This is a genomic window from Collinsella sp. AF23-4AC (assembly GCF_003462685.1).
Classification (GTDB): domain Bacteria; phylum Actinomycetota; class Coriobacteriia; order Coriobacteriales; family Coriobacteriaceae; genus Collinsella.
Genome location: NZ_QRVE01000005.1, coordinates 57,041 through 114,711 on the forward strand (window position 1 = coordinate 57,041; position 57,671 = coordinate 114,711).

At 61.1% G+C, this 57,671-nt stretch carries 53 protein-coding genes and 1 pseudogene (2 of these 54 running past the window's edge); 46 read left to right on the top strand and 8 right to left on the bottom strand.

Annotated elements, in window-relative coordinates; genetic code table 11:
• A protein-coding gene (gene asnS / locus DWY05_RS04525) for an asparagine--tRNA ligase (protein WP_117820786.1) crosses the window boundary here: on the bottom strand, window positions 1–910 show its 5' portion. The gene continues 494 nt to the left of window position 1, outside the view; only the first 910 of its 1,404 coding nucleotides appear in the window; it begins with the start codon at window positions 908–910; the stop codon falls past the left edge of the window.
• Window positions 911–1,089: 179 nt separating this feature from the next.
• Window positions 1,090–1,653 (bottom strand): PTS glucose transporter subunit IIA, encoded by a 564-nt coding sequence (locus tag DWY05_RS04530; RefSeq protein WP_117820787.1) that lies wholly within the window; start codon window positions 1,651–1,653, stop codon window positions 1,090–1,092.
• 248 nt (window positions 1,654–1,901) lie between these two features.
• On the opposite strand from DWY05_RS04530, the gene DWY05_RS04535 reads away from it, so the two are divergent.
• The gene (locus DWY05_RS04535; RefSeq protein ID WP_117820788.1) at window positions 1,902–2,804 is read left to right on the top strand and encodes an alpha/beta hydrolase; all 903 of its coding nucleotides are present in this window, start codon (window positions 1,902–1,904) and stop codon (window positions 2,802–2,804) included.
• Between the two features lie 422 nt (window positions 2,805–3,226).
• Here DWY05_RS04535 and DWY05_RS04540 read toward each other — a convergent pair whose 3' ends face one another.
• The gene (locus tag DWY05_RS04540) at window positions 3,227–4,348 is read right to left on the bottom strand and encodes an IS110 family transposase (RefSeq protein WP_117820789.1); all 1,122 of its coding nucleotides are present in this window, start codon (window positions 4,346–4,348) and stop codon (window positions 3,227–3,229) included.
• A 272-nt stretch (window positions 4,349–4,620) separates the two neighbouring features.
• On the opposite strand from DWY05_RS04540, the gene feoB reads away from it, so the two are divergent.
• The 4 genes from feoB to DWY05_RS04560 all read left to right on the top strand — a co-directional run bounded on the left by feoB (window position 4,621) and on the right by DWY05_RS04560 (window position 10,452).
• On the top strand, window positions 4,621–7,032 hold the full coding sequence (gene feoB, locus DWY05_RS04545) for a ferrous iron transport protein B (protein WP_117820790.1): 2,412 nt from the start codon (window positions 4,621–4,623) through the stop codon (window positions 7,030–7,032).
• A gap of 126 nt (window positions 7,033–7,158) precedes the next feature.
• Complete coding sequence (locus DWY05_RS04550) at window positions 7,159–8,355, top strand: MFS transporter (protein ID WP_117820791.1); 1,197 nt, start codon at window positions 7,159–7,161, stop codon at window positions 8,353–8,355.
• A gap of 153 nt (window positions 8,356–8,508) precedes the next feature.
• The gene (locus DWY05_RS04555) at window positions 8,509–9,885 is read left to right on the top strand and encodes an alpha-amylase family glycosyl hydrolase (protein ID WP_117820792.1); all 1,377 of its coding nucleotides are present in this window, start codon (window positions 8,509–8,511) and stop codon (window positions 9,883–9,885) included.
• A 3-nt stretch (window positions 9,886–9,888) separates the two neighbouring features.
• Entirely contained in the window at window positions 9,889–10,452 is a 564-nt protein-coding gene (locus DWY05_RS04560; protein ID WP_117820793.1) for a uracil-DNA glycosylase family protein, read from the top strand.
• Window position 10,453: 1 nt separating this feature from the next.
• Here the strand turns inward: DWY05_RS04560 and DWY05_RS04565 are convergent, their stop codons facing one another.
• Window positions 10,454–11,113, bottom strand: coding sequence for a hypothetical protein (locus DWY05_RS04565; protein ID WP_117820794.1), 660 nt, complete (start codon window positions 11,111–11,113; stop codon window positions 10,454–10,456).
• Window positions 11,114–11,206: 93 nt separating this feature from the next.
• On the opposite strand from DWY05_RS04565, the gene DWY05_RS04570 reads away from it, so the two are divergent.
• The 12 genes from DWY05_RS04570 to rpsJ all read left to right on the top strand — a co-directional run bounded on the left by DWY05_RS04570 (window position 11,207) and on the right by rpsJ (window position 29,286).
• Window positions 11,207–12,343 carry a pyridoxal phosphate-dependent aminotransferase gene (locus tag DWY05_RS04570; RefSeq protein ID WP_117820795.1) on the top strand — a complete coding sequence of 379 codons (1,137 nt, stop codon included), beginning with the start codon at window positions 11,207–11,209 and terminating at the stop codon, window positions 12,341–12,343.
• A gap of 503 nt (window positions 12,344–12,846) precedes the next feature.
• On the top strand, window positions 12,847–13,368 hold the full coding sequence (rplJ, locus tag DWY05_RS04575) for a 50S ribosomal protein L10 (protein ID WP_117646079.1): 522 nt from the start codon (window positions 12,847–12,849) through the stop codon (window positions 13,366–13,368).
• Window positions 13,369–13,470: 102 nt separating this feature from the next.
• A complete protein-coding gene (gene rplL / locus DWY05_RS04580) occupies window positions 13,471–13,848 on the top strand; it encodes a 50S ribosomal protein L7/L12 (protein ID WP_006235005.1) in 378 nt (125 codons plus the stop codon).
• Window positions 13,849–14,162: 314 nt separating this feature from the next.
• The gene (locus tag DWY05_RS04585) at window positions 14,163–15,071 is read left to right on the top strand and encodes a UTP--glucose-1-phosphate uridylyltransferase (protein ID WP_117802937.1); all 909 of its coding nucleotides are present in this window, start codon (window positions 14,163–14,165) and stop codon (window positions 15,069–15,071) included.
• Between the two features lie 287 nt (window positions 15,072–15,358).
• Complete coding sequence (locus DWY05_RS04590; protein ID WP_199409563.1) at window positions 15,359–18,850, top strand: DNA-directed RNA polymerase subunit beta; 3,492 nt, start codon at window positions 15,359–15,361, stop codon at window positions 18,848–18,850.
• Window positions 18,851–18,856: 6 nt separating this feature from the next.
• Window positions 18,857–23,332, top strand: coding sequence for a DNA-directed RNA polymerase subunit beta' (locus DWY05_RS04595; RefSeq protein ID WP_199409564.1), 4,476 nt, complete (start codon window positions 18,857–18,859; stop codon window positions 23,330–23,332).
• A 311-nt stretch (window positions 23,333–23,643) separates the two neighbouring features.
• Window positions 23,644–24,162 (top strand): RNA polymerase sigma factor, encoded by a 519-nt coding sequence (locus DWY05_RS04600; RefSeq protein ID WP_117820798.1) that lies wholly within the window; start codon window positions 23,644–23,646, stop codon window positions 24,160–24,162.
• Window positions 24,113–25,189: a DUF4179 domain-containing protein gene (locus DWY05_RS04605; protein ID WP_117820799.1), complete on the top strand. Its 1,077-nt coding sequence runs from the start codon at window positions 24,113–24,115 to the stop codon at window positions 25,187–25,189. Before DWY05_RS04600 ends, DWY05_RS04605 begins: the two co-directional genes overlap by 50 nt.
• Window positions 25,190–25,871: 682 nt before the next feature.
• Window positions 25,872–26,249 carry a 30S ribosomal protein S12 gene (gene rpsL / locus DWY05_RS04610; protein ID WP_006235012.1) on the top strand — a complete coding sequence of 126 codons (378 nt, stop codon included), beginning with the start codon at window positions 25,872–25,874 and terminating at the stop codon, window positions 26,247–26,249.
• 74 nt (window positions 26,250–26,323) lie between these two features.
• Window positions 26,324–26,797, top strand: a complete 474-nt coding sequence (gene rpsG, locus DWY05_RS04615; RefSeq protein WP_006235013.1) for a 30S ribosomal protein S7 — start codon at window positions 26,324–26,326, stop codon at window positions 26,795–26,797.
• A 19-nt stretch (window positions 26,798–26,816) separates the two neighbouring features.
• Window positions 26,817–28,916, top strand: coding sequence for an elongation factor G (fusA, locus tag DWY05_RS04620; protein WP_022094183.1), 2,100 nt, complete (start codon window positions 26,817–26,819; stop codon window positions 28,914–28,916).
• A 61-nt stretch (window positions 28,917–28,977) separates the two neighbouring features.
• A complete protein-coding gene (rpsJ, locus tag DWY05_RS04625) occupies window positions 28,978–29,286 on the top strand; it encodes a 30S ribosomal protein S10 (protein WP_022094184.1) in 309 nt (102 codons plus the stop codon).
• Between the two features lie 115 nt (window positions 29,287–29,401).
• Here rpsJ and DWY05_RS04630 read toward each other — a convergent pair whose 3' ends face one another.
• Complete coding sequence (locus DWY05_RS04630) at window positions 29,402–30,178, bottom strand: biotin--[acetyl-CoA-carboxylase] ligase (RefSeq protein ID WP_158558690.1); 777 nt, start codon at window positions 30,176–30,178, stop codon at window positions 29,402–29,404.
• Between the two features lie 176 nt (window positions 30,179–30,354).
• Between DWY05_RS04630 and DWY05_RS04635 the strand changes: the two genes are divergently transcribed.
• The 27 genes and pseudogenes from DWY05_RS04635 to DWY05_RS04765 all read left to right on the top strand — a co-directional run bounded on the left by DWY05_RS04635 (window position 30,355) and on the right by DWY05_RS04765 (window position 51,313).
• Window positions 30,355–31,314 (top strand): 3-oxoacyl-ACP synthase III family protein, encoded by a 960-nt coding sequence (locus DWY05_RS04635; RefSeq protein WP_117820801.1) that lies wholly within the window; start codon window positions 30,355–30,357, stop codon window positions 31,312–31,314.
• Window positions 31,315–31,365: 51 nt separating this feature from the next.
• On the top strand, window positions 31,366–31,602 hold the full coding sequence (locus tag DWY05_RS04640) for an acyl carrier protein (RefSeq protein ID WP_006235019.1): 237 nt from the start codon (window positions 31,366–31,368) through the stop codon (window positions 31,600–31,602).
• A 2-nt stretch (window positions 31,603–31,604) separates the two neighbouring features.
• Window positions 31,605–32,549 carry an enoyl-[acyl-carrier-protein] reductase FabK gene (gene fabK / locus DWY05_RS04645; protein ID WP_117820802.1) on the top strand — a complete coding sequence of 315 codons (945 nt, stop codon included), beginning with the start codon at window positions 31,605–31,607 and terminating at the stop codon, window positions 32,547–32,549.
• Window positions 32,537–33,463, top strand: a complete 927-nt coding sequence (locus tag DWY05_RS04650; protein WP_117820803.1) for an ACP S-malonyltransferase — start codon at window positions 32,537–32,539, stop codon at window positions 33,461–33,463. Before fabK ends, DWY05_RS04650 begins: the two co-directional genes overlap by 13 nt.
• Window positions 33,464–33,493: 30 nt before the next feature.
• Entirely contained in the window at window positions 33,494–34,267 is a 774-nt protein-coding gene (fabG, locus tag DWY05_RS04655; protein ID WP_117820804.1) for a 3-oxoacyl-[acyl-carrier-protein] reductase, read from the top strand.
• A 39-nt stretch (window positions 34,268–34,306) separates the two neighbouring features.
• Entirely contained in the window at window positions 34,307–35,554 is a 1,248-nt protein-coding gene (fabF, locus tag DWY05_RS04660) for a beta-ketoacyl-ACP synthase II (RefSeq protein WP_117820805.1), read from the top strand.
• A 3-nt stretch (window positions 35,555–35,557) separates the two neighbouring features.
• Complete coding sequence (gene accB, locus DWY05_RS04665) at window positions 35,558–36,034, top strand: acetyl-CoA carboxylase biotin carboxyl carrier protein (RefSeq protein WP_117765060.1); 477 nt, start codon at window positions 35,558–35,560, stop codon at window positions 36,032–36,034.
• Window positions 36,035–36,043: 9 nt separating this feature from the next.
• Window positions 36,044–36,466 carry a 3-hydroxyacyl-ACP dehydratase FabZ gene (gene fabZ / locus DWY05_RS04670; protein WP_117820821.1) on the top strand — a complete coding sequence of 141 codons (423 nt, stop codon included), beginning with the start codon at window positions 36,044–36,046 and terminating at the stop codon, window positions 36,464–36,466.
• 10 nt (window positions 36,467–36,476) lie between these two features.
• On the top strand, window positions 36,477–37,820 hold the full coding sequence (locus DWY05_RS04675; protein WP_117820806.1) for an acetyl/propionyl/methylcrotonyl-CoA carboxylase subunit alpha: 1,344 nt from the start codon (window positions 36,477–36,479) through the stop codon (window positions 37,818–37,820).
• Window positions 37,807–39,531 (top strand): acetyl-CoA carboxylase, carboxyltransferase subunit beta, encoded by a 1,725-nt coding sequence (accD, locus tag DWY05_RS04680; RefSeq protein WP_117820807.1) that lies wholly within the window; start codon window positions 37,807–37,809, stop codon window positions 39,529–39,531. Before DWY05_RS04675 ends, accD begins: the two co-directional genes overlap by 14 nt.
• A gap of 40 nt (window positions 39,532–39,571) precedes the next feature.
• Complete coding sequence (locus DWY05_RS04685) at window positions 39,572–40,786, top strand: PTS fructose transporter subunit IIB (RefSeq protein ID WP_147335204.1); 1,215 nt, start codon at window positions 39,572–39,574, stop codon at window positions 40,784–40,786.
• Window positions 40,787–40,937: 151 nt separating this feature from the next.
• On the top strand, window positions 40,938–42,092 hold the full coding sequence (locus tag DWY05_RS04690) for a cation diffusion facilitator family transporter (protein WP_117820809.1): 1,155 nt from the start codon (window positions 40,938–40,940) through the stop codon (window positions 42,090–42,092).
• A gap of 39 nt (window positions 42,093–42,131) precedes the next feature.
• Complete coding sequence (locus tag DWY05_RS04695; protein WP_117820810.1) at window positions 42,132–42,758, top strand: histidine phosphatase family protein; 627 nt, start codon at window positions 42,132–42,134, stop codon at window positions 42,756–42,758.
• 458 nt (window positions 42,759–43,216) lie between these two features.
• The gene (rplC, locus tag DWY05_RS04700) at window positions 43,217–43,837 is read left to right on the top strand and encodes a 50S ribosomal protein L3 (RefSeq protein ID WP_035137484.1); all 621 of its coding nucleotides are present in this window, start codon (window positions 43,217–43,219) and stop codon (window positions 43,835–43,837) included.
• Between the two features lie 46 nt (window positions 43,838–43,883).
• On the top strand, window positions 43,884–44,510 hold the full coding sequence (gene rplD, locus DWY05_RS04705; RefSeq protein WP_117820811.1) for a 50S ribosomal protein L4: 627 nt from the start codon (window positions 43,884–43,886) through the stop codon (window positions 44,508–44,510).
• Window positions 44,511–44,798, top strand: coding sequence for a 50S ribosomal protein L23 (rplW, locus tag DWY05_RS04710; protein WP_022094197.1), 288 nt, complete (start codon window positions 44,511–44,513; stop codon window positions 44,796–44,798).
• Window positions 44,799–44,977: 179 nt separating this feature from the next.
• Window positions 44,978–45,808, top strand: a complete 831-nt coding sequence (gene rplB, locus DWY05_RS04715) for a 50S ribosomal protein L2 (RefSeq protein ID WP_022094198.1) — start codon at window positions 44,978–44,980, stop codon at window positions 45,806–45,808.
• Between the two features lie 32 nt (window positions 45,809–45,840).
• Window positions 45,841–46,101, top strand: coding sequence for a 30S ribosomal protein S19 (rpsS, locus tag DWY05_RS04720; RefSeq protein ID WP_006235035.1), 261 nt, complete (start codon window positions 45,841–45,843; stop codon window positions 46,099–46,101).
• Window positions 46,102–46,115: 14 nt separating this feature from the next.
• Window positions 46,116–46,487: a 50S ribosomal protein L22 gene (gene rplV, locus DWY05_RS04725; protein ID WP_006235036.1), complete on the top strand. Its 372-nt coding sequence runs from the start codon at window positions 46,116–46,118 to the stop codon at window positions 46,485–46,487.
• Window positions 46,488–46,493: 6 nt separating this feature from the next.
• Window positions 46,494–47,204, top strand: a complete 711-nt coding sequence (gene rpsC / locus DWY05_RS04730) for a 30S ribosomal protein S3 (protein WP_006235037.1) — start codon at window positions 46,494–46,496, stop codon at window positions 47,202–47,204.
• Window positions 47,204–47,599: pseudogene (gene rplP / locus DWY05_RS04735) on the top strand (50S ribosomal protein L16); the annotation flags it as partial. The gene rpsC and the pseudogene rplP, both read left to right, overlap by 1 nt.
• Before the next feature lie 107 nt (window positions 47,600–47,706).
• Window positions 47,707–47,922, top strand: coding sequence for a 50S ribosomal protein L29 (rpmC, locus tag DWY05_RS04740; RefSeq protein WP_006235039.1), 216 nt, complete (start codon window positions 47,707–47,709; stop codon window positions 47,920–47,922).
• Window positions 47,923–47,938: 16 nt separating this feature from the next.
• Complete coding sequence (gene rpsQ / locus DWY05_RS04745; protein ID WP_006235040.1) at window positions 47,939–48,199, top strand: 30S ribosomal protein S17; 261 nt, start codon at window positions 47,939–47,941, stop codon at window positions 48,197–48,199.
• A 118-nt stretch (window positions 48,200–48,317) separates the two neighbouring features.
• The gene (gene rplN / locus DWY05_RS04750; protein WP_006235041.1) at window positions 48,318–48,686 is read left to right on the top strand and encodes a 50S ribosomal protein L14; all 369 of its coding nucleotides are present in this window, start codon (window positions 48,318–48,320) and stop codon (window positions 48,684–48,686) included.
• Window positions 48,687–48,699: 13 nt separating this feature from the next.
• Window positions 48,700–49,005: a 50S ribosomal protein L24 gene (gene rplX / locus DWY05_RS04755; RefSeq protein WP_099432059.1), complete on the top strand. Its 306-nt coding sequence runs from the start codon at window positions 48,700–48,702 to the stop codon at window positions 49,003–49,005.
• A 478-nt stretch (window positions 49,006–49,483) separates the two neighbouring features.
• Window positions 49,484–50,563 (top strand): Gfo/Idh/MocA family protein, encoded by a 1,080-nt coding sequence (locus DWY05_RS04760; RefSeq protein WP_117820812.1) that lies wholly within the window; start codon window positions 49,484–49,486, stop codon window positions 50,561–50,563.
• Between the two features lie 3 nt (window positions 50,564–50,566).
• Window positions 50,567–51,313 (top strand): DeoR/GlpR family DNA-binding transcription regulator, encoded by a 747-nt coding sequence (locus DWY05_RS04765; RefSeq protein WP_117820813.1) that lies wholly within the window; start codon window positions 50,567–50,569, stop codon window positions 51,311–51,313.
• A 59-nt stretch (window positions 51,314–51,372) separates the two neighbouring features.
• On the opposite strand, the gene DWY05_RS04770 is transcribed toward DWY05_RS04765, so the two are convergent.
• Both DWY05_RS04770 and DWY05_RS04775 read right to left on the bottom strand, forming a co-directional pair.
• Window positions 51,373–52,032: an RluA family pseudouridine synthase gene (locus tag DWY05_RS04770; protein ID WP_233503995.1), complete on the bottom strand. Its 660-nt coding sequence runs from the start codon at window positions 52,030–52,032 to the stop codon at window positions 51,373–51,375.
• A 15-nt stretch (window positions 52,033–52,047) separates the two neighbouring features.
• The gene (locus tag DWY05_RS04775; RefSeq protein ID WP_117820815.1) at window positions 52,048–54,540 is read right to left on the bottom strand and encodes a U32 family peptidase; all 2,493 of its coding nucleotides are present in this window, start codon (window positions 54,538–54,540) and stop codon (window positions 52,048–52,050) included.
• Between the two features lie 379 nt (window positions 54,541–54,919).
• Here DWY05_RS04775 and DWY05_RS04780 point away from each other — a divergent pair, with 379 nt between their 5' ends.
• On the top strand, window positions 54,920–55,297 hold the full coding sequence (locus DWY05_RS04780; protein WP_035137477.1) for a RidA family protein: 378 nt from the start codon (window positions 54,920–54,922) through the stop codon (window positions 55,295–55,297).
• A gap of 112 nt (window positions 55,298–55,409) precedes the next feature.
• Here DWY05_RS04780 and DWY05_RS04785 read toward each other — a convergent pair whose 3' ends face one another.
• Window positions 55,410–56,066: a transcriptional regulator gene (locus DWY05_RS04785; RefSeq protein WP_233503996.1), complete on the bottom strand. Its 657-nt coding sequence runs from the start codon at window positions 56,064–56,066 to the stop codon at window positions 55,410–55,412.
• Window positions 56,067–56,418: 352 nt separating this feature from the next.
• Here DWY05_RS04785 and DWY05_RS04790 point away from each other — a divergent pair, with 352 nt between their 5' ends.
• Window positions 56,419–57,671, top strand: the 5' portion of a protein-coding gene (locus DWY05_RS04790) for a uracil-xanthine permease family protein (RefSeq protein ID WP_117820816.1). Its footprint extends 142 nt past the window's final position; only the first 1,253 of its 1,395 coding nucleotides appear in the window; the start codon lies at window positions 56,419–56,421; the stop codon falls past the right edge of the window.

A 57,671-nucleotide genomic window follows, 5' to 3' on the forward strand; every position in this document is an offset into this window, starting at 1 on the left:
AGTTTGCAACGTGGTTCAGGCGCTCGATCAGGCCCTTGTCCACAAACTTGTTGAGCATGTTGAGCTCGTCGGGGCAGGTGGCCATAACGTCCTTAAGAACGTACTTGAGCATGGCCTCGGCGTTATCCATGTAGTCGTTCAGGTCGGCAAAGGCCATCTCGGGCTCGATCATCCAAAACTCGGCGGCGTGGCGCGTGGTGTTGGAGTTTTCGGCGCGGAAGGTGGGGCCAAAGGTGTACACGTCGCCAAAGGCCATGGCAAAGTTCTCGGCATTGAGCTGGCCGGACACGGTAAGGCTTGCATGCTTGCCAAAGAAGTCCTGGCTCCAGTCGACCTCTCCGGACGCGGTGAGAGGCGGATTTTTGGGGTCGAGCGTAGTCACGCGGAACATCTCACCGGCGCCCTCGCAGTCACTCGTGGTGATGATGGGGGTGTTGACGTAGACAAAGCCCTGCTCCTGGAAGAAGCGGTGGATGGCGGCAGCCGCGACAGAGCGGATGCGGAACACGGCACGGAACAGGTTGGTGCGCGGGCGCAGGTGCTGCTGGGTGCGCAGGAACTCGACGGTTGCGCGCTTCTTCTGCAGCGGGTAGTCCGGGGCGCTCGTGCCCTCTACCTCGATGGAGGTGGCAGAAAGCTCGAAAGGCTGGGGCGCATCGGGGGTCAGCTTGACGGTACCGGTGCAAATGAGTGCAGCCGAGACGTTTTGGTGGGCGATCTCGTCGTAGTTGCCGAGCGTCTCGCGGTTCATGACGACCTGCAGGTCGCGGAAGCAGCTGCCGTCGTTGAGCGTGACGAAGCCAAAGTTCTTCATGTCGCGGACGGACTTGACCCAGCCGGCGACAGTGACGGTCTTGCCGCCGAGCGACTCGGAATCGGCATAGAGCTGCGCGATTTTGGTGCGGTTCACATATCCTCCCATAGCGGTTGAATGATAGTTATCCATACAGTTCGATATTCTAGCAGCTCGGCTCATTTGGGCTATACAGATAAGGTATTGACGGGACGGTTTTCAAACGAAAAGCGCCCGCGGCCAGATGGTCGTGGGCGCTTGGCGTGTTGCCTATTGGCTGTACGGCGCAGGACTCGTTACTTGGTCTTAGCCACCAGCAGCGGGTCGCCCAGCTTGACGAGCGGGTTGCCGCCGATAAGCGTTCCAGACTCGCCGACATGGTCGATGCTCTTAAGACGATCGAGCTCGGAGATGATGACGGTCACGATGTCCTCGTGGCCAGCGGCCTTAATGGCATCGCGGTCGAAACTGATGAGCGGCTGGCCTGCCTTGACCACATCGCCCATCTCGACAAAGCGGGCAAAACCCTTGCCGTTCATTTGTACGGTGCCCAGGCCGACATGGATGAACACGCGAAGGCCGTCCTCGGTGATCATGCCAATAGAGTGGTTGGTGACGGTGGTGGCGCCGATGCGGCCGTTAGCGGGCGCATAGATGGTGCCGGTGATGGGCTCGATGCCGTAGCCCTGGCCGAGTATACCCGAGGCGATGGTCTCGTCGGGAACCTCGTTTAGATTGACGAGCACACCGTTAACGGGAGCGTAGATGACGCCTTCGCGGGTGGCGAAGCTTGCTGCGGGCGGTACGGACGCCTCGCCCGACGAGTTGAACGTGGACTTGAGCGAATCGAGCAGACCCATAGATGCCTCCAACGTATCAAGTGCGCATGTGGCGCACGCGTAGTTTTGCCGGAAACGTTTCGTGTGTGTTTACCGGCTCGGTCAGCGTCTCTATTTTACGCTGCTCAACGACGGCCCTGAGCTGGGATTATGTGATATATCAGTTGAAGGGAAACTTATTGCGGATACGTTTCGATGCCGTGCGTCCAAGTGGGGTACGCTTGAAGGCGATACATAACGTGCGCACGAATCGCGCGAAGGGAGCATATATGATCGTCGAGAGCCATGCGCTGTGGGGCGAGGAGCCGACCGAGGAATATCCGGCGACGTTTACCTATATGGGGGCCGAACCGCTGCCCGGCAAGCCCAATGGTCGTCGCCCTGCAGTGATCATCTGCGGCGGAGGCGCGTTTACGCATATCGCTCCGCACGAGCAGGACCCGGTGGCGTTTGCCTTTTTGGATCACGGGTACCAGGCCTTTGTTCTCAACTATGTCACGAGTGGCACGGGTGACGTGAGCTTTCCGCACCCCCAGGCAGATCTTGCCAAGATGGTCGCCACGGTTCGTGCGAATGCCGACGAGTGGCATGTCGATCCCAAGCGCGTGTGCGTTGTGGGATTCTCGGCGGGCGGCATGATTTGCGCCTCGCTGGCAACGCAGTGGAAGACCGGTCCCTTCGCGGCACTTGCCGGGGCGCGTCCGGACGACATTCGTCCCGATGCCGTGGTGCTGGGCTATCCGTTGCTCGACCTTGCCTATGTCCGCGACATGCAGACGCGCGATCCGCGCATCGACTTGCGCGTGCCCAAGACAGGTGGCAAGACGGGACGCGATTTGCTCAACGACTACCTGTCGATGGTGACCGGCGGCGAGGCGACCGACGAACACCTGGCCGACATCTGTCCCACCACGCACGTTTCGCGTCAGATGCCGCCGACCTTTGTGTGGGGCGTGTCCGATGACAAAACGGCGCCGATCGCGCAGGTCTATCCGTTTGCTCAGCGTATGGCCGAGGAGGGCGTCGCTTGCGAGATGCACGTCTTTGACCAAGGCGGTCACGGCCTTTCGCTCGGCAATGCCAATACCGCGGTCGACAACGAGGACAAGCAGGTGGCGGTTCGCCCTTGGATTCGCCTAGCCTTCCGCTTTTTGGAACGCCACGGGTTTTAGTTACGGCGTTTTACCAAACGCCGTAACCACTTGACGCTACAAGCCCGCCAGGGCGGCAATCTGCCTTTCAGCTTCGGTGACATGACCAGAAGGTCAATGTCACCTCGCTTCAAGGCACCTTGCTCGCTCTGGCGGGCTTTCGCTCATATGACCCAATCCGCTGTCAAGAGCCACAATGGCCCCGCCGACCGCTTGCAATCGGTCGGCGGGGCCTGCCGTTAACCCGTCCCGGTCCGCCCCCGGCATGTCATCGACGCCTTCGGCTCAGTCTCATATCCGCGGATACCGTTCTGTCGGCCCGCACTCCATTCCTTCGGCGGGGTTCCCCAAGTCTGTCGAGGCGCATGCGGAGGGCTCCGCGCGCACAGCGAAATAGGGGGTATCCCCGAAGGCCGCCCGGCTCGCCGGGACGGGGGCTATGTCTATTCCGCGCCCTCCCGGCACATCATGCCGAGGGCCCAGAGCCACCTCACGAGCTCGGCCGCGGTGGCCGCGTTGGCCTTCGCCGCGGGCATGCCGCGGGCGAGCATCTCCTCGCGCCGCCGCAGGAGCCGCTCGGACCCCTTCCTCCCGTGCATCCTTATCTCGAGGGGCACGCCCGTGTCCCTCGGCATGAGCTTCGGCTGGTGCCGTGCCGCGGCGTAGCACCATGAGCCCTCAACGGCCAGCTTCCTCACGAGCGCGTTGCCCGCACCGCTGATGCCTCCGAGCCGCACGGAGTCGCCACTCGACCTCTGACTCGGCGCGAGGCCGAAATAGGCCGTGACCTGCCTTCCGGAACGGAACCTCGTGAAGTCGCCGACCTCGGCCGAGAAGGCTGCGGCCAGCGCGAAGGCGCAGCCCTTGATCGACTGGAGGGCGGCCGCCTCCGCGGCGATCGGGCTGGCATCCACGGCTGCCCTGTACTCGGAGAGCAGGTCCGCCCGGGCCTCCGCCGCGGCCTCGACCTCGTTCCTCAGGGCGGCGAGCGCCCGAACCCCGCCATCGTCCTCAGGCCTGACCTTGTCGAGCCACCTCAGGAAGTCGTAGGTCCAGTACTTCCTCGGGTTGCCGGCGGGCGTGGTGCCGCCGTAGACGAACCCCCGCCTTGCGAGGAAGGCGAGCAGCCGCTGCTTGGCGGTCGCCAGGCGCGCGGTCGCCCCGTCGTAGGCGCCGGCGAGGTCCCTGATGCCCTCGACCTCGGGGGAGGGGACCCATACGGGGGAGATGTCGTGGGCGAGTATCGCCTTGGCCATCCTGGCGGCGTCGTTCCTGTCGTTCTTGGAGGCCGAGTCGGCGGCCGACCTGGGGATCTTCGAGACCGCGGCGACGACGCACTCGACGCCGAGCCCGGCGAGCTCCCTTTGCGGGGCGAAGCCGGGGTAGCCGCTCTCGTAGGCCGCGAGCGACGGCCCGGGGAACCCATCCATCCACCCGGCGATCTCGCCCCAGGGGTTGCCGGGGAACCTCCTCGTCACGGCCTCGCCGGTGTCCGCGTCGAGGGCGCAGACGGTGGTCGACCTCAGGTGGACGTCCATCCCGAACGCGGTAGAATGCTTTGGCATGGGAGCCTCCCAACCTCGTTGCGGCGCGGCTGCGCCTATGGCACTTCAACATCATTGTCGCAGCCCCGACCCGCGGTCACGAGCGGGGGCTCCTGTCTTTTTAGTGCCCTCGGATTGGGTCATAGTGTCTGTCCGCGCCAAAACATCGGCGTTGCCATGGCCCAGATGCGGCACTTGGGGACGGTCCTTGCACCGATCTGTCGATTGAACATCGTTGCACGTTCGCGCTATCATGCATGGTTAAATTGGTTAGCCGTGGCAAACGGTTAGCCATGGTGAACATAAATACAACGCCCTGTGGGCGCCGGGGGAGGAACACGGACGTGAGGCTCGATACACTCGAGATTGGAAAGGACGCCGTCGTCGCATCGGTGACATCGGACGACCAGGCACTCCGACAGCATATTTTGGACATGGGCCTAACGCCGGGCACCGAAGTCACCATGATGAAGTACGCCCCTATGGGCGATCCGCTCGAGATTCGTCTGCGTGGCTACGAGCTGACGCTGCGCAAGGACGATGCCGCACGCATTGAGCTCGTGGGTGTTCACGACACCGATACGGGTCCGCGCGCTAACGCCGCAATCGGCACGACGGAGCACCCGGCCCTGGGCGAGGGGACGTATTCGCCCCGTGCTGCCAAGACGGCCGTGCCCGAGGGCGCACCGCTGCATTTTGCCCTCGCCGGCAACCAAAACTGCGGTAAGACCACGCTGTTCAACCAGCTTACGGGCTCCAACCAGCACGTCGGTAACTTTCCCGGCGTGACGGTCGACCGTAAGGACGGCACCATCCGTAACCATCCCGAGGCGAGCGTTACCGACCTGCCCGGCATTTACTCCCTGTCGCCGTACACGGGCGAGGAGATTGTCAGCCGTCAATTCATCCTTGACGAGCATCCCGACGCCATCATCGACATCATCGACGCTACTAATATTGAACGTAACCTGTACCTGACGCTGCAGCTTATGGAGCTCGACCGCCCCATGGTCATCGCGCTCAACATGATGGACGAAGTGACGGCCAACGGCGGCGCCGTGGACGTCAACCTGCTCGAGAGCCTGTTGGGCGTGCCTGTTGTCCCCATTAGCGCTGCCCGCAACGAGGGTATCGGCGAGTTGGTGGATCATGCCTTGCACGTGGCGCGGTTCCGCGAGCGCCCCGGTCGCCTGGACTTTTGCGCGCCCGACGGTCCGGACGGCGGTGCGCTGCATCGCTGCATCCACGGTATTGCTAACCTGATCGAGGACCATGCCGTGACGGCGCACATTCCGGTGCGTTTTGCGGCGACCAAGCTGGTTGAAGGCGACGAGCTGGTGACCGAGGCGCTTCACCTGGATCGTAACGAGCTCGACGCTATCGAGCACATCATTACCCAGATGGAGGGCGAGGCCGGCACCGACCGCCTGTCCGCGCTGGCCGATATGCGCTTTAGCTTTATCGGCGACGTGTGCGGGCGCTGCGTCGTCAAGCCGCACGAAAGCCGCGAGCACGTGCGCTCCGTCAAGATTGACCGCATCCTGACAGGTCGTTACACAGCCATTCCGGCGTTTCTGGTGATCATGGGCCTCGTCTTTTGGCTGACGTTTGGCGTGATCGGCGCGGCGTTGCAGGGACTCATGGAGGACGGCATCGCGGTCATCATCGCCTCGGCCGATGCGGGCCTCAAGGCGTTCGGTACCAACGACGTGGTGCGCTCGCTGGCTGTCGACGGCGTGCTTACGGGTGTGGGCAGCGTGCTGACCTTTCTGCCGATTATCGTCGTGCTCTTCTTGTTCCTCTCCATTCTGGAAGACTCCGGCTACATGGCACGCGTGGCCTTTGTCATGGATAAGGTGCTGCGTCGCTTTGGCCTGTCGGGCCGCAGCTTTGTGCCCATGCTCGTCGGTTTTGGCTGCACCGTGCCGGCCATCATGTCGACGCGCACGCTGCCGTCCGAGCACGACCGCAAGATGACCGTCATGCTCACGCCGTTTATGAGCTGCTCGGCCAAGCTGCCGGTTTACGGCTTGCTGTGCGGAGCATTCTTCCCGCAGGCGACGGTCCCCGCCATGGTCTCGCTCTATCTGATCGGTATCGTGGTCGGCTGCATTGCCGCCCTGGTGCTCAACCGCACGGCATTTAAGGGCGACCCGGTGCCGTTTATCATGGAGCTCCCCAATTACCGCCTGCCGAGCGTCAAGACGACGGTGATGCTGGCATGGGATAAGGCCAAGGACTTCATCACCAAGGCCTTTACCATCATCTTTGCCGCCACCGTGGTCATCTGGTTCCTCCAGACGTTTGACATCCGCTTTAATGTGGTCGCCGATCAGTCGCAGAGTCTACTTGCCGGTCTGGGTAGCATCATCGCGCCGGCGTTGGCGCCGCTTGGCTTTGGCGACTGGCGTGCATCCACGGCGCTCGTCACCGGACTTATCGCCAAGGAGAGCGTCATCTCGACCCTCACCGTGCTTTTGGATGCAACGTCACCCGCGGCGCTGTCGACCATGTTTTCGCCGTTTACCGCCTACGTGTTCTTGGTCTTTACGCTGCTGTACCCGCCCTGCGTGGCGGCAATCGGTGCCGTCAAGAGCGAGTTGGGCGCGCGCTATGCCGTTGCCGTGTTCGCGTTTCAGGTGATGGTCGCCTGGATTGTGGCGTTTGTCGTGCATTCGGCGGGCATATTGCTGGGGTTGGCTTAGCTATTTATTGACGGCGCAACCTCTGTGTATTGAGTTGTTGATTGCGGCCCCGCATCTGTACTGACGGATGCGGGGCCGTTGCTATATAATCGCCCACCGCCCAAGACAATCGGAGAGGTTTCCTACATGACTCAGGCAAGACAAGATGGCATCTCGCTCAAGCAGTGGCTCCCGCTTATCGGGCTCGCCTGCTGCGCGTTCGTGTTCAACACATCGGAGTTCATGCCCATCGGCCTTCTGACTGATATTGCCGTATCGTTCTCGCTCACCGAGGCCCAGGCAGGCATCATGATTTCGGTCTACGCCTGGGGCGTCATGCTGCTGTCGCTGCCGCTTATGGTGTTTGCCTCGCGCTTTGAGTTCAAGCGTATGCTGCTCGGCGTGCTCGCAGTGTTCTCTCTGGGTCAGTTCCTGTCCGCCGTGGCGCCCACCTATCCTATTTTAGTCTGTGCACGCCTGGTGGTCGCTTGCGCACATGCCGTGTTCTGGTCGGTCGCCTCGATTATGGCCTCGCGCCTGGTCGACACCCGTCACGGGGCGCTCGCCATCAGCATGATCGCCACGGGCTCGTCCATCGCGCAGATCTTTGGCCTGCCGATCGGCCGCGCCATCGGGCTGGCTGTGGGCTGGCGCATGACATTCGCTGTGGTCGGGGCCTTCTCTGCCGCCGCGGTGGTGTACCAGGCAGCGGTGTTCCCGGCCATGCCGGCGGGTGAGCGCTTTGCCGTTAAACAGCTGCCCGAGCTGCTCAAGAACCCGTTCCTCATCGCGCTCTACGCGGTCACGGTTTTTATGGCGACCGGCTATTACACAGGCTACAGCTATATCGAGCCCTTCCTGGCGCAGGTCGCGCACGTCGATGCGGGCGCCATTACCATGACGCTGACGGCGTTTGGCTGCTCCGGTCTGGTGGGCAGCTGGCTGTTTGGCCGCCTGTTCGACGGGCATCGCTTCCCGTTTTTGGCTATCACGCTCTCCGGCGTGCCAGCGGCCCTGCTGCTCATAGGTTCGGCCGCATCGTCGCTCGCAGCAGTGCTTGCCGTCTGCGTGCTGTGGGGCTGCTGCGCCACGGCCTTTAACGTGGCATTTCAGGCCGATCTTATCAAGTACACGCCCGCGGATTCGTCGGCTGTCGCCATGTCGATCTTCTCGGGCCTGTTTAATCTGGGTATCGGCACGGGCACCGCGATCGGCGGCGCCGTGGTTTCGGGCCCCGGTATCGCCTGGATCGGCTTCGCGGGCGGGGCGATCGCCGTCGTGGGCGTCATCCTCGCCATCACGGTGATGTTCCCGGCCATCCGTCGCGCCAAGCCCGTCGCCTAATCACCTTTCCTCATCAGTTGCGGTGGAATAGTTCCTGTTTAAGGCTTCTGAAGGCCCAAGCAGGAACTATTCCACCGCAACTTATTTTGGGGAAGAGGATGCAAGCCGGGCATACAATGGATGTCGTTGTGTTGAGCTTACCGGGAGGCTGCTATGTGGGCATACGAGACGACGTTCTATCAAATCTATCCGCTGGGCTTTTGTGGAGCTCCGCGCGAAAACGCCGCGCCCGTTGCCGAGGATGAGCTTGCCCAGGCTGCCAACGACGCGCCCAACCCCGATGCCCCCATTATGAAAATCGCCCAATGGGCCGACTACCTGCAGGAACTCGGTATTGGCGCTGTGCTCATCAACCCACCGCTCGAGTCCGATAGCCATGGCTACGACACGCGCAGCCTGCGCCACATCGACCGTCGCCTGGGTGGGGACGCCGACTTTGCCGCCGTGTGCGAGACGCTGCATGCCCACGGCATCCGCGTGGTGCTCGACGCCGTCTTCAACCACGTCGGTCGCGGCTTTTGGGCCTTCCGCGATGTGCAGGAGCGCAAGTGGGACTCGCCCTACAAGGACTGGTTCCACATCAGCTTTGACGGCGACTCGTGCTACGGCGACGGCTTTTGGTACGAGGGCTGGGAAGGCCATTTTGAGCTCGTGAAGCTTAACCTGCAAAACCCCGCCGTGGTCGATTACCTGCTCGAGTCCGTGCGCCGTTGGGCCGAGGTCTTTGGCGTCGACGGCCTGCGCCTGGACGTCGCCTATATGCTCGACCGCGACTTTATGCGCCGCCTGCACGCCTTTGCCCGTGAGCTCAAACCCGATTTTGTGCTGATCGGCGAGACGCTCCACGGCGACTACAACCAGATCGTCAACGACGAGATGCTCGACTCCTGCACCAACTACGAGTGTTACAAGGGACTGTACTCCAGCTTTAACTCAGTCAACATGTTCGAGATCGCCCACTCGCTGCACCGTCAGTTTGGCGGCGACCCGTGGTGCATCTACCGCGGCAAGCACCTGCTGTCGTTTGTCGACAACCACGACGTGCCGCGCCTGGCGAGCATCCTCACCGACAAGTCGTGCCTGCGTCCCGCCTATGGCATGCTCTTTGGCATGCCGGGCATCCCGTGCATCTACTATGGCAGCGAGTGGGGAATTGCTGGCGAAAAGGGCGGCCCCGATGGCGACTGGGCGCTGCGCCCTGCGCTCGATGAGCCTGCGCCCAACGAGCTGACGGCGTTCATCACACAGCTTACGCACCTGCGCTCGGCCGACGACGCGGCGGCCCGTGCCCTCAACTACGGTGCGTATCGCAACGTGATGATTCAGAACAAACAGCTGCTGTTCGAGCGCGCCTGCGACGACGCGACGGTGCTCGTGGCAGTCAATGCCGTGAACGAGCCTTATACCTTTGGAGCCGGCGAACTCAACGGTTCCTTCGTCGACCTACTTGCCGACGATGCACCCACGGTCGAGCTGACGGGTGCGCTTGAACTTGCGCCCTACGAGGTGCGCTATCTGTTGAGGGCCTAGGTCATGGCGGCGTCAGACGAGGGCTATCAACATATTGAGCATGGGTTTGATCCCGTGTTCGACCAGCGCTCGCGCGTTTTGGTGCTGGGATCGTTTCCCTCGGTGCTTTCGCGCGCCAATGCCTTTTATTACGGCAACCCTCAGAATCGCTTTTGGCGCGTGATGGCCGCGTGCCTTGGTGTGCCTGTACCACCCAACGAGGGCGACCCTTTGGTGGGCGGCGAGCCCGCGACGCTCGACGCCTCTATTGCCGCCAAGCGATCCATGCTGTTGAACGGTGGTGTGGCCCTGTGGGATGTGGTCGAGAGCTGCGACATTAAGGGGTCGAGCGACGCGAGCATCAAAAACGTTGTGCCGGCATATATCGAACGCATCACTGGAGCTGCGCCCATCGAGCGGGTGGTGTGCAACGGAGGTACGGCGGGGCGCCTCTATAAGCGCTATCTACAGGAGCGGACGGGTCTGTCCGCTGTCGTGTTGCCGTCAACTAGTCCCGCTAACGCGGCCTGGCGCCTGGAGCGGCTTGTCGAGCGCTGGCGCGAGGCAGTTGACTGGACCGCACGGTAATCTAGATCCTTGATTGAGCATGGGCGCCGAGGCGTTTGATGATGGCATGCCAGATTGGTGCGGGCACGGCGGGCTTGACGCGCACCATGCCGTCGACATCGACACTATCGGCATCGCCGCCGCCAAACAGCTGCGCATGCTCTATGGAGCAGCCCATGCGCACGGCGCCTACAAGCTTATCCATCGCTTCGGAAAATGGCCGGCGTAAGAGGCCCATACGCGGGGAGTGGCGAAGCGCCGCAATACCGCTGCCGGCACAGATGACAACGCCACCGCACCATGGCAGGTCACGTAGAATACATGCCCGGTACAGGTGGTCGAGGACTTCGTCCGCCTGCTTGTTGTTTTTTGACAGGGCCTGGACGACGACATAGACGCGTGTCTCTGTATCCCCGAAGCGATCGAGTATCTGCTCGACAGCGATCATCGCCTCATCATCAAATGCATCATCAACAGCGAACACCATGCCATCGACTACACCGGCATCATCCGCCTCCAAATCGACCGAACGGGGGAGCGCGGTGCCGGAAAGCTGAGCATAGGCGGCGATGGCATCCTGCAGGTCCCAAAGCAAAAACTCAAGATCGGCGCTCTCGGGAATACTGATATATGCAATGGTTTGCAACGTTTTTGGTACATCGCCGCGTGCAGTTGTCTCCATGCCGCCTCCTTTCCGGTTGGTTTCCGTTTAGGTTACACCGTCTGGTGGCGCGCGGGCGCGCTATCCTAGTGCAACCCTTACGAAAGGAATGCCATGCGACTGCCCATGAACACCTCGCTTGCCACGCTCAAGCCCTCCGGTATCCGCCGGATCAACGCACTCGCCGCCCAGCATCCGGGGTGCATCGCGCTCGCGCTTGGCGAGCCCGATTTTCCCACGCCCGATGTGATTAGCGCCGAAGTGACTGCTTCGTTGGACCGCGGTGACACGCACTATCCGCCGAACAACGGCCGTCCCGCCCTGCGCGAGGCGCTGTCTACCTACATGGGAGACGCGGGCCTTACGTTTTCGGCCGACGAGGTCATCCTGACCGACGGCGCGACCGAGGCCCTGTCGGCAACATTTATGGCCATGCTCAACCCCGGCGACGAGGTTATTATCCCCACGCCAGCCTTTGGCCTGTACGAGAGCATCGTCGTGGCCAACCACGCCAAAGCGGTCTTTTTGGATACGGAGCCCGCGCAATTTCAGATTGACGAGGAAGCGCTTCGCGCCTGCGTGACGCCGGCGACTAAGGCCATCGTCATCTGCACGCCCAACAATCCTACGGGCTGTATCCTCGACGCGGCATCGCTCGACGCCGTGGCACACGTGGCAGAGCAAGCGGGCATCTACGTAATCTGCGACGACGTATATAACCGCCTGGTCTATGTGGATGGCTATGAGCGCTTTGCCCAGCGCCACCCGGAGCTACGCGAGCAGACGGTGGTCATCGAGAGCTTCTCCAAGCCCTGGGCTATGACCGGCTGGCGCCTGGGCTGGCTCGCAGCAGCGGCCCCCGTCATCGCCGAGATCGCAAAAGCTCACCAATACCTAGTATCGAGCGCCGTCTCCTTCGAGATGGACGCTGCAGCTCGAGCTCTGACCGTCGACCCCACCCCCATGCTCGAAGTCTACCGAGCTCGTCGCAAACGTGTACTCGCAGCCCTAGACGCCATGGGTCTCGACGTGATAGAACTGGCAGGCGCTTTCTACGCCTTCCCCAGCATCAAACAATTTGGCCTAACCAGCGAAGCCTTCTGCATCAAAGCCATCAAAGAGGCCAACGTAGCCCTAGTTCCCGGAAACTGCTTCGGCACCGAAGGCCACATCCGCCTAAGCTACTGCGTCTCCGACAAAGACCTAGACGAAGGCCTCCGCCGCCTGTCCACCTTCGTCTCAACTCTATAGCCACCAGGGACGCAACACATCAGCCCACCGACTTAAGGATTGTGAGTGGGGCGCGCCGCTCAACGGACACGAGGATTCGCCGCAAAGTTACTGCAGCTCCGGCCCGAGGGGACGGGTCGAGATTTTCGTAGATTCCGCACGAGCCGAAGGCCACTTAATGTGGCCTTCGTGCGAGCCAGGACTTGACCGAGCGAAAATCTCGACCCGTCCCCTCGGGCCGGAGCGTATGCAGGGTTTGTGGACGAATCCTCGCGCCCGTTGACCGACGCCGGGGTCCCCGCCATAATACTTTCGGTTCACGCACGAATCCGCTGCCAGAGACAGCCGGTGCAAACGGGCATTGCCCGCGAGCTCAATGGGATATCCCGCCAGCCGAGGTGGTCGAGTAGATATGTCTTCTCGCCCCCGTCGCTCATGCAGCGCGGGGGCTTTCTTTTTGGACATGCCCCCGTCACGTCCTTGTGGCGGACCGTGCCCGGAAAGAATTCGAGGAGGTGTAATTCATGCCCCAGCAGTACAAAATCGACAAGGTTGCAGAGATCGAGTCCCGTATCGCCGAGAATGCCGGTCTGTTCGTCGTCAACTACAACGGTCTGACGGTTAAGCAGGCTCAGGAGCTGCGTCATCAGCTTCGCGAGTGCGGCGCCGAGATGAAGGTCTACAAGAACAACCTGGTCAAGATCGCTCTCAAGAACCAGGAGCAGCCCGAGCTCGACGAGATCCTCGCCGGCCCCGTCGCTTATGTGTTCTACGAGACCGAGCCGGTCGAGGCCGCTAAGACCCTTAAGGACTTCTCCGCTAAGTCCAAGGGTGTCCTTGAGATCAAGGGCGGTATCTCCGACGGCAAGGCCGTTTCCGCCGATGATGTTAAGGCTATCGCCGAGCTGCCCACCAAGGATCAGCTTCTCGGCCAGATCGCCGGTCTCATCTCCGGTTTCGCTCGCGACATCGCTGTCTGCGTCAACGGCGTTTCCTCTGGTCTCGCTCGTTCGATCCAGCAGGTCTCCGAGCAGAAGGCAGCCTAGTTGCTGTTTTCACCCGCGGCGGCAACGCCGCACCCCTGGCGCATTCGCGCCGTGTTTTAACTGATCTCCGTGCATCCGCACGGAAACCGAAAGGACTTAGAAATGGCTAAGCTTACCACCGATGAGATCATCGATGCTCTTAAGGAAATGACCCTTCTCGAGGCTTCCGAGCTCGTCAAGGCTATCGAGGACACCTTCGGCGTTTCCGCCGCTGCTCCTGCTGCTGTTGTCGCCGCTCCCGCTGCTGGCGCTGCTGAGGCCGAGGAGAAGACCGAGTTTGACGTCGTGCTCGAGGGCTTCGGCGACAACAAGATCCAGGTCATCAAGGCCGTCCGTGAGCTCACCAACCTTGGCCTGAAGGAGGCCAAGGAGGTCGTCGAGGGCGCTCCCAAGGCTGTTCTCGAGGGTGCCAAGAAGGAGGACGCCGAGGCTGCCAAGGAGAAGCTCGAGGCTGCTGGCGCTGCTGTCACCCTCAAGTAATCAGGCTTTCTCGCCAGATTCCTTTGCAGACGGGGTTCGCATTGCGAGCCCCGTCTTTTTTGTTTTTCGGTCCCTCGGCATCGGTTGCTCAAACTGCCATGTTCTGTGATTTGCGTCGTATCGGGTGCCCTGCCGTTGGGCAATAAAATTGCACCATTCGAGCAATAATTTGCGTTGACCTGCTGAAGAATTGTCTCTGCCTTGTAGCGACATATAGTTCCAGCGGTAAGATGCTTGGGTATCGCAATTTGGTCTGCGGCTGTGTGCCGCACGCATGGGGCGCTTTTGCGCCTGCGAAAGGATCTTTGAATAACATGAAGGCAATCATCCCCGCCGCCGGTCTTGGCACGCGTTTTCTGCCTGGCACCAAGTGCACGCCCAAAGAGATGCTGCCGGTGCTCGACAAGCCCGTCATTCAGTACGTCGTCGAGGAGGCGCTCGAGCCCGAGGAGGTCGACGATGCCATCATCGTTACTTCTCCCGGTAAGCCCGAGCTACTGAACTACTTCCAGCCTGATCGCTCGCTCGAGAACCTGCTGCGCGAGCGCGGCAAGAACGCCTATGCCGATGCTGTCGCCCACGCTGGCGGTATGCCGGTCGACTTCCGTTATCAGTACGAGCCCAAGGGCCTCGGCCATGCTATTCGCTCTGCTGCCGACGCCGTGGCAGGGGAGAACTTCCTGGTTCTTCTGGGCGACTACGTTGTGCCTAACCGCGATATCTGCGACAAGATGCTCGCCGTTTCCAAGGAGCACGGTGGCGCTTCGGTTATCGCCGTCGCTGCTTGCTCGCCCGAGGAAGTCAGCCGCTACGGCGTTATCGCCGGCGAGCGCGTCGGTTCGCTCGAGGGCGCCGAGAACGTTGCCGATGCCGAGCCGGGCGCTGTCTGGCGCATCGGCGGTCTGGTCGAGAAGCCCGCTCCCGAGGCGGCTCCGTCCAACCTGTACATCGTCGGTCGCTACCTGCTGAGCCCGCTGGTCATGGACTTGCTGGCAGATCAGCAGGCCGGCAAGGGCGGCGAGATCCAGCTCACCGACGCCATGGCCCGTTCGCTCGACCGCGAGGCCATGTACGCCGTCGTCATCGACCCGCTGTCGGGCTACGACACCGGCACTCCCTCTGGTTGGATGGCCACTAACGCCCTCATGGCTGCAAACGACCCCCGCTTTGCCGATGCCTTCTGGGACGCCATCGACGAGCGCGGCGGATTGATGCGCAAGTAAGCCATCGGGCACCGACATTTACGGGCGTGGACCTCGGTTCGCGCCCGTTTTTTATAAGAGCTGCGATTGCTGGCTCTCTGTTCACAGAAAATATATGAACAGATGTTCGATACACATACATCTACCTGCGTGTTTTCTGTCGAAAAACTTTGCTACTCCAAAAACTCAATCGCGTCAAGGCTTTTCTTGCCCAACGGTCGGTACCTGATAAACTATTAGGTTGCGATAACTGGCGAAGCTATGCCTCGCCAACCCACCGAGCATTTCCGTGAAGGAGGAAAAACCTGGTGACCTACGCATACACTGCCACTGAGCGCAAGCGCGTCAGCTTCGGGAAAATCCCGGAGGCCATGGAGCTCCCCAACCTTATCTCTGTTCAAAGGGAATCCTTTGAGCGTTTTAAGGACGAGGGCCTTCGTGAGGCGTTCAAGGAATCCAGCCCCATCCAGAGCCAGAACCATGTTCTCGAGGTTACCTTCGGCGAGCATCAGTTCGGCGACCCCGCGCACACCGTCGAGGAGTGCCGCGAGAAGGATATGACCTATCAGGCTCCGCTTCTGACCGACGTCCGTCTCACCAACAAGGAGACCGGCGAGATCAAGGAGCAGCTCGTCTTTATGGGCGACTTCCCCATGATGACCGATCAGGGCACCTTCATCATCAACGGTACCGAGCGTATCGTCGTCTCGCAGCTCGTCCGCTCCCCGGGCGTGTACTACAGCTCCGAGATGGATTCGGGCAAGCAGATCTACAAGGCCCAGATCATCCCGTCCCGCGGTGCCTGGCTTGAGTTTGAGGTCGACAAGCGCGACCAGCTCATGGTCTCCATCGACCGTAAGCGCAAGCAGAGCGCCACGATGTTCCTGCGCGCCCTTGGCATCGCCGTCACCAACGACGACATCATCGAGCTGCTCGGCAACTCCGATGTGATCAAGCGCACCCTGGAGCGCGACACCGCCCTCACCCGCGAGGACGCCCTCATCGAGATCTACCGTCGCCTGCGCCCAGGCGAGCCTCCCACCGTGGACGCTTCCCGCAGCCTGCTCGAGGGCCTGCTCTTTAACCCGCAGCGCTACGATCTGGCCCGCGTCGGTCGTTACAAGGTCAACAAGAAGCTCAACCTCACCACCGAGGAAGAGGTCACGGTGCTCACCGACGAGGATATCGTCGCGACGCTGCGCTACCTGCTGTCCCTCGCTGCCGGCGAGCAGGGCTTCAAGGTCGACGACATCGACCACTTTGGCAACCGCCGTATCCGCACCGTTGGCGAGCTCGTCGCCAACCAATTCCGTATCGGCATGAGCCGTATGGAGCGCGTCGTCCGTGAGCGCATGAGCTCCCAGGACATCGACGAGATAACCCCACAGTCGCTCATCAACATCCGCCCGATCGTGGCCTCCATCAAGGAGTTCTTCGGTTCCTCGCAGCTCTCGCAGTTCATGGACCAGGCGAACCCCCTGACCGGTCTGACCCACAAGCGCCGTCTGTCCGCACTCGGCCCTGGTGGTCTTGCCGGTCACAAGTCCGGCTCCAGCCGCCGCACCAACGTGCCGACGGCCGTCCGCGACGTTCACAACTCGCACTACAGCCGCATGTGCCCGATCGAGACCCCCGAAGGCCCCAACATCGGCCTGATCGGCTCGCTCGCCCTCTACGCCCGCGTCAACGAGTATGGCTTCATCGAGGCCCCGTTCCGTCGCGTCGAGAACGGCGTTGCCACCGACCAGATCGACTGGATGACCGCTGACGAGGAAGAGAAGCACGTTATCGCGCCGGCCAACACGCCGCTCGATCCCAAGACCAACGAGTTCATCACGACCGATGCCGAGGGCAAGATCGTCCGTCCGCACACCGTGATCGCCCGTACCCGCGACTTCGACGGCTCCTTCGGCGCTCCCGCCGACGTGCCTGTCGAGGACGTCGACTACATGGATGTCTCGCCGCGTCAGATGCTGTCCGTCGCAGCCACGCTGATTCCGTTCCTTGAGCACGACGACGCCAAACGTACGCTGATGGGCGCTAACATGCAGCGTCAGGCCGTGCCGCTGGTTCACCCCGCCGCTCCCTATGTCGGTACCGGCATGGAGCGTCGCGCCGCTCTGGACTCCGGCGAGGTCACCCTGGCCAAGAACGCCGGCGAGGTCATCTTTGCCGACGCCGCCAAGATCATCGTCAAGCATGCCGGCGGCATGGACGAGTATCACCTGGCCAAGTACCAGCGCTCCAACCAGTCCACCTGCATCAACCACCGTCCGCTCGTGCGCGTCGGTGACACCGTTGAGCAGGGCGAGCCCCTGGCCGACGGTCCTTCGACCGATCACGGCGAGCTCGCACTGGGCCAGAACCTCACCGTGGCCTACATGCCGTGGGAAGGCTTTAACTACGAGGACGGTATCGTCGTGTCCGAGCGCCTGGTGGCCGAGGACCTGCTGACGACCATCAACATCACCCGTCACGAGATCGACGCCCGCGACACCAAGCTCGGCCCCGAGGAGATCACCCGCGAGATCCCGAACCTCTCCGAGGACATGCTTGCCAACCTCGACGAGGACGGCATCATCCGCATCGGCGCCGAGGTCGGCCCTGGCGACATCCTGGTCGGTAAGGTCACGCCTAAGGGCGAGAGCGCTCTGACCGCCGAGGAGCGCCTGCTGCGCGCCATCTTCGGTGCCAAGGCCCACGATGTCCGTGACACCTCCCTTAAGATGCCTCACGGCGCTTACGGCCGCGTCATCGACGTCGTCCGCTTTAGCCGCGAGAACGGCGACGACCTGGCCCCCGGCGTCAACGAGCAGGTGCGCGTCTACGTCGCCCAGCGTCGTAAGATCCAGCAGGGCGATAAGATCGCCGGCCGCCACGGCAACAAGGGTGTTATCTGTAACGTTCTGCCGGTCGAGGACATGCCCTACATGGCTGACGGTACCCCGATCGACGTTATCCTCAACCCGCTGGGCGTTCCTTCGCGTATGAACGTCGGCCAGCTGCTCGAGTGCCACCTTGGCTGGGCTGCTGCCTGCGGTTGGGATACCGAGCAGGCCGACTCCGACAAGTACGTCCCCGGTCCGTTCTTCACCGCGACGCCCGTCTTCGACGGCGCCAAGGAGGATGAGATCGCCGAGGTCATCCGTCGCGCCAACAAGAACATGCTCAACAAGGCCACCGCTGCCTTTGGCGATCACATGCGTTCCGAGTTCGTCACCCAGCTTGACGAGCGCGGCAAGACCCGTCTGTTCGACGGCCGCACCGGCGAGGAGTTCCGCGAGCCCATTACCGTGGGTACGTCCTACATCCTCAAGCTCGGCCACATGGTCGACGACAAGATTCACGCCCGCTCGACCGGCCCTTACAGCCTGGTTACCCAGCAGCCGCTGGGCGGCAAGGCCCAGTTCGGCGGCCAGCGCTTCGGCGAGATGGAAGTTTGGGCACTGTACGCATACGGTGCTTCCAACGTCCTGCAGGAGATCCTGACCGTCAAGTCCGACGATACCGTTGGCCGCGTCAAGACCTATGAGTCCATCGTCAAGGGCGAGAACGTCCCGGTTCCGGGTATCCCCGAGTCCTTCAAGGTTCTCGTCAAGGAGATTCGTTCCCTCGCGCTGGACATCGAGCCCATGCACGATGCCGACGAGGACGCCTCCGCCCCTGTGACCGCCGAGGAGACCTCCGCTCTCGACGACCTGGCTGCGCTCGCCGGCGTTGACGCCGACGTCGAGGCCCAGGATGCCGAGACCGCCGAGGCACCCGAGGCTGTCGCCGCCACGACCACTGATAAGGAGTAGTTGACTGTGGCAGATTTCGAAGCTACTGATTTTGACTCGGTAAAGATCTCCCTTGCCTCCGCCGACCAGATCCGTTCCTGGTCGCACGGTGAGGTCAAGAAGCCGGAGACCATCAATTACCGTACCCTCAAGCCCGAGAAGGACGGCCTGTTCTGCGAGAAGATCTTCGGTCCCGCCAAGGACTGGGAGTGCTCCTGCGGCAAGTACAAGGGCATCCGCTTTAAGGGCATCGTCTGCGAGCGCTGCGGCGTCGAGGTCACCTCGGCCAAGGTGCGTCGCGACCGCATGGGCCACATCGAGCTCGCCGCTCCCGTGTCCCACATCTGGTACTTCAAGAGCCCCACGAGCTTCCCGATGAGCCGTATGCTCGACATCAAGTCCAAGGACCTCGAGAAGGTTCTGTACTTTGCCAGCTACATCATCACCGAGGTTGACTACGAGGCCCGCGAGGCCGACGCCGACGACCTGCGCGAGGAGCTCGCCGCCGATCTGGAAGAGATCGATGCCGAGTGCGCCCGCCAGATCGAGTCCCTCAAGGAGCAGGGCGACCCCGAGAACTTTGACGAGTTCTCCGACGAGGAGCCGCTGACCCCCGAGGAGATCGCCTCCGGCATCGTCGACATCGAGGAAGAGTGCAAGGACGAGAAGCAGCTCCGCACGGACGCCTTCAATGCCTTCATGAAGCTCACCGAGCGCGACCTCATCTCCGATGAGCCGCTGTTCCGCGAGATGACCCGTTACTACTCCATGTACTTCAAGGGTGGCATGGGTGCCGAGGCCGTCCGCGACCTGCTCGCTGCCATCGACCTCCCCTCCGAGGCCGAGAAGCTCAAGGCCATCATCGCCGACGAGGACTCCCAGAAGCAGAAGCGCGAGAAGGCCGTCAAGCGCCTCGAGGTCGTTGACGCCTTCCTGAAGGGCGGCAACAGCCCCGCGAACATGATCCTGGACGTCATCCCGGTCATTCCGCCCGATCTGCGCCCGATGGTCCAGCTCGACGGCGGCCGCTTCGCCGCGTCCGACCTCAACGACCTGTATCGTCGCGTGATCAACCGTAACAACCGACTCAAGCGCCTGCTCGACCTGGACGCACCTGCGATCATCGTGAACAACGAGAAGCGCATGCTCCAGGAGTCCGTGGACGCCCTGTTCGACAACGGCCGTCGTGGTCGCCCGGTCTCTGGCCGTGGCGGTCGCCCGCTCAAGTCGCTCGCCGAGGCCCTCAAGGGCAAGCAGGGTCGTTTCCGTCAGAACCTGCTGGGTAAGCGTGTCGACTACTCCGGCCGTTCGGTTATCGTTACCGACCCCAAGCTGCTGCTGCACCAGTGCGGTCTGCCCAAGACCATGGCGCTGGAGCTCTTCAAGCCCTTCGTCATGAAGCGCCTGGTCGAGCTTGGCAAGGTCGAGAACATCAAGGGTGCCAAGCGCGCTATCGACCGCGGTGCCACCTTTGTGTGGGATATCCTCGAAGAGGTCATCGACGGCCGCGTCGTGCTGCTCAACCGCGCACCGACCCTGCACCGTCTGTCCATCCAGGCCTTTGAGCCGGTGCTGGTCGAGGGCAAGGCTATCCACCTGCACCCGCTGGTCTGCTCGCCCTTCAACGCCGACTTCGACGGCGACCAGATGTCTGTCCACGTGCCGCTGTCCAGCCAAGCTCAGGCCGAGGCCCGCGTGCTCATGCTCTCTGCGAACAACCTGCGCTCGCCGGCATCCGGCAAGCCGGTCAACATCCCCTCGCAGGACATGATCATCGGTGTGTACTACCTCACCCAGGTCCGCGACGGTCTGCCGGGCGAGAACCACGTGTTCGCCAGCTTCGACGACGCGCTGCACGCCTATGACTGCCGCTCCGAGGTCGACATGCAGGCCAAGATTCAGGTCCGCGTGTCCGCTGCCGACGCCAATGTCATCAACGAGGACGGCACCCGTATCTTCCGCGTCAAGAACGGCAAGAACGAGTTTGCCGACTACGACGTCACCGGCAACAAGACCGCTCGCTTCGAGACCTCTATCGGCCGCATCATCTTCAACCGCCAGTGCCTGCCCGAAGACTACGAGTTCATGAACTACAAGATGGTCAAGGGCGACGTGGCCAAGCTGGTTGCGGACTGCTGCGATCGTTACCCCGAGGCCAAGGTCGGCCCGATCCTCGACGCCATCAAGTACTCCGGCTTCCACTACGCTACCCGCGCCGGCCTCACCATCTCGGTGTGGGACGCTCTCATCCCTGCCGAGAAGCAGGAGCTGCTCGACCGCGCCCAGGCCAACGTCGACCAGATCAACGAGTACTTCGAGGAGGGCTTCATCAACGAGACGGAGCGCCACATCGAAGTCGTTAACGAGTGGACCGCTTGTACCGATAAGGTCGCAGCGCTCATGCTCGACATGTTCGACGAGGAGAACCCGCTGTACATGATGGCCGACTCCGGCGCCCGTGGTTCTAAGACCCAGCTGCGTCAGCTCGGCGGCATGCGTGGTCTGATGGCAGACATGTCCGGCGAGACGATCGACCTTCCCATTAAGGCGAACTTCCGCGAGGGCCTGCTGCCGCTCGAGTACTTCATTTCGACCTACGGCGCCCGTAAGGGCCTGGTCGATACCGCATCCCACACCTCGGACTCTGGTTACCTGACCCGTCGTCTGGTCGACGTGGCCCAGGACGTCATCGTCCGCGAGGAGGACTGCGGTACGCACGAGGGCGTCACCTACAACCTCATCATCCCCGGCACCACCGACCTCAACACCGACCTCGTCGGCCGTTGCTTCATTGAGGACGTCGTGGCTCCCGATGGCACCGTGCTCTTTGAGCAGGACGGCTACATCGAGAAGGTCGCCGACATCCAGAAGATGGTCGATGCCGGCCTTAAGAAGGTCAAGCTTCGCGCGCTGCTCACCTGCCGCTCCAAGTACGGCGTGTGCCAGAAGTGCTACGGCTGGGATCTTTCCACCCGTCGTCCGGTCGCCATTGGTACTGCCGTCGGCATTATTGCCGCCCAGTCCATCGGCGAGCCCGGTACGCAGCTTACGATGCGTACCATTCACTCCGGCGGCGTCGCTGGCGTCGACGATATTACGCAGGGTCTGCCTACGGTCAGCCGTATGTTCGATATCGTCGGCAACGTCAATGAGAAGATCCTGGGTCGCGAGGCTGAGTTGGCTCCGTACTCCGGTCACCTCTCGATTAAGCCCGAGAAGTCCGAGTACGTGCTGACGCTCACCGACTCCGAGGATCACACCCGTGTCCTCGACGAGCGTCGCGTCCCCGCTTCGGTGCGCTTCATGCCCGAGATCGAGGACGGCTGCGAGGTTCGCGCCGGCGACCAGATCACCAAGGGCTTCGTCAACTTCCGCAACCTGCGCAAGCTGACCGACATCGAGTCGACGATGCACACCTTCGTCGAGAGCGTCAAGGACGTCTACACCAGCCAGGGCGTCGACCTGAACGACAAGCACATCGAGGTGCTCGCACGTCAGATGCTGCGTCGCGTTCAGATCACCAACCCCGGCGACTCCAAGTACCTGCTTGGTCAGTACGTCGACCGCTACGAGTTTGCCGACGAGGTCGAGCGCGTTGCCCGTCTGGGCGGTCAGGCTCCCGTGGCTGAGCCCGTCATCCTGGGTACGCTCAAGGTCGCGTCCAACATCGACTCCTGGCTGTCGAGCGCTTCGTTCATCCGTACCGCTGGCGTCCTTACCGAGGCTGCCATCGAGGGCAAGGTCGACCACCTGCTCGACCTTAAGTCCAACGTCATCGTCGGTAAGAAGATCCCGGCTGGTACTGGCCTCAAGCCGTACGCCAACGCCAAACTGACGTATCGCACGGCCGACGGCTATGTCGACATCGATGGCCCGGCTTCGCCCAACGCCAAGTCGCTGCCCGAGTGGGCTCCTGTGGAGCTCAAGGACCTGGACGAGCAGCTCCCGCAGCAGCTCGACTGGGCCGGCTACGACGAGTTCGGCGGCGCTGACGGTTCGTTCACCCGCAACGGTCACACCATCTCTGCCGAAAAGGCTCGTCTGTACCTGTTCGATGACCTGGGCGTGTCGCAGCGCTGGACCAACAAGTTCAGCGAGGTCGGCATCGAGACGGTCGGCGACCTGGTTGGCAAGTCCGAGGAGGATCTGCTGCGCATCGATGGTATCGGCGCCAAGGCGATTGAGGAGCTCCGTGACGGCCTGGAGGCCCACGACCTGCTCTACATCCTCGAGAACAACGACGACGTTGCCGACGAGGAAGACCTCTCGCAGCTGCTGCAGATGGTCTTTAGCCCCGACGGTCCGGACGATATCCTGCTGGGTACCTCCGCTCCGACGCATCACGCCGACGCCGACGAGGAGCTCCTGGGCGCCCCGATCGACGACAAGAAGGCTCCCGCTAACGGTGCCATCAACGAGGACATGGCTTCCCTCGACGAGCTGCTCAATCAGCTCGTGGACACCGACGACGCAGAAGAGGCCAAGGACAACGACGAGGAGTAACTAGTTCCGCCGTTCTAACGAACGGCGGCAACCTCCGTCGCTGCGCGGCCCCCAGAGCTACAATCTGTCATTCAAAAGGCAGGGCATGACCAAAAGGTCAATGCCCTGCCTTTTTCATGCCACCTTGTACGCTCTGGGGGCCGCTCGCTTGCGTATGCTCAACCTGTTGCGTTCCGTTGATCCCTTGCCAATAAGGGACAGGTTTATTTTGGTAGGTTTTTTCCTGCTTGAATTTGAAACATTTAGTCCGACAAGAGCGTATCTAAGGTGAGGGCCTCATCGAGAACCAATAACGTCACCGGGAGGTGATTATGGAAGAACAAGCATTTAGACAGGCGGTCGAAGATCACCGGGATGTCGTGTTTCGAATCGCATTGACGTACCTGCGCGATCGCGCTGACGCCGACGATGTCGCTCAAGACGTCTTTCTGAAGTTACTCAAAGGCGATGGAAACTTTGAAAGTTGGGAGCATCTTCGCCGCTGGCTTATCCGGGTCACGATCAATGAATGCAAATCGCTCTTTCGAAAGCCATGGAGGCGCGTGGAGGATATTGAGAACCTGGCCGATTCGCTTTCGACGGCGCAGGATGAGACCAAGGCCGTCCTATTAGACGTCATGCGGCTTCCGGAACGATTCCGTATCCCCATCGTGCTCTATTACTATCTGGGCTTCTCGACTTCAGAGATTGCCGAGTTATTGCATGTGCCAGCCGCGACCGTTCGAACGCGTTTAGCCCGCGGTAGATCGAAACTCAAGTTCATCCTAGAGGAGGGCGACCGTGAAATCCAACCAAATCAAGCAGGCCTTCGAGTCCGTCCAAGCCGATAGCGATCTTGCTGACCGTGTTCTTTATGCCGCTGCTGGTGAGCCGCTTCGCCGAAAGGGTCACGCGAAGCCTCTGTATGTTGCCGTGATCGGATGCCTTGCCGGAGTGCTGGCGACCGGAGGGGTCGCCTACGCCGTCGTCAATTCCAGTTATTTTGCCTCTGCCTGGGGAAACCATGGCAACGGAGAGTCTATTACCTGGACTCAAGGTGGCTCGTCGGGGACTAAATATACCTACACCAGAGAGTTTGGTGATGGTATCGCGCCCCAAAGCTTGGAGGGTTCAGTACAGAAGGTCAATCTGTCCGTCGAGGGCAACGGCTATACACTCGACATTCATGATATGGCTATCGACCAAAACGGCTGCGGTGCTGTGACGTTTACGCTGTCCAATCCAAATGGTGTTAACTACTACAAGCCGGCAGCAGAGACAGGCGAACTTGTTCTCTATGGTGAAGAAGAACAAGGCATCGGTACACCCAGCATGAACTTCGGCGAGGAATGGGCTGATACACGCTGCACCATTGATAAAGACACATCAAGCGACACGGTCATTAACGGCACGATGTACTTTGCATCTTGGAATCGCGATCGAGATTTACGACATGCGGTCACCTGGAATATCAGTTGGACGGAGGGCAAAGGTGAGGATGCGGAGGTGATCGAGGTATCGACGCCAGAGTTTAACGTCGGAGCGCACGTCGATACAAAAGAACTCCGCTCCGATGACTCGCCTCTCGAGATCAGTCCGTTTTCCATCCAGACGCACATCGATGATCTGGGCTATGAAGCAGTTGATCATAAACTGACCGTCACCTACAAGGATGGGTCAGAGCAGATTATCGAAGATGACGACGCAGGGGCGTACAATTTCTATGTTTCGATGGGACGCAATAGCGGAGAGAACATTTGGGTGCCAACGAAGTTGATTGATGTCGACCAAGTGGTTTCAGTAACGCTCGAAGGCACACGCTGCACTTCAACAGGGGGCGCCGAAACGTCGGAACCCTTTACCATCGTCTATTCGTAAGATTTGGGGCCGCTTTCTACTAGGGGAAGCGGCCTTCTTTGCGGTAAATGGGCGGTTAGACCGCACGATATTCGCCTGCATTCCTGAAGTATGCGGCAAAATCTTGATGGGTCGACCACACCGTATATGCTCAAGCGCTCTACCTGCGGGTTTATTATCGCAAAACCCCGGTGCGCTCGGCGGGTCCAGAATTTGCCGCATACTTCCGAAAGCGCCGCCGATTTCCATGCGACAGGTGAGAGCAGATCACCGTTGGAGCGCGACGTTTCCCCAGATAAAACCGACCAAAATAAACCTGTCCCTTTTTGGCAGGTAGCGTTGCCCCGACGAGCACGTCGGATTTCCGGGCCGGGCGGCACAGGGGTTAAGTTTGTCGCGAGTTCCGCACGAGCCGGAGGCCACTTAATGTGGCCTCCGTGCGAGCCAGGACTGTAGAGCAGCAAACTTAACCCCTGTGCCGCCCGGCCCGGAAATCCGCCTAAGCGCACAGAAGGGGATTCCTTTTGTGTAGGCTTTGCGGAAATATGCTCATTTTGGGATACGCCCGGCGGCGTGGTCTGTTGACGGCACAGCTAACGCCACGTATCCTATCGAACTGCGTGTTTCGTAGGGGGATGCTGACCCCTCGATTCAAGCCGTTGCACTTTACAGAAAGCTGGAATCATTCGAGAAGGAGTACGCTTTGCCTACTATTAACCAGCTGGTTCGCCAGGGCCGTCGTTCCGTGCCCAAGAAGTCCAAGAACGCTGCTCTGCAGCACAACTCCCAGAAGCGCGGCGTGTGCACCCGCGTCTTCACCACGAGCCCCAAGAAGCCGAACTCGGCTCTTCGTAAGGTTGCCCGTGTTCGCCTTGTCAACGGCATCGAAGTTACTGCTTACATCCCGGGTGAGGGCCACAACCTGCAGGAGCACTCCATCGTGCTCGTCCGCGGCGGTCGTGTCCGCGACCTCCCTGGTGTCCGTTATCACGTCATCCGTGGCGCCTACGACGCTGCTCCGGTCCAGAACCGTATGCAGGCCCGTTCCAAGTACGGTGCTAAGCGCCCCAAGGCCAAATAAGCCAGATAACGTTTTGATACTTTCGCCGTGTGCCGCCTTGAGCGCCGCACGGTAGACACTTAAGGAGATTTCACATGCCGCGTCGTGCAGCAGCTAATCGTCGTGAGGTTCAGCCTGACGCCGTTTACAACAACCGCCTGGTGACTCAGCTCATCAACAAGGTCCTTCTTGACGGCAAGAAGGCCACCGCTGAGCGCATCGTTTACACCGCTTTCGAGATCGTTGCCGAGAAGTCCGAGGGTGGCGACGCTCTCGCTACCTTCAAGAAGGCTATGGACAACGTCAAGCCCACGCTCGAGGTTAAGCCCAAGCGTGTCGGTGGCGCTACCTATCAGGTCCCGATGGAGGTCAACTCCCGTCGTTCCACCGCTCTGGGTATCCGCTGGATCGTCAACTTCTCCCGCGCTCGCAAGGAGAAGACCATGGCCGAGCGTCTCGCCAACGAGATCCTCGACGCTTCCAACGGCCTGGGCGCTTCCGTCAAGAAGCGTGAGGACGTCTTCAAGATGGCCGAGGCCAACCGCGCGTTCTCTCACTATCGTTGGTAAGTTAAGGTAAGGAACTAACATGGCTAAGCCTAAGTACAAGCTTTCCGATACCCGTAACATCGGCATCATGGCCCACATCGATGCCGGTAAGACCACCACGACCGAGCGTATTCTTTACTACACCGGTAAGACCCACAAGATCGGTGAGGTCCATGAGGGCGCTGCCACCATGGACTGGATGGTTCAGGAGCAGGAGCGCGGCGTAACCATTACCTCCGCTGCTACCACGTGCTTCTGGAACAAGGACGGTAAGGACTACCGCATCCAGATCATCGACACCCCGGGCCACGTTGACTTCACCGCCGAGGTCGAGCGCTGCCTGCGCGTCCTCGATGGCGCTGTCGCCGTCTTCGACGCCGTTGCCGGCGTTCAGCCCCAGTCTGAGACCGTTTGGCGTCAGGCTTCCACCTTCAACGTCCCCCGCATCGCCTTCATCAACAAGTATGACCGCGTGGGCGCTGACTTCTTCAACGCTATCGAGACCATGAAGGATCGTCTCGACGCTAACGCCGTGGCCGCTCAGGTCCCGATGGGCGCCGAGGACAACTTCTGGGGCGTCATCGACCTGGTCACCATGACTGCATGGGACTTCAAGGCCGACGAGAAGGGCATGACCTACCCCGAGCCGATGGACGAGATCCCGGCTGAGTTTGCCGACATCGCTGCCACCAAGCGCGAGGAGCTCCTTGACGCTGCTGCCAGCTTTGACGACGAGCTCATGGAGAAGATCCTCATGGAGGAGGACTTCACCGTCGAGGAGCTCAAGGCTGCTCTGCGCAAGGGCGTTCTGGCCAACGAGCTCAACCTCGTCTTCGTGGGTTCCGCCTACAAGAACAAGGGCGTCCAGGAGCTGCTCGACGCTGTCGTCGACTACCTGCCCAGCCCGCTCGACGTTGAGGCCGTCACCGGTACCGATCCGGACACCGGCGAGGAGATCCAGCGTCATCCTTCCTTCGACGAGCCCTTCTCCGGCCTGGTCTTCAAGATCATGACCGACCCGTTCGTCGGTAAGCTCACCTACGTCCGCGTTTACTCCGGCCGTGCCGAGTCCGGCTCCTACGTTGTTAACGCTTCCAACGGTCAGCGCGAGCGTCTCGGCCGCATCCTCGAGATGAACGCCGCCGAGCGTATCGACCGTGACGACGCTGCCGCTGGCGACATCGTTGCTTGCGTCGGCTTCAAGAACTCCACCACCGGCGACACCCTGTGCGCCGAGGGCAAGGAGATCGTCCTCGAGAAGATCGAGTTCGCTAAGCCCGTTATCGACGTTGCCATCGAGCCCAAGACCAAGGCCGAGCAGGACAAGATGTCCCTGGCTCTGACCAAGCTCGCCGAGGAGGACCCGACCTTCCAGGTGTCCACCAACCACGAGACCGGCCAGACCATCATCGCCGGCATGGGCGAGCTGCACCTCGAGATCATCGTCGACCGTCTGCTCCGTGAGTTCAAGGTTGACGCTAACGTTGGTAAGCCCCAGGTCGCCTACCGCGAGACCGCTGGTCACGACGTCGAGAAGGCTGAGGGCAAGTTCGTCCGTCAGTCCGGCGGTCGCGGTCAGTACGGCCACGCCGTCATCAAGCTTGAGAAGATGGAGGAGGGCTTCGGCTACGAGTTCGTCAACGCTATCGTCGGCGGCGTCGTGCCCAAGGAGTACATCCCGTCCATCGACAAGGGCATCCAGGAGGCCCTGAACACCGGTGTTATCGCCGGCTTCCCGGTCCTCGACGTTAAGGTCACCCTGTTCGACGGTTCTTACCACGAGGTCGACTCCTCCGAGGCCGCCTTCAAGATCGCCGGTTCCATGGCTATCAAGGACGCCCTCAAGAAGTCCGATCCGCAGCTGCTCGAGCCGATCATGGCTGTCGAGGTCGAGACCCCCGAGCAGTACATGGGCGACGTTATGGGCAACCTCTCCGGTCGCCGCGGCAAGATCGAGGGCATGGAGGATCGCAAGAACAGCAAGCTCATCCGTGCCAAGGTGCCGCTGGGCGAGATGTTCGGTTACGCTACCGACCTTCGCTCCCAGACCCAGGGCCGTGCATCCTACACGATGCAGTTCGACTCTTATGAGCCCGCGCCCAAGTCCATCGTGGACGAGGTCATGAGCAAGAACGCCTAAGTTCGAGCTCCCTGTTACGTAATCCTGCGAGAACATCTCTCGCACTCTTTGGAGGTTTAAGTTGGCTACCCAGAAGATCCGCATTCGCCTCAAGGGCTATGATCACGAGGTCGTCGATCAGTCCGCGAAGCTCATCGTCGAGACCGCTCAGAAGACCGGCGCTCGCGTTTCCGGTCCTGTCCCCCTGCCCACCGAGCGCAACCTGTACACGGTCATCCGCTCGCCGCACGTGAACAAGGACTCCCGTGAGCAGTTCGAGATGCGCACCCACAAGCGCCTCATCGACATCCTTGACCCCACCTCGGGCACCGTTGATTCGCTCATGCGTCTCGACCTCCCCGCTGGCGTCGACATCGACATCAAGCTCTAAGCGATATCGCTCATAGCTTAAAGGGCCCCGCTGCCATTACGGTAGCGGGGCTCTTTTGTTTTGAATGATGGTTTGCACTGCCGGATAATGCTGCCGAGTAGGTGGGTGCGGCGCCCTATTCGCTCAAGGGGCGCAGCGATGCCTCCTCAAAATGGAAGGATCGCACGCCGTCCTCCGTTTCGATGCACGCGCGACCAAAGTCATCGACCGTTTTAAAGATGCCTCGCGTCAGCTCGTCTCCAGCGGGGGAGCGGGCGATAACGTGCTCCCCGATCCAATTGAGGTGAGCGATGTATTCGTCGCGGACGGGCGCGAGCGGACCGGCGTCTTCTTCCTTGGCGTTGAGGCGCGCTGCCCAGGTATCTACAGCGTCTATAACTGCGTGATAGACCTCATCGAGGAGCACATCCACGGCGGGAACATTCTCGTTGAGGTCCGAGAGGCCAATTGCAGCCAGGCCGCCATCGGGTACCTCTTGGGGCGTGTAGTTTACGTTGACGCCAATGCCGCAGACGGCGAAGGGCATGCCTTTGTTGTCGCGTGCCGCCTCGACCAAAATGCCACCGAGCTTATGTCCTCGCGCGACGAGGTCGTTGGGCCATTTGAGGCCGATCTCGTTAGCAAGACCTTGCGCCTCGAGCGCCTCGAGCACCGCTAGGCCGCTGACGGCGGCAAGTCCAGAGTACTTGGTGGGATCAACACGTGGACGTAGGACAATCGAGAGCAACAGGTTGCCGGCGGTTGAATCCCACTTGTGGCCGCGTCGGCCGCGTCCTGCCGTTTGCGCGCGGGCGGCAAGTCCCGTGCCGTGCGGCGCACCCTGTTTTCCTGCTTCGAGCAGGTCTTCGTTGGTCGATCCGGTTACGTCGACTATCGTTAATTGGGCATCCATAGCGGCTGCCACCTCCTTAATTAATAAGTGAATAACGCAATGGTGTCGAGAGACAGACACAATGTGAAGCCTTTGTCGCATTTGGACAATTTAATGTTAACACGTCAACAACGACTGAAATGCGCTATCCTCTCTTGGTCGATGTAAACACGTCAACAACTCAAAGGAGGTTAGTGATGGGCTTCACGATTCTTGGAACAGGCTCGGCGCTTCCCGAGCGCAGTGTTTCCAATGACGAGCTGTCCGAGCTCCTCGATACCTCGGATGAGTGGATTTTTACCCGCACAGGTATCAAGAGCCGCCACGTCTGCACCACCGAGTCACTTGACGACCTTGCCGTAGCGGCGAGCGAGCGGGCACTCCAGGTGTCCGGAATCGACGCGAGCCAGCTGGATCTGATCGTCTGCTCGACGACGACGGGTGACCACCTTGTTCCCGCTGAGGCGTGTGCCGTTGCTGAGCGACTAGGCGCGACATGCCCCGCCTTCGATGTCTCGGCGGCCTGCGCCGGCTTCGTATTTGCGCTCGATGTCGCCGAGGGCTATATCGCCCGCGGTCGCGCCGAGCGCGTGCTGGTCGTTGCCGCCGAGCAGATGACGCGCGCGCTCGATTGGACCGACCGTGCCACCTGCGTGCTCTTTGGCGATGGGGCAGGCGCCGCAGTGATTGAGGCTGGGGGAGACAGTCCCCTTGCCGTTGAGCTTTCGACGGCGCCCGACGTCGAGACGTTGTGCGTTCCCGGTCTGGTCGGCACCTCGCCGTTTAAGGCTTCCGCAGATAGCGCGAGCGTGCTGTCCATGAATGGCCGCCGCGTGTTCAAGTTCGGCGTCAACGCCATCTGCGACACGGTCCATAAGCTTGCGAGCGATGCGGGCATTTCGGTCGAAGACATCGACCATTTTGTATTCCATCAGGCTAACGAACGAATCCTGAGTCAGGCGGTCAAGCGCCTCGGCGTTCCAGACGAGCGCGTGGTTCGAACGCTGCGCGAGACCGGCAACATTTCGAGCGCCTGCATTCCCTTTGCGCTTGACCGGCTGGCAAACGCCGGTGCACTTCACACGGGCGACACCATCGCCTTGGTTGGATTTGGCGCCGGTCTGGATATAGGTGGCTATCTGCTTCGTTGGAAGTAGTCGCACATAGGAAATAAAAACGCCCTAGGGCACAACCAAAGGAGAACTACCATGGCAGATCAGAAGACCTTCGAGCGCGTTTGCGACGTTATCCGCGAGACCGCCGGCCTTGACGACGTTGAGATGAAGCCCGAGTCCACGCTCGAGGAGATTGGCCTCGACAGCCTGGGCACCGTCGAGATTCTCGTCGCCGTCGAGGACGAGTTTGGCATCCAGCTCGATACCGAGGAGAACCCCAAGACGGTCGGCGAGTTCGCCGATACGGTTGAGGCGGCATTGGAGAAGTAGAGATGCTCAAGACTCCTCTCTGCGATCTGCTCGGCATCGAGAAGCCCGTGTTCCAGGGCGGTATGGCCTGGATTGCCGATGCGTCGCTGGCATCGGCCGTATCCGAGGCAGGCGGCTTAGGGATTATCGCGGCCATGAACGCCGACGCCAACTGGCTGCGCGACCAGATTCACGAGCTGCGCGCCAGGACGGATAAGCCCTTTGGCGTCAACGTCATGCTCATGAGCCCGTTTGCCGACGAGGTCGCGCAGGTCGTGATTGACGAGCGAGTACCGGTCGTCGTGACGGGCGCCGGCAATCCCGCCAAGTACATGAAGGCGTGGAACGAGGCGGGCATCAAGGTCATCCCGGTCGTTGCCTCGGTGGCGCTGGCGCGCCTCGTGGCGCGTCGTGGAGCCACGGCGGTTGTTGCCGAGGGCACCGAATCGGGCGGCCATATTGGCGAGACCTCGACGATGGCACTGGTGCCGCAGGTCGTCGATGCGGTCGACATTCCCGTCGTGGCCGCTGGCGGTATCGCGGATGGCCGCGGGGTGGCGGCCGCCTTTATGCTTGGCGCCGCTGGCGTCCAAGTGGGCACGCGTTTTCTCGTTGCCGATGAGTGTAACGTCTCCGAGCAATACAAAGAGCTGGTGCTCAAGGCGGGAGACACCTCGACGCGTGCGACCGGTCGCTCGACGGGACATCCGGTGCGCGCCCTCAAGAGCCCCTTCACCAACGCCTATGCCAAGAGCGAGGGTTCCGGTGCGAGTGCCGAGGAGCTCGGTGCTATGGGAACCGGTGCGCTGCGTAAGGCCGCCAAGGACGGCAACTACGAAGAGGGTTCGTTTTTGTGTGGACAGATTGCCGGCATGGTCAACGAGCGCCAGAGCGCACGCGAAATCGTTGACGACCTGGTCGATGGTGCCGAGCGCGTCCTGAAGGGTGCGTCCGCATGGGTAGCGTAGCGTTTCTGTTTGCCGGCCAGGGTGCCCAGCATCCTGCGATGGGCGTCGACCTCATCGAAGTATCGCCGGCGGCTGCTGAGGTGTTTGCAATCGCCGATGAGGTGCGCCCGGGGACCAGTGAGCAGTGCCGGAGCGCCTCCAAGGAGGAGCTGTCGCAGACCGTGAACACGCAGCCCTGCGTGTTCGTTCATGACCTGGCAGCGGCTGCCGCCCTGCGTGAGCGCAGCGTGGTGCCTGCCGCCTGTGCGGGATTTTCGCTGGGCGAGGTCGCCGCGCTCACCTTTGCGGGGGCGTTCGATACGCGAGCGGGCTTTGAGCTCGTGTGCGAGCGCGCGGCGCTGATGGCCGCGGCTGCCGAGCGCCATCCGGGCGGCATGCGCGCCGTCATCAAGCTCGATGCGGTGCAAGTCGAGGGCCTGGCAAAACAGGCCGGCGAGGACTGCTGGCCAGTCAACTACAACAGTCCGCAGCAGACGGTTGTGGCCGGAGCGCCCGAGGCGCTGCAGGAGCTCGACGTCCTAGTAAAAGAGGCCGGCGGCCGCGCTATGAAAGTCGCGGTGTCGGGTGCATTTCATAGCCCCTATATGGCAGAGGCGACTGAGGGGCTGGCGACGTATATCCAAGACGGCTACGCGCCGTCTCCGTTGCTAATTCCGGTCATGTCAAACATGACGGCGGCGCCCTATCCGACGGACCCGCGAGCGGCATCGGATGTCTTGGCCAACCAGGTGAGCCATGCCGTGCACTGGGTCGACACGCTGCACGCTCTGCAGGATCAGGGCATCGATACGTTTATTGAGGTCGGACCTGGCAAAACGCTGTCGGGCCTGGTCAAGCGTACGCTGAGCGACGTTCGCGTGTATTCGTGCGAAACGGCCGAGCAGGTCGCAGCTATTGCCGACGAGCTCGCATAGTCCATAGGGCTGTAACCCGAAAGGAATGACATGGGCAATTTGAACAACGGCACGCTCGAGCGCAACGACTCACGTCGCGTGGCACTGGTCACGGGCGGCTCGCGTGGTATCGGCCGCGCCTGCGCTGTCGGTCTGGCGGAGGACGGCTTTGATATCGCCGTCGTCTATGCCGGCAGCGTCGATGCGGCGCGCGAGACGTGCGAAGCCTGCGAGGCGGCTGGCGCCGCGGCATGCGCGTATCAATGCGACGTGGCCGACCCCGCTGCCGTCAACGCGTGCGTGGAAGCGGTCCTCAACGACTTTGGCTCCATTTGGGCGCTCGTCAACAACGCCGGCATCACGCGCGACGGCCTGCTCATGCGTATGGGCGACGATGCCTTCGACCGTGTGCTCGATGTCAATCTTAAAGGAACGTTTAACACGACGCGCGCGCTCACCAAGACCTTTATGCGCCAGCGTGGCGGTTGCGTCATCAACATGAGCTCGGTCGTGGGCCTGATGGGCAATGCCGGGCAAGCCAACTACGCTGCCTCCAAGGCAGGCGTCATCGGCCTGACCAAGGCGGTGGCGCGCGAGCTTGCGCCCCGCGGCGTACGAGTCAATGCGGTCGCCCCCGGGTTTGTCGAGACGGATATGACGGCAAAGCTCTCGGAGAAGGTTCGCGCGGCAGCCGAGGAGCAGATTCCCCTAAAGCGCATGGCGCGCCCCGAGGAAGTGGCCGGCGTGGTGCGCTTTTTGGCGAGCGATGCGGCTGCCTACATTACGGGCGAGGTCGTACGCGTCGACGGCGGAATGGCGATGTAGAAACCAGGGTCGAAGAACGGCTTGGATGAGGAGACCATGATGGAACAGAGAGTTGCAATCACCGGCATCGGTGCCGTATCGCCGCTCGGCAACACGGCGCTTGCCACCTGGGCGGCCATGTGCGCCGGCACGTGCGGCATCGGCCCGATCACGCACTTCGATACCGATGCGTTTGCCGTCAAGGTGGCGGCCGAGGTCAAGGGCTTTGACGGCAACGAGTACTTTGGCAAGCGTGATGCAAAGCATCTGGACCCCTGCGTTCAGTTTGCGATGGCGGCTTCGGACGAGGCCATGCACGATGCGGGCTTTGATGTCGAAGGCGCCATCGATCGAGAGCGCCTGGGCGTCTACGTGGGCTCGGGTGTGGGCGGCATGCAGACACTCGTCGACAACGTCCACACGATCGCCGATCGGGGGCCTCGTCGCGCATCGCCTTACATGATCGCGATGATGATTCCCAACATGGCTTCGGGCAACATCGCGATTCGCCATAAGGCAAAGGGCCCGACCCTGCCCGTGGTGACCGCGTGCGCAACCTCGGCCCATGCGGTGGGCGAGGCGTTCCGCGCCATCAAGCACGGCTATGCCGATGCGATTCTCGCCGGCGGTGCCGAGGCCGCAATTATCCCCGATGCCGTTGCGGGCTTTACGTCCTGCCGCGCATTGACCACCAACCCTGATCCCGCGACGGCTTGCCGCCCGTTCGATGCAGACCGCGATGGCTTTGTGATGGGCGAGGGCGCCTGCGTGCTGGTACTCGAGAGCATGGAGCATGCGCAGGCGCGCGGTGCGCACATTTACGCCGAGGTCGTGGGCTACGGCAACACCGATGATGCCTATCACATCACGAGCCCCGATCCCGAGGCTGCTGGCATTGCCCGCGCGATATCGCTGGCGGTGACCGAGGGCGACGTCAAGCCTTCCGAGGGTCTCTACATCAATGCCCACGGCACATCGACCAAGCTCAACGATTCGTCCGAGACGGCGGGCATTAAGCGTGCGCTCGGCGAGGACGCGGCGCGCGCCGCGCACGTTTCGTCGACTAAGTCGATGACCGGTCACATGATCGGTGCCACGGGTGCCATCGAGGTCATGGCCTGCGCCATGGCGCTCGAGCAGGGCGTGGTGCCGCCGACCATTAACTACCACACGCCCGATCCCGCCTGCGATCTTGACTACACGCCCAATCGCGCGGTTCGCGCCGACCTTACCTGGGCGCTTTCGACCAACCTGGGCTTTGGCGGGCACAACGCCGCCATCGCGCTGCGTAGATATACGAGGAGCTAGAGCATGGATTCCAAAAGACTTGCCGAGATAGCCGATGTTATGGAGGACCGCGGCCTCACGCGCGTACGCGTTGAGGAGCCCGATGGCACCGCGGTCGAACTCGAGCGCGCGAGCGCCGCGCAGCCGGTTGCCGTGCCCATGCCTATGCCGGGTGCCGTGACTGCTCCGGCGGTGGCTCCTGTCGCCATGCCTGCCGCCGCACCGGAGCCCGCCGCGCAAGCGCCTGCCGCCGCACCGGAGCCTAAGGGCACCGAGGTGACCGCTCCCATGGTCGGCGTTTTCTATGCTGCCCCGGCGCCGGGCGACGAGCCATTTGTGCACGTGGGCTCCAAGGTCAAGGCCGGTGAGACCCTCTGCATCATCGAGGCCATGAAGGTTCTCAACGAGGTGACGGCCGAGGCAGACGGCGAGGTACTCGAGATCTGCGTGGCCGACGGCGACCTCGTGGAGTTCGGCAGTTGCCTTATGAGGATCGGATAGGTGATGTCCATGAACAGAGAAGAGCTCAAGAAGCTGTTGCCGCATCGCGAACCGATGCTTTTGCTCGACGAGGCCGAGCTGGTGGGCGACGAGGCCCACGGCAAGATCACGATTACGGGTGACGAGTACTTTTTGCAGGGGCATTTTCCGGGAAACCCGGTGGTCCCCGGCGTGATTCAGTGCGAGATGCTCGCCCAAAACTGTTGCGTGCTGCTGATGGGCGATGAGGAGGCGCGCGGCGCGACGCCGTTCTATACGAGTCTGGACAAGGTGCGCTTTAAGCGTCCGGTGCGACCGGGCGACACGGTGGATCTGGTGTGCTCCATCACGCGTGCGCGCGGGCCGTTCCGCTTTGCGACGGGCACCGCGAGCGTCAACGGTGAGGTTTGCTGCCGCGCCGATATGTCTTTTGCACTCATGCACGAAAGTTAAGGAAGGCTTCATGTTCGACAAAGTGCTCATCGCCAACCGCGGCGAAGTCGCGGTCCGTGTTATCCGCTCGTGCCGCGATATGGGCATCAAGACCGTCGCCGTTTATTCCACGGCCGATGCGGACGCGCTGCACGTGCAGCTTGCCGACGAGGCATATTGCATCGGCGGTCCGCGTCTTGCCGAGAGCTACCTCAACGACGATGCTGTGCTCACCTGTGCCGTGAAGTCGGGGGCAAAGGCGATCCATCCTGGCTACGGTTTCTTTTCCGAGAAGGCGAGCTTCGTGCGCGACTGCGACAAGTATGGCCTGGCGTTTGTCGGTCCTTCGGCCAAGGTGATCGACAGCATGGGCGACAAGGACGCCGCGCGTCGAACGGCCGCCGCGGCGGGCGTGCCCATCGTGCCGGGCTGCGATTTGCTCAAAAGTCCCGAGGAGGCAACGGCCGAGGCTGAGCGCATTGGCTGCCCCGTGCTTATTAAAGCGCGTGCGGGTGGAGGCGGCCGCGGTATTCGCAAGGTCGAGCGCGTGGAAGATGCGGCAAAGGCGTTCATCGAGGCACGTGCCGAGGGCGAGGCCGTCTTTGGCGACGGCGAGTGCTACATGGAGAAGTTCGTCGCGCCCGCGCACCATGTCGAGGTGCAGATTATGGCCGATAAGCAGGGCCATGTGTTTTCGCTCGGCGAACGCGAGTGCTCGGTGCAGCGCCGCAACCAAAAGCTAATCGAGGAGAGCCCCGCGCCGTGCCTCGACGGACGCGATGATATTCGCGCGCGCATGCACAAGGCCGCGCGCGACCTGGCTCGTGCCGTTGGCTATGAGGGCGCCGGCACCATTGAGTTTCTGTACTCAGATGACGGCAATTTCTACTTTATGGAAATGAACACGCGCTTGCAGGTGGAGCATCCGGTTACGGAGTTTGTGACCGATACCGACTTGGTCAAGTGGCAGCTGCGCGTGGCTGCCGGCCAGCCTCTGCCCTTTGAGCAGGAGGACATGCCGGTCCGCAACCACGCCATGGAGTGCCGCATCAATGCCGAAACGCCGGACTTTCTGCCGTCATGTGGAACGGTCACCGCGTTGCGTGTGCCGGGTGGTCCGCGCGTACGCTGGGATTCCGCCATGTTTACCGGTGCGAAAGTTCCGCCGTACTACGACTCCATGCTTGGCAAGCTCATCGTGTGTGCGCCCACGCGTGACGGCGCCATTCGCAAGATGCGATCGGCCCTGGGCGAGCTCGTGATTGAAGGCGTGAGCGAAAACAGCGAGCTTCAGCTCGACGTGCTGGCAAACGACGAGTTCTTGTCGGGCATGTACCACACCGATCTGATGGGGCATCTCTATGCTGATGAATAGAAAAGCGAAGACGGTCAACGTTCTCGAGGGGCCGATGACCGAGTCGTGCGCCGAGTTTCCTGCGCGCCACGTGTTTATCAAGTGCCCGGAGTGCCGCCGTGTGATCGATGAGGCGCGCCTGCACGACAACCTCGAGGTCTGCCCTCGTTGCGGCAAGCACTTTCGCGTGAGCGGTCGCGCGCGCATGCGCATGACGGTCGACGAGGGCACGTTTGAGGAATGGGATGCTAATCTGGCGTCGGAGGACTTCCTCTCGTTTCCCGGTTATGCCGACAAACTCAAGAGCGTGAGCGAGCGTTCGGGCGAGCGCGATGCCGTTGTGTGCGGCAGGGGCAAAATCTGCGGTTGCGATACAGCTCTCTTCTTTATGGATGCCAACTTTATGATGGGCTCGATGGGTTCCGTGGTGGGCGAGAAGATCTGTCGCACATTTGAGCGTGCGACCGAGATGGGATTGCCAGTTGTCGGCTTTACCGTTTCGGGCGGTGCGCGCATGCAAGAGGGCGTGACATCGCTTATGCAGATGGCCAAGATTTCTGCGGCGGTTAGGCGCCACAGCGAGGCGGGCGGCCTGTATACCACGGTGCTCACCGACCCCACGACTGGCGGCGTGACCGCGAGCTTTGCCATGGAGGGCGACATTATCCTGGCCGAGCCCGATGCCCTGACGGCATTTGCCGGCCCGCGCGTGATCGAGCAGAACATGCACAAGCGCCTGCCCAAGGGATTCCAGCGCTCCGAGTTTTTGCTGGAGCACGGCTTTTGCGATGCCGTTGTTCCGCGTGGCGAGATTGCGCTCACGGTAGGCGAGCTGCTGGCGCTGCACGAAGGGCACGCGCCCGGCCTGGGGGCACCGCATGAGATCGTGCATACGGGTCGCCGCGGCAAAAAGTTGGGACACTTGTTCAAGCGCTCGGCCGCACCAAAAACCGCGCTCGAGATTGTCAAGCAGACCCGCTCGGCAGATCGCGCCACGGCAGGCGAGATGATCTCGCTGGGCCTGGATGGATTTGTGGAGCTGCACGGGGACCGCTACTTTGGCGACGACGCCGCTGTGGTGGCTGGCATTGGCTGGAAGGACGGACGCCCCGTAACGGTCATCGCCATCGAACGCGGCACCACGACCAAAGAGCGCATGCGTCGCAACTTTGGTATGGCACATCCCGAGGGCTACCGCAAAGCGCGTCGTCTTATGCGCCAGGCCGAAAAGTTTGGCCGACCGGTTCTGTGCCTGGTCGATACTTCGGGCGCGTTTTGCGGCATCGGTGCCGAGGAACGCGGCCAGGGCGAGGCGATTGCCCAGAATCTCATGGAGATGAGCGGCCTTAAGACGCCGATTGTCTCGGTGGTGACAGGCGAGGGCGGCTCTGGTGGCGCGCTGGCGCTGTCCGTGGCCGACCGCATCCTGATGCTCTCGAGCTCGGCCTATTCGGTCGTGAGCCCCGAGGCCTGTGCGTCGATCCTGTGGAAGGATACCGAGCGCGCGAATGAGGCCGCCGAGGCGCTTAAGCTCACGGCCCCCGATCTGTTGGCGCTCGGCATCATCGACGGCATTGTCGACGATAGGGACCTGTCACATGAGGAGATTGCCGGTGCCGTCATGTCCTCGGCATTTGATGCCTTCGATACGCTTGGGCGGCTCGACGACGCGACCCTCACAAACCTCCGCTACGAAAAGTACCGCGCAATCGGTCAGTACCGCACGATGTGACAAAGGGACAGTCCGCATGTCACATTGGGAAAGGCATTCCATGCCACAAGTTTCTAACACCTCGTTTACAACGATGGTTTCATCAAACGCCATGGCCGTGGTGGACTATCTGTCCAAAAGCATGATGTCGGCGCTGCCGTTTATTGTCTGCGCGGCGTTGTTCCGCACCGTCGCCGTCATTATGGGCGAAGGCATGCTGGGCCTGTGGTCGGCCGATTCCGAAATCTATCGCCTGTTCTACAGTTGGCTCTATAACGCCGGCTACTACTTTTTGCCCATCTATCTTGGTTGGGCGGCTGCCCGCCAGCTCGGTTGCTCGGAACAACTGGGCATGATGCTGGGCGGCGTATTGATTGCGCCCGATCTGCTTAAGCTCGTCGATGCCGCATCGACGACGGGGGCATCGATGACTTCCGTGTATGGCCTGCTTCCCGCGCCGGTCAACGATTACACGGCGACTGTTATTCCGATTCTCATCTCGGTGCCCGTGCTATGGCGAGTGGAGTGTTTCTTTCAGCGCGTTATCCCTAAGGCCGTGGCGTTTTCGTTCGTTCCGTTTGCGACCATGCTCGTCATGGTTCCGGTTTCGCTGTGCATTACGGCGCCGGCGGGCAGCTATCTGGGCATGCTGTTGGGACAGCTTATGTTTATGCTTGGCAATTCCGGTGGTATCGTGTCGCTGCTTACGCTCATGGGGCTTGCCGCGGGTTGGGAGTTCCTTAAGATTGCGGGCATCAGCAACGTTGTCCTATCGCTCGCCTATGCGCAGTTTATGAGTGTGGGAACGGATTCGTGCATCCTGATCGCCGCGACGATGGCAACGTTCGCCGTTTGGGGCATGCCCTTTGGCGCGTCGCTTCGCGTTGCGGATAAGGACGAGAAGGCGCTCATGCTGGGCTATTCAATCTCGGGTGTTCTTGGCGGCGTAAGCGAGCCGGCGCTGTACGGTTGCGGCTTTAAATATGGCGGGTGCCTGACGTGCATGGCCATTGGCGGCGCCGTCGGAGGCCTTGTTGCAGCCGTGGGCCACGTTACGGCCTATACCATCGGTATGACGAATGTCCTCATGGTCATTGGTTTTGCCACGGGCGGCATCTCGAACCTGCTATGGTGCTGTGCTGCCGGCGGTGTGGCATTTGCGGTGTCTGCGGCGCTGAGCTACTGCTTTGGCGTGGTGCCGGCGAAGGGGCAGGCGGCAGAAGACGGAGCCGATTTGCCCGAAACCTCGAAGAACGTGGCCGAAGTAAGCGTGTAAACCTGTGCGACACAAGGACGATTCCTTTGCCACATTCCAAGGCCGTGGCCCGTGTGGGTTGCGGCCTTTTTTGTATCTGGGGGATAAAGTGGCTACACTACAATCCGTTTGAGCAATAGATATATAGGTAGTACCGTGGGGGCGGATGTAGATGGTCGAGTGGATTGTTAAGCGTGCGCAGGGCGACCGTGCGCGCGTGGGCACGTTGACGGGCGTGGTGTGTATTCTCGCCAATGTTGCGCTTTGTGCTGCGAAGGGCGCAATTGGTGTGGTTTCGGGATCGGTTTCGATTGTGGCGGATGCCATGAACAACCTGTCCGATGCCAGCTCGAATATCGTGAGCGTGCTGGGCTTTAAGCTGGCGAGCAAGCCGGCCGACCCCGAGCATCCTTACGGCCACGGTCGCTACGAGTATCTCTCGGGTCTGGTCGTGGCTGCACTCGTGCTGCTGATCGGCCTTGAGCTTATCAAATCCTCGTTTGAGCGCATCATCCACCCCGAACCTGTCGAGTTCTCGCTTGCCCTGGTGGCGGTCCTGGCGCTTTCGATGGTCGTAAAGCTCTGGATGGCGGCCCTCAACCAAAAGCTCGGTGACCGCATTGAGTCCGAGACGCTGCATGCGACCGCGCAGGATTCCAAGAACGATGTCCTTGCCACGGGCGCCGTGCTAGCGTGCGCAATTGTTTCGCAGGTGACGGGCATCAACCTCGACGCTTGGGTCGGCCTTGCCGTTGGCGCCTATATTGGCTGGAGCGGCTTTGAACTCATCCAGGATACGGTGAGCCCGCTTTTGGGCCAGACGCCCGATCCTAAGCTGGTCACGCACATTCGAGACAAGATCATGAGCTACCCCGGCGTTTTGGGCGTTCACGATCTGATGGTTCACGACTACGGCCCGGGCAGGAAGTTCGCAAGCGCTCATGCTGAGATGGCAGCCGAGGCAAGCCCGCTGGAAAGTCACGACACGCTCGATAACATCGAGCAGTCGTTTAGGAACGAAGACGGCATGATTGTCACACTTCACTACGACCCCATCGTGACCGACGATCCAAAGGTGGCGAGCATGCGCTTGCGCATCAACGCTATGGCTCAAGAGATCGATAGCCGCCTCTCGATTCATGACCTACGTTGTGTGCCGGGTCCTACGCACACCAACGTGATCTTTGACTGCGTGCGCCCCTCGGATCTGCAGATGAGTGCCGAAGACTTAAAGCACGCGCTGGCACAACGGGTCGAATCGGAATATCCCAAGTCGATTGCCAAGATTACGATCGACGAAGACTACGTAGGACATACCCACAAGTAAGGCTGTGCCGGCAAAGCAGGTTATGCAGAAGGGGAGAGCATGAAGAAACTGTATCTACTCCGCCACGGTCAGACGGAGTTCAACGTCAAAAAGCTGGTCCAGGGCCGCTGCGATTCACCGTTGACCGGCCTGGGCCGTCAGCAAGCCGGGATGGCAGCCGCGTGGCTCAAAGCCCACAACGTTGTTCCCGACAAAGTGGTCTCATCACCCTTAGGCCGAGCCATGAACACGGCAAGTCTCGTCGCATACGAACTCCTCGGTCCGGACGCCGCAGTCGAGCCCTGCGAAGGCATCATCGAGCGCAGCTACGGCTCCTTCGAAGAAGGCCCGCACGACGCCCTGCCCACCGACGTCTGGGATCCGGGCGAGGATTTGGTCCCCTTTGGAGGAGAGGGAAGCAAAGCGTTGCAAGAACGCATGGTAGCCACCCTCACCAATCTCATAAGCGCCGAGGATATCGAGACCCTCCTAGCAGTAAGCCACGGCAGCGCCAGCCGCCAATTCATCAAGGCTGCAGCCCCAGCGGACTTTGAGCTCCCAGCAAAACTCCCCAACTGCGCCATCATGATCTTCGATTTTGACGAGGAAGATTTGCAAGGAAAGAGCGACAGGCTCCAATGCAAGTTCACTCTCCAGCAAATAGTGGACCCCCAACAAAGTAATTAGCTGAGCGAGCAAGGTTTAGCAGACATCAACGTGGCGTTCACAGTGTGCGGCGGAGGGGGCGGGCCTGAGACATATTAAGGTTGTCGCGAGTTCCGCACGAACAGGAGAGCACTTAATGTGCTCTCCGTCGTGAGTAGGACTGTAGAGCAGCAACCTTAATATGTCTCAGGCCCGCCCCCTCCGCCGCACACTGGGAACGTGCCACGCACTTTACCTGCGTAAACAATGTGAGTGAAATATGAATCTCGATGGATACGCCCGCAGCCGTGTATACTAAACAGCTGTGTGTAACCAGGGGAGTATTCTGGCTGGACAAAATGCCTGCTTAATAGGGTTGTCAGGTAGTCCGGACGCAATACAAGACTGGGGAGCACGTCGTGTAAGTAGTGGTCCTCTAGGGGCGTACGCTCGGTGGTGTACGCATTGTCCCAAGACCACGCGAGAGTTGGGATCATATCTTGATCAGCATGATTCTCGGCCGCAAGATTGGCATGACCCAGGTTTGGGACGAGGACGACAACGTCGTTCCCGTCACGGTCATCCAGGCTGGCCCCTGCGCTGTCTCGCAGGTTAAAACTCAGGCAACCGACGGCTATGACGCCGTCCAGATCGGTTTCGGCGACATCAAGGCCAAGAACGTGAACAAGCCCATGGCTGGTCACTTCGCCAAGGCTGGCGTCGAGCCTGTCCGCTTCCTTCGTGAGGTTCGCGTCGAGAACGGCGAGGAGCACAAGGTCGGCGAGGTCGTCACCGTCGCTGATTTCGCTGATGTCGAGAAGGTCGACGTCATCGGTACCTCCAAGGGTAAGGGCTTCCAGGGTCGCATCAAGCGCTGGGGTCAGCGCCGCGGTCCTATGACGCATGGTTCTCACTTCCAGCGTCACCCCGGTTCTATCGGTCAGTGCGCCTATCCTGCGCGCGTCCTCAAGGGCGTCAAGATGGCCGGTCACATGGGTAACGAGCGCGTTACCGTCAAGAACCTTTCCGTTGTCCGCATCGATGCCGAGCAGAACCTCATCTTGGTCAAGGGCGCTGTCCCGGGTGCCAAGAATGGTCTCGTCGCCATCCGTATGGCCTAAGGGCCCAGCCCATTTAGCCCAGCGTCATACCAAGGAGAACACTTAAATGGCAAAGTTTGAAGTAAAGAACAGCGAGGGCAAGAAGGTCGCCGAGACCGAGCTCGCCGCTGAGGTGTACGGCATCGAGCCGAACATCCACGTTATGCACCACATCGTCAAGTGCCAGATGGCCTCTTGGCGTCAGGGCACCCAGTCTGCTAAGGGTCGCTCTGAGGTTTCCGGTGGCGGCAAGAAGCCTTGGCGTCAGAAGGGCACCGGCCGTGCCCGCCAGGGTTCCATCCGTGCTGCCCAGTGGCGTCACGGTGGCGTTGTCTTCGCCCCCAAGCCCCGTTCCTACGCTAAGCGTATGAACAACAAGGAGGTCAAGCTGGCTATGCGCTCCGCGCTGTCCGCCAAGCTGGCCGATGGCGAGCTCGTGCTCGTCGACGACTACGGCTTCGAGAAGCCTTCCACCAAGGCTGCCGTCGCCATGCTCAAGGCTCTCGGCCTTGAGGGTAAGCGTCTGACCATCATCGTTCGCGATGAGGACGTCAACGCCTACCTGTCGTTCCGCAACATTCCCAAGACGTTCATCATCACTGCCGACGAGGCCAACACCTACGATCTCGTCAACAACAACGCTGTGCTGATGCCCGCCGACATCGCCGCTCACTTCGGGGAGGTGCTTGCATAAATGACCGCCCACGAGATCATCATCCGTCCGATCGTGTCCGAGCGTTCCTTCTCCGGCATGGAGCTGAACAAGTACACGTTCGAGGTCGCCAAGGATGCTAACAAGTATCAGATCAAGGACGCTGTCGAGGAGATCTTCGGCGTCAAGGTCGTTCGCGTGAACACCCTGACGGTCAAGCCCAAGACCAAGCGCGTGCGCTATGTCGCCGGCAAGACCCGTTCTTGGAAGAAGGCCATCGTCACGCTGGCCGAGGGCGACACCATCGAGGTCTTTGGCAACCAGGCCTAAGACTCGCTGCTGTTGAGTGAGCTCATGCCTCCCAAATAGGGGAGGCGGGAGCTCAAGGTTTTGGGCGTATAAAATGGACACGCCCGGAACCGTGTATACGTCCGGTGTCATCGCACCCGAGGCAGAACCTCGAATCCCTGTCTGCGATGGCTAACGGATTCCTATTGAAAGGGATTGTAATGGCTGTAAAGCACCTTAAGCCGACCTCCGCTGGTAGGCGTTGGCAGACGATCTCCGACTTCTCCGAGATCACCTGCACCAAGCCCGAGAAGTCTCTTCTCGAGCCCCTGCCCAAGAAGGCCGGTCGTAACAACAACGGCCGCATCACCACCCGCCACCAGGGCGGCGGCGTGAAGCGTCGTTACCGCGTGATCGACTTCAAGCGCAACAAGGACGGCGTGCCCGCCAAGGTTGCCACGATCGAGTACGATCCGAACCGTTCCGCTCGCATCGCTCTGCTGCACTACGCTGACGGTGAGAAGCGCTACATCCTGGCCCCCAAGGGCCTCGAGGTCGGTCAGACCATCATGTCCGGTTCTGACGCCGACATCAAGCCGGGCAACGCTCTGCCCCTCGCCGACATCCCCGTCGGTACGCTCATCCACGCCGTCGAGTTCCAGCCGGGCAAGGGCGCCGCTATCGCCCGTTCCGCCGGTAACTCCTGCCAGCTGATGGGTAAGGAGGGCAAGTACGCTATCGTCCGTATGCCTTCCTCCGAGATGCGCCGCATCCTCGTTACCTGCCGCGCCACTGTCGGTGAGGTCGGCAACGCCGATCACTCCAACATCGTCATCGGCAAGGCCGGCCGTAAGCGTCACATGAACGTGCGCCCGACCGTCCGCGGTACCGTCATGAACCCTGTCGACCACCCGCACGGCGGTGGCGAGGGCAAGAACCACACCTCTGGTCGTCCCTCCGTTACCCCCTGGGGTAAGCCGACGAAGGGCCTTCGTACGCGCAAGAAGAAGAAGGTCTCGAACCAGCACATCATTCGTCGCCGTAAGAAGTAATTTCGGATACCGAGTTTTAGGAGAAAGCACTTATGAGCAGAAGTCTCAAAAAGGGCCCGTTCGTGGAGACTCGCCTTCTCTCGCGTATCACCGCGATGAACGAGGCTGGCAAGAAGGACGTCGTGAAGACCTGGTCTCGCGCGTCCACCATCTTCCCCGAGATGGTTGGTCACACCATCGCCGTCCACGACGGCCGCAAGCATGTGCCCGTGTATGTTACCGAGTCCATGGTTGGTCACAAGCTCGGCGAGTTCGCGCCGACTCGTACGTTCCGTGGCCACAAGGCCAAATAGGGGGTTAACCGTAAATGGCAACTAAGTCTATTGAAACTGAGGCCACCGAGGTTCGCGCCGTCGCTAAGTACGTGCGTGTTTCCCCCAGCAAGGCCCGCCTGGTGGTCGATCTGATCCGCCGCAAGCCTGTCGCTCAGGCCTTCGACATCCTCCACTTCTGCGACCGCGCCGTCGCCGTGGATGTCGAGAAGGTTCTCCGTTCCGCCGTTGCGAACGCCGAGAACAACAACGGTCTGCGTGCCGACAACCTGGTTGTCGCCGCTGCCTATGTTGACGAGGGTCCGACGCTTAAGCGCATCCGTCCCCGCGCCAAGGGTTCCGCTTCTCGCATTCTGAAGCGTACTTCCCACATCACCGTCGTCGTTGCTCCTCGAAAGGAGGCGTAAAGCTGTATGGGTCAGAAAGTCTACCCCACCGGCTTCCGTCTTGGCATCACCGAGAACTGGCGCTCCCGCTGGTTCGCAGAGAAGGATTACGCTAAGACCCTCGGTAACGATCTCGAGATCCGCAAGTACCTCGAGAAGCGTCTTTCCCGCGCAGCTGTCTCCCGCGTCGAGATTGAGCGCGCTGGCGACAAGGTGAAGGTCATCATCCTCACCGCTCGCCCCGGCGTTGTCATCGGTAAGAAGGGTGCCGAGATCGATACCCTCCGCACCGAGCTCGAGAAGGTCGCTGGCGTCTCCAAGGGCCAGCTCTCCGTCGACGTTGTCGAGATCAAGCGCCCTGAGCTCGACGCCAACCTCGTTGCTCAGTCTATCGCCGAGCAGCTCGAGGGCCGCGTTGCCTTCCGTCGCGCTATGCGCAAGGCTGTCCAGTCCGCCCGTAAGGCCGGCGCTAAGGGCATCCGTATCCAGTGCTCCGGTCGTCTCGGCGGTGCCGAGATGGGCCGTCGTGAGTGGTACCGTGAGGGTCGCGTGCCTCTGCACACCCTCCGTGCCAAGATCGACTACGGCACGGCTGTCGCCAGCACCACCATGGGCGCTTGCGGCGTGAAGGTCTGGATCTACCTGGGCGAGAAGCTCCCGGGCCAGCCTGTTCCCAACCCTGCACTCGAGGGCTCTTCCCGTCCTCGTCGTCGTAACTCCGAGAGGAGGGGTCAGTAGTGCTTGCCCCTAAGCGTATTCTTCACCGCAAGGTGCAGCGTGGCTCCATGAAGGGCCAGGCCAAGGGTAATACCGAGCTGCATTTCGGCGAGTTTGGTATCCAGGCTCTCGAGGCCCATTGGATCACCAACCGTCAGATCGAGGCCGCTCGTATTGCCATGACCCGCTACATGAAGCGTGGCGGTCGTGTCTACATCACGATCTTCCCCGATAAGCCCATCACCAAGAAGCCTGCCGAGACTCGCATGGGTTCTGGTAAGGGTAACCCCGAGGAGTGGGTGGCCGTCGTCAAGCCCGGCCGCATCATGTTCGAGGTCAAGGGCGTGCCCGAGGAGGTCGCTCGCGAGGCTCTGCGTCTTGCACAGCACAAGCTTCCCATCAAGACCAAGATTGTTGCTGCCAAGAACGCTGAGCAGCGCATCGAGAAGGAGATGGCTGAGGAGGCCGCTCTCGAGGCCAAGTGGGCTGCTGAGGACGCCGCCGCCGCCAAGGAGGAGAACTAATGAAGCCCGCAGAGATTCGTGAGCTCTCGGACGCTCAGCTCGTTGAGAAGCTGAAGGAAATGCGCGCCGAGCTCTTTAACCTTCGTTTCCAGATGGCCACCAGCCAGCTGGACAACACCGCTCGCGTCAACACCGTGAAGAAGGACATCGCTCGCGTCCTCACGGAGCAGCGCGCCCGCGAGATCGCAGCGGAGAAGTCCGCTGTCGCCGAGTAGGACCTAAGGAGAGAACATGACTGATTCGCGTAACTCGCGTAAGGTCCGTACGGGTGTCGTTACCTCCGTCTCCGGTGCCAAGACCATTGTTGTCACCATCACCGAGCGCAAGCGTCACCCCAAGTACGGCAAGATGATGACCAGCTCCAAGAAGCTGCACGCTCACGACGAGGAGTGCACGGCTGGCGTGGGCGATACCGTCCGCGTTATGGAGACCCGTCCTATGTCCAAGATGAAGCGTTGGCGCCTCATCGAGGTCGTCGAGCGCGCTAAATAAGCAGTCGCTCTTACGACTTGTACGTTTCCGAAGATGTGCGTATGCCTGGCTTGCATACCACGGGCCGTATAAAGGCTGCGCACCTCTCTTCGGTTCTTAGTTCGGAGGAACATCTACCATGATTCAGATGCAAACCATGCTGAACGTCGCCGACAACTCCGGCGCTCGCAAGATTCGCTGCATCAAGGTGCTTGGCGGTTCCAAGCGTCGTTATGCAGGCATCGGCGATGTGTTCATCGGTGCTGTCCAGGAGGCTACCCCTGGCGCCAACGTCAAGAAGAAGGACGTTGTCCGTTGCGTCGTCGTTCGCACCGTTAAGGAGATCCGCCGCAAGGATGGCTCCTACATTCGCTTTGATGAGAACGCTTGCGTTGTCATCAACAACGATGGTTCGCCCGTCGGCACCCGTATCTTCGGGCCTGTCGCTCGCGAGCTTCGTGACAAGAAGTACATGAAGATCGTCTCGCTCGCTCCCGAGACCCTGTAGTTAGGGGAGATATATGTATATCAAGAAGGGCGATAAGGTCCAGGTTCTCTCTGGTAAGGATCGCGGCAAGCAGGGCGTTATCCTGCGTGCTCTCCCCGCAGAGAACAAGGTCGTTGTCGAGGGCGTTTCGGTCGTCAAGAAGGCCGTCAAGCCCAACGCTGCCAACCAGCAGGGCGGCATCGTTTCGCAGGAGGCTCCCATCGACGCCTCCAACGTCAATCTCGTGTGCCCCGAGTGCGGTAAGGTTACCCGCGTCGGTCACGAGAAGGACGGCAAGAACAAGCTGCGCGTCTGCAAGAAGTGCGGCCACAAGTTCTAAGCTGCCCGCAACATCAAGTTGCTAGCAAAGGCCCGGATGCCCCACGGCACCCGGGCCTTTTTCTATCCCTACTCATTGGGGACAGACTTAAATGAGTGGAAGTCGCTTGGCATTCATTGGGGACCATTCATTGGGGACAGACTTAAATGACCAGTCGTTGGGGACAGTCCCTATGTGCCGGCAGTTTGGGACGGTCCTTTGATGTCTGGTGCCCCCCAGAGGGGTGAAGTAATGCAGCTGGCTCTGTCTTTTAGGGCTTTGGTGTTTCGCCCCTTTATGTTTCACAAGGATCGTCGCATGCTCATTTACGCGCATAGCTATGCGCGATAATGCGCATAGCCGCGCAAATATCTGCCAACTATGGCTAAATAATGACCGATAAGCAAATAAACACGCAAATACGAGCAGTTGCGCGCGTAATTGTGCGAATATAGGGTTGTCAGAAATGAAGGACTTCCGATGACTCAGGAGGCACATAATGGCAGTTTCCAAACAGGCTCCGCTCGATGCCGAAGCAGCCGCTAAGGCGGCGTTTGCCTCGGTCCAGGATCAGCCGTTCCCCAACGATATTTTTACGGCCCCCGAGCTCCGCTGGGCCGTGATCGGTTGCGGTGTTATCGCTAACCAGATGGCCCAGTCTCTCGCCCTTGCCGGCCGCAAGCTTGCTGGCGTCGCCAACCGTACGCTGTCCAAGGCTCAGGCTTTTGCCGAGCAGTATGGCATCGAGAAGGTCTATGACGCGGTCGAGGATCTCTATGCCGATCCGAACATCGACGCGATCTATATCACCACCCCGCATAACACGCATATCACCTACCTGCGCGCCGCTCTGGCAGCTGGCAAGCACGTGCTCTGCGAGAAGGCCATTACTCTCAACTCCGCCGAGCTTGACGAGGCCCGCGCCATTGCCGACAAGCATAACGTGGTCCTTATGGACGCCACTACGGTGCTCCACATGCCCTTGTATCAGGAGCTGCGCCGCCGCATGGATGCCGGCGAGTTTGGCCGCATGAATCTCGCCCAACTCAACTTTGGCAGCTACAAGGAGTACGGTGATTTGACCAATCGCTTCTACAACCGCAACCTTGCCGGTGGCGCCATGCTCGACATTGGCGTGTATGCCCTGTCCGTCATGCGCCTCTTTATGGCAAGTCAGCCCGCTGAGGTTGTCTCGCTGGGCAACACCTGCGAGACCGGCGTTGACGTTGCGGGCGGCATCGTCTGCCGTAATGCCGAACAGCAGCTGGGCGTGGTGAGCCTCACGCTCCACTCCAAGCAACCCAAGCGCTCGGTCATCAGCTTCGACAAGTGCTATATCGAGGTCAACGATTATCCGCGCGCCGATCACGCGACCATCGTGTGGACTGAGGATGGCCACCGCGAGGAGGTCAACGCCGGCACCGAGGCTTACGCCCTTTGCTATGAGATGACCGATCTTGAGAAGGCCGTTGCCGGCGACGACTCCAAGCGCGAGCTGCTGGATTATGCTTCTGATGTTATGGAGCTTATGACCAAGCTTCGCGCCGACTGGGGAGTCGTGTACCCCGAGGAGGAGTAAGCGATGCTTGCGGAAGATAGGCTCAACGCGATCGTATCGATGGTGCAGCAGGCTGGCTCGGTTACCGTGCCAGAGCTTGCTGAGGCACTGGGTGTGACGGCGTCTACCATTCGGCGCGACCTGCAGACGCTCGACCGCGCACACCGCATCGCCAAGGTCCACGGTGGAGCGACGAGCCTTGAGCGTGCGCACGTGACGCGCGACCTGACGCTCAATGAGCGCAGCGATCTGCACAACGACGACAAGGAGCGTATCTGCGCCCGTGCGGCGGCGCTGGTGGAGCCTGAGAGCTTTGTATACATCGACTCGGGATCGACGACGCTCAGGCTCATCGAGCATCTTCCACACCTTGAAGATGTCACCTATGTGACCGATTCCGTGCTCCATGCTCAGCGCCTTGCTTTGCGCGGCATGCGTACCGTGGTGCTGGGCGGCGAGCTCAAACCCGAGACCGAGGCACTCGTTGGCCCCGATGCCTTGGCAACCTTAGACCGCTACAACTTCAACTGTGGCTTTTGGGGTTCCAACGGCATTGCCGCCGAGCAAGGTTTCACGGCGCCCGATATCGAGGAAGCCCAAGTCAAGCGCGTCTCGATGCGCCACACGGCCAAACGTTACGTAATCTCGGACGCCAGCAAATTTGGCATGGTGGCGCCCGTCAAGTTCGCGGACTTCCGCGACGCAACGATTATTACCGCAGGCGAGGTCCCAGCCAAGTACCGGGCAATGGACAACGTCGTCACGGTCTAACAAACAAACGGGTAACAAGGCAAAACCACCATAAAGGTGTCTGCCCCCTTTGTGGTGGTTTAGGGCTCCCAGGGGCAGGGGGCTTCGATGTGGATGTGCTCGCCGGTTACGGGATGCGTGAAGGACACGCTGTGGGCGTGGAGCATCAGGCCGCAGGGGCGCGGCGTTCCGTACAGGTCGTCGCCAACCAGGGGATGACGCTCGCTCGCCAGGTGCACGCGAATCTGATGCTTGCGGCCGGTGAGCAGCTCGACATCAATATACGAGCGCGTGGGCAGGCCACGGCGGCTCTTAAGACGCTTGAGTACCTTGACGCGCGTCTGAGACGGCTTGCCGCTGGCGCCGACGCGCATCTTGCGGCTGTCGTGGCGGTCGCGGGCGATGGGCTTGTCGATGAGCTTTTCGTTCCAGTCGATCTTGCCCTCGGCGAGCGCCAGATAGTGCTTTTCGAATGCGTGGTCGATGATCATCTGGTCAAAAGCGGGCTGCGTCTGCTTGTCGAGCGAGAACAACACCACGCCGGTGGTGTTGCGGTCCAGGCGGTTGAGCGGCTGCATGTCAGTCGCGGCAAAGCCGTCGCCCATCGCCAACAAAAGGTCGCTAGCGTAGTCAGTAAGTGTGCGCTCGCCGGTGCCGTCACCGTGGACGATCATGCCAGCGGGCTTGTCGATGGCCATGAGCCAGGCGTCGCAGTAGAGGACTTGAGGTTCTTCGTTCACGTGTAAGCCTTTCGGTTAGCTAATTCCCACAAACATGCAGCCCGAGGTGGCGCCGCGCAGGCGGGCGGCGGGCTTGCGGCCGGCTTGAGCCGCCTCGACGGCGCGACGGACGCGAGCGACGGCACGGCCAATCTCATCGGCCTCGAGCAGGGTTCCGTCGACCATAAGACGACGAACGCCGGCGTCGAGCAACTGCGGTACCTGCGGCGTGAGGTCGATGGGGTAGGCGTCGTACAGGCGTGAGCGGCCGTGGATGTCGGTACGCACCGGCATGATCTTGCCGTCGATATTCTTGAGCGAGAGCTTGCGGGCACGCAGGCGGCAGTTGGCACAATCGTGGATACAGCCGTTGGCAACCTGCAGAATGCAATGCTCGCTTGTCATGACGCGCGGGCGGCCAAAGACGGTGATGCCCAGAGCCGCGGGCGCGGCGGCGCCGAGCGAGACAATCTCGTCGAGTGTGATCTCGGGCGAGAGCCAAAACGCACCGGCTCCGCGCTCGGCAAGCGCCTCCATGCAGGGCGTGTTGTGCACCGGCAGGCAAGAGCGAATCTCGGCCGTGGCGCCAACCTGGGCGGTCAGGGCAAGCTCAGAGATGTTGCCAATAGCGACCGTGGCGCCGGCAACAACCCACGGGTCGACGCGTACGTGGTCAACGGCGCGGCAGACCTCGTCGAGCACGGGTACGATGCCCTGCTCAAATGCATCGGCGGGGGAGAGCTCGGCCGCATTGAGCGCGTCGGTGGTCATGTAGATGCGCGTTACACCCTCGGCGCGAGCGGCCTCGGCGGCCTCGAGCGAGGTGACGGTGGCGCAGATTTGCGGCTCGTCGCGGTAGTGCTCGGGCATGGGGCGCGTACATTTGTCGAGCACCGGAATCTCGAGCGTTTTCGCGCGCTCCTCGTACGGTGCCAGAATGGCCTCTTCCAGCGCCTTACAAGCGGCGGCGCGCACCTTGTGCACGGCGGAAAAGCCCATACCGCAGCCGGCGTCGAGGGCCACGTCAAAGCTCGCGGCCTCAAAGGGAGAGGAGCCCATGCGCCCGACGTGCTCAACCAGATCGGATGCCTCGACGGCACGGGTCTTGGCGGCCTCGACGGTGAAGCCCGTGGCGGTGGCGGTGAGCGCGGGGTTGTCACAGCAGGTGAGTGTGACAGTAAACGGCTCGCCCAGGCGCGCCACGACGGACACATCAACAGCTCGGCGGCGCAACACATCGCGCTTGAGCGCGGCGCCGGCGGCGTCGATGGCACGCTGACTGCGAATCACGCGGACGCGGCAGCCCTCGGGCATGCTGCGGGGCACGCGGCACTCGATGATGTCGCCCGCGGCGGCATCATCGGCGGCAATGGTGGTCAGGAACTGGTCAAACTCGTTATCGTGGCGAAGCTCCAGCAGGTCGCCCTTGCCCACGGGCTCAAACAATTCAATGCGGGCGATGGCGGCGCGGCGACGGCGATCGTCGGGCTTGAGCCCGCGCACGTCGCGGTTGGCCAGGCGGCTGCCCAGCACCGTGCCCACAATCTGGCCGCGGTTGTTGGAACGCTCGTAGCTCATCATCTCGTCGCCCGAGGTGCCGTCCTGATAGGCGTGCGTAAAGTCGCGGTTAAAGCAGCGCTTGAGCTGGCGTTGGCGGGCGGCTTCCTCATCCTTAGAGGCCGAAACATCGGCCAGCATATCGTCAATCTGGTGACGGTACACATCGACGATGGAGTACACGTAATCGGGAGCCTTCATGCGGCCCTCGAGCTTGAGCGATGCGGCGCCGGCGTCATACAGACGGCGAACAAGCTGCGACGTGTTGGTGTCGCGCGGGCACAGCGCGCGCTCGCGACCGGCAGGGGAGAGCGAGCGGCCGTTCTCGTCGATCAGCTCGTAGGGCAGGCGGCAGGGCTGGGCGCACATGCCGCGGTTGGCCGATCGTCCCGCCATGGCAAAGCTCGAAAGCAGGCACAGGCCCGAGTAGCAAAAGCAGATGGCGCCATGGCTAAAGACCTCAAGGTCCACATCGGGCGCGGCGTCGTGGATGGCGGCGATCTCGTCGATGGAGAGCTCGCGCGAGAGAGTCACGCGGTCGGCGCCCTGCTCACGGCACCAAAGGGTTCCGCGGTCGTCGTGGATGTTCGCCTGGGTCGAGATGTGCGTCTCGATGCCGGGCATGGTGCGCTTGACCTCAAAGAACAGACCCCAGTCCTGGATAATGAAGGCATCGGCGCCCAGCGTGGAGCAGCGATGGATGAGTTGCAGCGCATCGCCCATCTCGGACTGCTTGATGACGATGTTGACCGTGACGTAGACGCGCGACCCGGCTAGATGTGCGGCGCGGCAGGCCTGCTCAAAGGCCTCGTCGGTAAAGTTGGTTGCCTTGCGGCGGGCGTTGAAGCTGCCCATGCCGCAGTAGATGGCGTCTGCCCCGGCAGCGAGCGCGGCGGCAAAGGGCTCCGGGCCTCCGGCGGGGGCCAAGAGCTCGGGTCTGCGGTTGGTGGTTCGACTGGCGGTTGCGGTCATATCCTGCCTTTCAAAATGCTCAGATACTCCAAAAGTATAGTGGCGCTGTTGCGGCGGACGAGCCCTGTGGCTCAAGCACGATAAAGTCTTCAGCAGCCCTTGCAGTAAAAATGATCCGTTTCCCTCCGTCCCCTATGGATCACCTGATCCGCTGGAGGCGGAGAGAAACGGATCAGTTTGAGCTTTACCGTCCGGTCACGCCGTTCAGCGGCCGACAGGCGCCGTTGGGCAATAAAATATTCTCGCAGTCTGATAATTATCTTGCACCGCGCAAAATCATCCCCTACTATCCCAATCAAGCGCGGTGTTCAGACCGAACTGTGCCTCCCGGTGTGAACGCCGCGCTCACGCTTTCTCAACTGATCGTAAGGAGATAAACATGAGCAAGACCGTCGTGTCTTCCGATAACGCACCTGCAGCCATCGGCCCGTATTCCCCCGGCATCCAGACCGGCAACATGGTGTTCCTGTCCGGCCAGCTGGGCATCGACCCCGCAACCGGCAAGATGCCTGAGGGCGTCGAGGCCCAGGCTAAGCAGTCCCTTGCTAACGTCGAGGCCCTGCTGACCGCTGCCGGCGCCACCTTTGCCGATGTCGTCAAGACCACGGTCTACCTGGCCGACATTGCCGACTTCGCTGCCGTGAACGAGATCTACGCCTCCAAGTTCGAGGCCCCGTTCCCCGCGCGCAGCGCTTTCCAGGTTGCCGCCCTTCCGGCCGGCGGTCTGGTCGAGATCGAGGTCGTCGCCGCTCTCTAAGGCGTTGGCCACAACTAAACATGACATGCAAAAAGACCCTGCAGCGCGTGCGAGCTGCAGGGTCTTTTGTCAAGTGACGGATCGCTTGTGGAGCCGCGCTCCATTTTGCTCGTTAGCCCTCCTTGCGAACTTTTTGCAGGTAGCGGTAGACGCTGGGCTCCGAGATGCCCAGCGCGGTGGCGGCGCAGGCCACGGCGCCCTTGAGCATGAACACCCCGTTGCCGTTGAGGTGGCGAATGACGTCCACGCGGTCGCTCTGGCCAAGCGACGCCACATCCAACCCGCGACTTTCGAGCAACTCGGAAATACTGCGGTCGATGAGCTCCTGTGTGGACTCCGAAAGGCTTTCGACCTCGATAGGGGCGGGCTCCGTGCGCGTCGGCGCCGCGTCGAAGCACGCCATGAGCTGCTGCGCCATGGCGTTGATGGAGCGCACGGTCGAGAGGTCGGTGTTGACGCAGAGCATACCGACGATCTCGTCACTCTCGCGGATAAAGTACGTCGCTGACTCCAACGTCTTGCCGCCGGCACCACGCCCCTCGTAGCCCGTAATAAACGGCAGGTCGCAATACTTGGGGTCGTGCATGATCTTGAGCGCCAGATTGGTGGCAGGACCGCCGACCTTACGGCCGCTCACGATGCCGTTGCGAATATCGACGATGGCGTGGTCGGGATCCGAGAAATCGTGCAGCACGATTTCGCTGTTTTTGCCGAGTATCTGCTCCAGAAAATCGACCATCGGCAAAAAGCGACGTACGGTCTCGTTCACGGGCAACTCCTTTGGGTGAAATCGGAAATGTTCATAACAATTTTTTCTCATGGTAACACGCTGCCCATCATCTCGTATATCCGCAGGTACATTGCGTAATACAGACGAACGGTAGGAATTTAGCGGTAAACGGTTGACCAAAAGAAAAGTTAGATGTTATTTTGACCAGACACTTTCTTGACCTGCGGAAATGCGTTATTTCAGCTGAAGAATAGTCTGATAACAAAAAATTATTATTGAGAATGAGAATCATCTTTAATACGATATGCAATGAAGGCACAACCTCAACCCCGCACTGCGTCACAATAGAGCGTTAGATGCGAAAACAACTACTTCGAGGATTGGTGGTCAAATGGCCCAGGAGACGGTTACGAACGGCACTGAAGCCCTGTTCACTCGCGAGGGCATGCCGCCCGTTAAGGAAATGATCCCGTGTGCCCTTCAGCACGTACTGGCATCGTTTGCCGGCATCATTACCCCGGCGGTCATCATGGCCGGCGTCTACGGCTTTAATAGCCAGCAGAGCACCGACATCATTCAGGTCGCGCTCATTCTTTCGGCAATCGACACGGCCCTTCAGGCCTTCGCTCCCTTCCGTCGCATCGGCGGCGGCCTGCCCATCGTCATGGGCGTTTCGTTCGCGTTCCTGCCGGCCCTGCAGGCCATGGGTGCCTCGGGCTTTAGCTTTGGCGCGCTGCTGGGCGGCGAGATTGTCGGCGGTGCCGTCGCGGTCCTCTTTGGTTTGGCCTACAGCAAGATTAAGTGGCTGTTCCCGCCCGTCGTGACCGGTACGGTCATCTTCTCCATTGGCGTTTCGCTGTATCCCACGGCCGTCAAGTATATGGCTGGCGGTATGGGTACGCCGCTGTGGGGCACCCCGCAGGCATGGTGCGTCGCTCTTATCACCTTCGCCGTGGTCTTTGCGCTCGCCAACTTTGGCAAGGGCACGCTCAAGCTGGGATCCGTGTTCTTTGGCATGATCGTTGGCATGATCGTTTCGATCCCCTTTGGCATGATCGACTTCTCCAGCGTCGCCACCGCTCAGGTCTTCGCCCTTCCCAAGGTTATGCCCTACGCGCTCGAGTTTGATCCCGAGGTCTGCATTACCCTCGCCGTCGTGTTCCCCATGGTTGCCATCCAGGTTATCGGTGACGTTTCCGCCGCCTGCCTGGGCTCCATCGACCGTATGCCCACCGAGCGCGAGCTCTCCGGCGCTATCGTGTCCCAGGGCCTCACCTCTATGGTCGGTGGCCTGCTGGGCGGTCTTCCCACCAGCGCCCTTGGCCAGAACGTGGGCATCATCTGCTCCAACAAGGTCGTCAACAAGTGGGTCTTTGTGATCATCGCGGCCGTCTTTGCCATCGCCGGTCTGTTCCCGCAACTTTCTGCCGTCCTTTCCGCTATCCCGCAGCCCGTCATCGGCGGCGCGACCGTCGGCGTCTTTGGCACCATCACCATGAACGGCGTGCGCATGTTCACCCGCGAGGGCCTCACGCAGCGCACTACCACCATCGTCGGTACCTCCGTCGTCTTTGGCCTGGGTATCTGGATGGCCAGCGGTTGCCTTGCCGGCGAGGGTATGCCCGCCTGGGTGTCCACCGTCAT

Coding starts and splice junctions, on each gene's coding strand:
- DWY05_RS04550 (WP_117820791.1), top strand. CDS start 7,159: ATGACTCAGGCAAGACAAGATGGCATCTCGCTCAAGCAGTGGCTCCCG.
- DWY05_RS04560 (WP_117820793.1), top strand. CDS start 9,889: ATGGCGGCGTCAGACGAGGGCTATCAACATATTGAGCATGGGTTTGAT.
- rpsG (WP_006235013.1), top strand. CDS start 26,324: ATGCCGCGTCGTGCAGCAGCTAATCGTCGTGAGGTTCAGCCTGACGCC.
- DWY05_RS04690 (WP_117820809.1), top strand. CDS start 40,938: ATGGTCGAGTGGATTGTTAAGCGTGCGCAGGGCGACCGTGCGCGCGTG.
- rpsC (WP_006235037.1), top strand. CDS start 46,494: ATGGGTCAGAAAGTCTACCCCACCGGCTTCCGTCTTGGCATCACCGAG.
- DWY05_RS04760 (WP_117820812.1), top strand. CDS start 49,484: ATGGCAGTTTCCAAACAGGCTCCGCTCGATGCCGAAGCAGCCGCTAAG.
- fabZ (WP_117820821.1), top strand. CDS start 36,044: ATGAACAGAGAAGAGCTCAAGAAGCTGTTGCCGCATCGCGAACCGATG.
- DWY05_RS04675 (WP_117820806.1), top strand. CDS start 36,477: ATGTTCGACAAAGTGCTCATCGCCAACCGCGGCGAAGTCGCGGTCCGT.
- DWY05_RS04640 (WP_006235019.1), top strand. CDS start 31,366: ATGGCAGATCAGAAGACCTTCGAGCGCGTTTGCGACGTTATCCGCGAG.
- rpsS (WP_006235035.1), top strand. CDS start 45,841: ATGAGCAGAAGTCTCAAAAAGGGCCCGTTCGTGGAGACTCGCCTTCTC.
- rplW (WP_022094197.1), top strand. CDS start 44,511: ATGACCGCCCACGAGATCATCATCCGTCCGATCGTGTCCGAGCGTTCC.
- DWY05_RS04600 (WP_117820798.1), top strand. CDS start 23,644: ATGGAAGAACAAGCATTTAGACAGGCGGTCGAAGATCACCGGGATGTC.
- rplN (WP_006235041.1), top strand. CDS start 48,318: ATGATTCAGATGCAAACCATGCTGAACGTCGCCGACAACTCCGGCGCT.
- feoB (WP_117820790.1), top strand. CDS start 4,621: ATGGTGAACATAAATACAACGCCCTGTGGGCGCCGGGGGAGGAACACG.
- DWY05_RS04775 (WP_117820815.1), bottom strand. CDS start 54,540: ATGACCGCAACCGCCAGTCGAACCACCAACCGCAGACCCGAGCTCTTG.
- DWY05_RS04630 (WP_158558690.1), bottom strand. CDS start 30,178: ATGGATGCCCAATTAACGATAGTCGACGTAACCGGATCGACCAACGAA.
- DWY05_RS04535 (WP_117820788.1), top strand. CDS start 1,902: ATGATCGTCGAGAGCCATGCGCTGTGGGGCGAGGAGCCGACCGAGGAA.
- rplB (WP_022094198.1), top strand. CDS start 44,978: ATGGCTGTAAAGCACCTTAAGCCGACCTCCGCTGGTAGGCGTTGGCAG.
- DWY05_RS04780 (WP_035137477.1), top strand. CDS start 54,920: ATGAGCAAGACCGTCGTGTCTTCCGATAACGCACCTGCAGCCATCGGC.
- rpsQ (WP_006235040.1), top strand. CDS start 47,939: ATGACTGATTCGCGTAACTCGCGTAAGGTCCGTACGGGTGTCGTTACC.
- rplD (WP_117820811.1), top strand. CDS start 43,884: ATGGCAAAGTTTGAAGTAAAGAACAGCGAGGGCAAGAAGGTCGCCGAG.
- accD (WP_117820807.1), top strand. CDS start 37,807: ATGCTGATGAATAGAAAAGCGAAGACGGTCAACGTTCTCGAGGGGCCG.
- DWY05_RS04570 (WP_117820795.1), top strand. CDS start 11,207: ATGCGACTGCCCATGAACACCTCGCTTGCCACGCTCAAGCCCTCCGGT.
- DWY05_RS04565 (WP_117820794.1), bottom strand. CDS start 11,113: ATGGAGACAACTGCACGCGGCGATGTACCAAAAACGTTGCAAACCATT.
- rpmC (WP_006235039.1), top strand. CDS start 47,707: ATGAAGCCCGCAGAGATTCGTGAGCTCTCGGACGCTCAGCTCGTTGAG.
- fabG (WP_117820804.1), top strand. CDS start 33,494: ATGGGCAATTTGAACAACGGCACGCTCGAGCGCAACGACTCACGTCGC.
- DWY05_RS04650 (WP_117820803.1), top strand. CDS start 32,537: ATGGGTAGCGTAGCGTTTCTGTTTGCCGGCCAGGGTGCCCAGCATCCT.
- DWY05_RS04765 (WP_117820813.1), top strand. CDS start 50,567: ATGCTTGCGGAAGATAGGCTCAACGCGATCGTATCGATGGTGCAGCAG.
- rplV (WP_006235036.1), top strand. CDS start 46,116: ATGGCAACTAAGTCTATTGAAACTGAGGCCACCGAGGTTCGCGCCGTC.
- DWY05_RS04695 (WP_117820810.1), top strand. CDS start 42,132: ATGAAGAAACTGTATCTACTCCGCCACGGTCAGACGGAGTTCAACGTC.
- accB (WP_117765060.1), top strand. CDS start 35,558: ATGGATTCCAAAAGACTTGCCGAGATAGCCGATGTTATGGAGGACCGC.
- DWY05_RS04530 (WP_117820787.1), bottom strand. CDS start 1,653: ATGGGTCTGCTCGATTCGCTCAAGTCCACGTTCAACTCGTCGGGCGAG.
- DWY05_RS04685 (WP_147335204.1), top strand. CDS start 39,572: ATGCCACAAGTTTCTAACACCTCGTTTACAACGATGGTTTCATCAAAC.
- fabK (WP_117820802.1), top strand. CDS start 31,605: ATGCTCAAGACTCCTCTCTGCGATCTGCTCGGCATCGAGAAGCCCGTG.
- fabF (WP_117820805.1), top strand. CDS start 34,307: ATGGAACAGAGAGTTGCAATCACCGGCATCGGTGCCGTATCGCCGCTC.
- rplL (WP_006235005.1), top strand. CDS start 13,471: ATGGCTAAGCTTACCACCGATGAGATCATCGATGCTCTTAAGGAAATG.
- DWY05_RS04635 (WP_117820801.1), top strand. CDS start 30,355: ATGGGCTTCACGATTCTTGGAACAGGCTCGGCGCTTCCCGAGCGCAGT.
- DWY05_RS04540 (WP_117820789.1), bottom strand. CDS start 4,348: ATGCCAAAGCATTCTACCGCGTTCGGGATGGACGTCCACCTGAGGTCG.
- fusA (WP_022094183.1), top strand. CDS start 26,817: ATGGCTAAGCCTAAGTACAAGCTTTCCGATACCCGTAACATCGGCATC.
- rplJ (WP_117646079.1), top strand. CDS start 12,847: ATGCCCCAGCAGTACAAAATCGACAAGGTTGCAGAGATCGAGTCCCGT.
- rplX (WP_099432059.1), top strand. CDS start 48,700: ATGTATATCAAGAAGGGCGATAAGGTCCAGGTTCTCTCTGGTAAGGAT.
- DWY05_RS04585 (WP_117802937.1), top strand. CDS start 14,163: ATGAAGGCAATCATCCCCGCCGCCGGTCTTGGCACGCGTTTTCTGCCT.
- DWY05_RS04555 (WP_117820792.1), top strand. CDS start 8,509: ATGTGGGCATACGAGACGACGTTCTATCAAATCTATCCGCTGGGCTTT.